Source organism: Streptomyces sp. NPDC005195 (assembly GCF_040608315.1).
GTDB classification, from domain to species: Bacteria; Actinomycetota; Actinomycetes; order Streptomycetales; family Streptomycetaceae; genus Streptomyces; species Streptomyces kaempferi.
The window spans coordinates 1-56,130 of the sequence record NZ_JBEXHZ010000031.1 but is presented as its reverse complement, the minus strand read 5'-3'; the positions used below and the strand labels follow the sequence as shown (position 1 = coordinate 56,130).

50 protein-coding genes, 5 pseudogenes and 1 riboswitch (1 of these 56 only partly in view) are annotated in these 56,130 nt (G+C 72.1%); of the genes and pseudogenes, 34 read left to right on the top strand and 21 right to left on the bottom strand.

What is annotated here, in order from left to right; all coding sequences use genetic code 11:
- The 3 genes from ABZV34_RS26385 to ABZV34_RS26375 all read left to right on the top strand — a co-directional run.
- Positions 1 to 265 carry the 3' portion of a hypothetical protein gene (locus ABZV34_RS26385; protein WP_356281441.1) on the top strand. The gene continues 182 nt to the left of window position 1, outside the view, so 265 of the gene's 447 nt are visible here — the last part of the coding sequence; the start codon falls outside the window, past its left edge; its stop codon occupies positions 263 to 265.
- Between the two features lie 108 nt (positions 266 to 373).
- A complete protein-coding gene (locus ABZV34_RS26380) occupies positions 374 to 1,213 on the top strand; it encodes an SDR family oxidoreductase (RefSeq protein ID WP_356281402.1) in 840 nt (279 codons plus the stop codon).
- Positions 1,214 to 1,335: 122 nt separating this feature from the next.
- Entirely contained in the window at positions 1,336 to 1,884 is a 549-nt protein-coding gene (locus ABZV34_RS26375) for a gluconokinase (protein WP_356281399.1), read from the top strand.
- A gap of 212 nt (positions 1,885 to 2,096) precedes the next feature.
- Here ABZV34_RS26375 and ABZV34_RS26370 read toward each other — a convergent pair whose 3' ends face one another.
- Positions 2,097 to 2,552: a DUF6325 family protein gene (locus ABZV34_RS26370; RefSeq protein ID WP_356281438.1), complete on the bottom strand. Its 456-nt coding sequence runs from the start codon at positions 2,550 to 2,552 to the stop codon at positions 2,097 to 2,099.
- A gap of 178 nt (positions 2,553 to 2,730) precedes the next feature.
- On the opposite strand from ABZV34_RS26370, the gene ABZV34_RS26365 reads away from it, so the two are divergent.
- The 11 genes from ABZV34_RS26365 to ABZV34_RS26315 all read left to right on the top strand — a co-directional run bounded on the left by ABZV34_RS26365 (position 2,731) and on the right by ABZV34_RS26315 (position 18,666).
- Positions 2,731 to 4,107: a hypothetical protein gene (locus ABZV34_RS26365; RefSeq protein WP_356281396.1), complete on the top strand. Its 1,377-nt coding sequence runs from the start codon at positions 2,731 to 2,733 to the stop codon at positions 4,105 to 4,107.
- A 65-nt stretch (positions 4,108 to 4,172) separates the two neighbouring features.
- Complete coding sequence (locus ABZV34_RS26360) at positions 4,173 to 5,105, top strand: cyclase family protein (protein ID WP_356281393.1); 933 nt, start codon at positions 4,173 to 4,175, stop codon at positions 5,103 to 5,105.
- 258 nt (positions 5,106 to 5,363) lie between these two features.
- A complete protein-coding gene (locus ABZV34_RS26355) occupies positions 5,364 to 6,155 on the top strand; it encodes a YhjD/YihY/BrkB family envelope integrity protein (protein WP_356281390.1) in 792 nt (263 codons plus the stop codon).
- A 109-nt stretch (positions 6,156 to 6,264) separates the two neighbouring features.
- A complete protein-coding gene (locus tag ABZV34_RS26350; protein WP_356281387.1) occupies positions 6,265 to 7,842 on the top strand; it encodes a GMC family oxidoreductase in 1,578 nt (525 codons plus the stop codon).
- Positions 7,839 to 9,257: a DUF2252 domain-containing protein gene (locus ABZV34_RS26345; RefSeq protein WP_356281384.1), complete on the top strand. Its 1,419-nt coding sequence runs from the start codon at positions 7,839 to 7,841 to the stop codon at positions 9,255 to 9,257. Before ABZV34_RS26350 ends, ABZV34_RS26345 begins: the two co-directional genes overlap by 4 nt.
- Positions 9,258 to 9,270: 13 nt before the next feature.
- Positions 9,271 to 11,094, top strand: coding sequence for a glycoside hydrolase family 15 protein (locus tag ABZV34_RS26340; protein ID WP_356281381.1), 1,824 nt, complete (start codon positions 9,271 to 9,273; stop codon positions 11,092 to 11,094).
- Between the two features lie 166 nt (positions 11,095 to 11,260).
- Positions 11,261 to 11,731 (top strand): hypothetical protein, encoded by a 471-nt coding sequence (locus ABZV34_RS26335; RefSeq protein WP_356281378.1) that lies wholly within the window; start codon positions 11,261 to 11,263, stop codon positions 11,729 to 11,731.
- Positions 11,701 to 13,119 carry a hypothetical protein gene (locus ABZV34_RS26330; protein WP_356281375.1) on the top strand — a complete coding sequence of 473 codons (1,419 nt, stop codon included), beginning with the start codon at positions 11,701 to 11,703 and terminating at the stop codon, positions 13,117 to 13,119. Before ABZV34_RS26335 ends, ABZV34_RS26330 begins: the two co-directional genes overlap by 31 nt.
- Before the next feature lie 8 nt (positions 13,120 to 13,127).
- The gene (locus ABZV34_RS26325) at positions 13,128 to 14,717 is read left to right on the top strand and encodes a VWA domain-containing protein (RefSeq protein ID WP_356281372.1); all 1,590 of its coding nucleotides are present in this window, start codon (positions 13,128 to 13,130) and stop codon (positions 14,715 to 14,717) included.
- Positions 14,718 to 14,752: 35 nt separating this feature from the next.
- Complete coding sequence (locus ABZV34_RS26320) at positions 14,753 to 15,865, top strand: AAA family ATPase (protein ID WP_356281369.1); 1,113 nt, start codon at positions 14,753 to 14,755, stop codon at positions 15,863 to 15,865.
- Positions 15,862 to 18,666, top strand: a complete 2,805-nt coding sequence (locus ABZV34_RS26315; RefSeq protein WP_356281366.1) for a hypothetical protein — start codon at positions 15,862 to 15,864, stop codon at positions 18,664 to 18,666. The genes ABZV34_RS26320 and ABZV34_RS26315 overlap by 4 nt, the downstream gene beginning before the upstream one ends.
- 167 nt (positions 18,667 to 18,833) lie before the next feature.
- On the opposite strand, the gene ABZV34_RS26310 is transcribed toward ABZV34_RS26315, so the two are convergent.
- The 3 genes from ABZV34_RS26310 to ABZV34_RS26300 form a co-directional block, all read right to left on the bottom strand.
- Positions 18,834 to 19,598 (bottom strand): DUF2071 domain-containing protein, encoded by a 765-nt coding sequence (locus ABZV34_RS26310; protein ID WP_356281363.1) that lies wholly within the window; start codon positions 19,596 to 19,598, stop codon positions 18,834 to 18,836.
- A gap of 56 nt (positions 19,599 to 19,654) precedes the next feature.
- Positions 19,655 to 21,394 carry an LCP family protein gene (locus tag ABZV34_RS26305; RefSeq protein ID WP_356281360.1) on the bottom strand — a complete coding sequence of 580 codons (1,740 nt, stop codon included), beginning with the start codon at positions 21,392 to 21,394 and terminating at the stop codon, positions 19,655 to 19,657.
- A gap of 292 nt (positions 21,395 to 21,686) precedes the next feature.
- Positions 21,687 to 21,860 (bottom strand): hypothetical protein, encoded by a 174-nt coding sequence (locus ABZV34_RS26300; protein WP_356281357.1) that lies wholly within the window; start codon positions 21,858 to 21,860, stop codon positions 21,687 to 21,689.
- Positions 21,861 to 22,184: 324 nt separating this feature from the next.
- On the opposite strand from ABZV34_RS26300, the pseudogene ABZV34_RS26295 reads away from it, so the two are divergent.
- Positions 22,185 to 22,396: pseudogene (locus tag ABZV34_RS26295) on the top strand (esterase); the annotation flags it as partial.
- Between the two features lie 23 nt (positions 22,397 to 22,419).
- Here the strand turns inward: ABZV34_RS26295 and ABZV34_RS26290 are convergent.
- Complete coding sequence (locus ABZV34_RS26290) at positions 22,420 to 22,899, bottom strand: MarR family transcriptional regulator (RefSeq protein ID WP_356281354.1); 480 nt, start codon at positions 22,897 to 22,899, stop codon at positions 22,420 to 22,422.
- A gap of 133 nt (positions 22,900 to 23,032) precedes the next feature.
- Between ABZV34_RS26290 and ABZV34_RS26285 the strand changes: the two genes are divergently transcribed.
- On the top strand, positions 23,033 to 24,619 hold the full coding sequence (locus tag ABZV34_RS26285) for an MFS transporter (RefSeq protein ID WP_356281351.1): 1,587 nt from the start codon (positions 23,033 to 23,035) through the stop codon (positions 24,617 to 24,619).
- A 222-nt stretch (positions 24,620 to 24,841) separates the two neighbouring features.
- A complete protein-coding gene (locus ABZV34_RS26280) occupies positions 24,842 to 25,543 on the top strand; it encodes an SDR family oxidoreductase (RefSeq protein WP_356281348.1) in 702 nt (233 codons plus the stop codon).
- A 27-nt stretch (positions 25,544 to 25,570) separates the two neighbouring features.
- On the opposite strand, the gene ABZV34_RS26275 is transcribed toward ABZV34_RS26280, so the two are convergent.
- The gene (locus ABZV34_RS26275; RefSeq protein WP_356281345.1) at positions 25,571 to 26,950 is read right to left on the bottom strand and encodes a VWA domain-containing protein; all 1,380 of its coding nucleotides are present in this window, start codon (positions 26,948 to 26,950) and stop codon (positions 25,571 to 25,573) included.
- On the bottom strand, positions 26,947 to 27,804 hold the full coding sequence (locus ABZV34_RS26270) for a MoxR family ATPase (protein ID WP_356281435.1): 858 nt from the start codon (positions 27,802 to 27,804) through the stop codon (positions 26,947 to 26,949). Before ABZV34_RS26270 ends, ABZV34_RS26275 begins: the two co-directional genes overlap by 4 nt.
- 173 nt (positions 27,805 to 27,977) lie before the next feature.
- Between ABZV34_RS26270 and ABZV34_RS26265 the strand changes: the two genes are divergently transcribed.
- Positions 27,978 to 28,550, top strand: a complete 573-nt coding sequence (locus tag ABZV34_RS26265) for a TetR/AcrR family transcriptional regulator (RefSeq protein ID WP_356281342.1) — start codon at positions 27,978 to 27,980, stop codon at positions 28,548 to 28,550.
- 69 nt (positions 28,551 to 28,619) lie between these two features.
- Here the strand turns inward: ABZV34_RS26265 and ABZV34_RS26260 are convergent, their stop codons facing one another.
- Positions 28,620 to 29,804 (bottom strand): CaiB/BaiF CoA-transferase family protein, encoded by a 1,185-nt coding sequence (locus tag ABZV34_RS26260; protein WP_356281339.1) that lies wholly within the window; start codon positions 29,802 to 29,804, stop codon positions 28,620 to 28,622.
- A 117-nt stretch (positions 29,805 to 29,921) separates the two neighbouring features.
- Between ABZV34_RS26260 and ABZV34_RS26255 the strand changes: the two are divergent.
- A pseudogene (locus ABZV34_RS26255) lies at positions 29,922 to 30,116 on the top strand (hypothetical protein); the annotation flags it as partial.
- Positions 30,117 to 30,219: 103 nt separating this feature from the next.
- Here the strand turns inward: ABZV34_RS26255 and ABZV34_RS26250 are convergent.
- Positions 30,220 to 31,509, bottom strand: a complete 1,290-nt coding sequence (locus ABZV34_RS26250) for a DUF3533 domain-containing protein (protein ID WP_356281336.1) — start codon at positions 31,507 to 31,509, stop codon at positions 30,220 to 30,222.
- A gap of 317 nt (positions 31,510 to 31,826) precedes the next feature.
- Between ABZV34_RS26250 and ABZV34_RS26245 the strand changes: the two genes are divergently transcribed.
- Positions 31,827 to 32,621, top strand: coding sequence for a maleylpyruvate isomerase N-terminal domain-containing protein (locus ABZV34_RS26245; protein WP_356281333.1), 795 nt, complete (start codon positions 31,827 to 31,829; stop codon positions 32,619 to 32,621).
- 79 nt (positions 32,622 to 32,700) lie between these two features.
- Here the strand turns inward: ABZV34_RS26245 and ABZV34_RS26240 are convergent, their stop codons facing one another.
- The gene (locus ABZV34_RS26240; protein WP_356281330.1) at positions 32,701 to 33,201 is read right to left on the bottom strand and encodes a MarR family transcriptional regulator; all 501 of its coding nucleotides are present in this window, start codon (positions 33,199 to 33,201) and stop codon (positions 32,701 to 32,703) included.
- 129 nt (positions 33,202 to 33,330) lie between these two features.
- On the opposite strand from ABZV34_RS26240, the gene ABZV34_RS26235 reads away from it, so the two are divergent.
- Complete coding sequence (locus ABZV34_RS26235; RefSeq protein ID WP_356281327.1) at positions 33,331 to 33,846, top strand: YceI family protein; 516 nt, start codon at positions 33,331 to 33,333, stop codon at positions 33,844 to 33,846.
- Between the two features lie 224 nt (positions 33,847 to 34,070).
- Here the strand turns inward: ABZV34_RS26235 and ABZV34_RS26230 are convergent, their stop codons facing one another.
- On the bottom strand, positions 34,071 to 34,850 hold the full coding sequence (locus tag ABZV34_RS26230; RefSeq protein WP_356281324.1) for a cell envelope biogenesis protein OmpA: 780 nt from the start codon (positions 34,848 to 34,850) through the stop codon (positions 34,071 to 34,073).
- A gap of 91 nt (positions 34,851 to 34,941) precedes the next feature.
- Positions 34,942 to 35,016 carry a putative leader peptide gene (locus tag ABZV34_RS26225; RefSeq protein WP_356281432.1) on the bottom strand — a complete coding sequence of 25 codons (75 nt, stop codon included), beginning with the start codon at positions 35,014 to 35,016 and terminating at the stop codon, positions 34,942 to 34,944.
- A gap of 36 nt (positions 35,017 to 35,052) precedes the next feature.
- Positions 35,053 to 35,198: riboswitch (SAM riboswitch) on the bottom strand.
- A gap of 245 nt (positions 35,199 to 35,443) precedes the next feature.
- On the opposite strand from ABZV34_RS26225, the gene ABZV34_RS26220 reads away from it, so the two are divergent.
- From ABZV34_RS26220 to ABZV34_RS26210, 3 genes are all read left to right on the top strand, one after another.
- Positions 35,444 to 35,569: a putative leader peptide gene (locus ABZV34_RS26220; RefSeq protein ID WP_356281321.1), complete on the top strand. Its 126-nt coding sequence runs from the start codon at positions 35,444 to 35,446 to the stop codon at positions 35,567 to 35,569.
- Between the two features lie 179 nt (positions 35,570 to 35,748).
- A complete protein-coding gene (locus ABZV34_RS26215) occupies positions 35,749 to 36,945 on the top strand; it encodes an LLM class flavin-dependent oxidoreductase (protein WP_356281429.1) in 1,197 nt (398 codons plus the stop codon).
- A gap of 17 nt (positions 36,946 to 36,962) precedes the next feature.
- Positions 36,963 to 38,351 carry an NtaA/DmoA family FMN-dependent monooxygenase gene (locus ABZV34_RS26210; protein WP_356281318.1) on the top strand — a complete coding sequence of 463 codons (1,389 nt, stop codon included), beginning with the start codon at positions 36,963 to 36,965 and terminating at the stop codon, positions 38,349 to 38,351.
- 99 nt (positions 38,352 to 38,450) lie between these two features.
- Here the strand turns inward: ABZV34_RS26210 and ABZV34_RS26205 are convergent, their stop codons facing one another.
- Together ABZV34_RS26205 and ABZV34_RS26200 are read right to left on the bottom strand one after the other, a co-directional pair.
- A complete protein-coding gene (locus ABZV34_RS26205; RefSeq protein ID WP_356281315.1) occupies positions 38,451 to 39,467 on the bottom strand; it encodes an RNA polymerase sigma factor in 1,017 nt (338 codons plus the stop codon).
- Between the two features lie 723 nt (positions 39,468 to 40,190).
- Positions 40,191 to 40,955: a CDP-alcohol phosphatidyltransferase family protein gene (locus tag ABZV34_RS26200; RefSeq protein WP_356281312.1), complete on the bottom strand. Its 765-nt coding sequence runs from the start codon at positions 40,953 to 40,955 to the stop codon at positions 40,191 to 40,193.
- A gap of 106 nt (positions 40,956 to 41,061) precedes the next feature.
- Here ABZV34_RS26200 and ABZV34_RS26195 point away from each other — a divergent pair, with 106 nt between their 5' ends.
- The 5 genes and pseudogenes from ABZV34_RS26195 to ABZV34_RS26175 form a co-directional block, all read left to right on the top strand.
- Complete coding sequence (locus ABZV34_RS26195) at positions 41,062 to 42,042, top strand: zinc-binding alcohol dehydrogenase (RefSeq protein ID WP_356281309.1); 981 nt, start codon at positions 41,062 to 41,064, stop codon at positions 42,040 to 42,042.
- Positions 42,043 to 42,179: 137 nt separating this feature from the next.
- Positions 42,180 to 42,578: a 6-carboxytetrahydropterin synthase gene (locus ABZV34_RS26190; RefSeq protein WP_356281307.1), complete on the top strand. Its 399-nt coding sequence runs from the start codon at positions 42,180 to 42,182 to the stop codon at positions 42,576 to 42,578.
- Positions 42,575 to 43,777 (top strand): glycosyltransferase family 4 protein, encoded by a 1,203-nt coding sequence (locus ABZV34_RS26185; protein ID WP_356281304.1) that lies wholly within the window; start codon positions 42,575 to 42,577, stop codon positions 43,775 to 43,777. The genes ABZV34_RS26190 and ABZV34_RS26185 overlap by 4 nt, the downstream gene beginning before the upstream one ends.
- A gap of 2 nt (positions 43,778 to 43,779) precedes the next feature.
- The gene (locus tag ABZV34_RS26180; protein WP_356281301.1) at positions 43,780 to 44,805 is read left to right on the top strand and encodes a class I SAM-dependent methyltransferase; all 1,026 of its coding nucleotides are present in this window, start codon (positions 43,780 to 43,782) and stop codon (positions 44,803 to 44,805) included.
- Positions 44,802 to 45,992: pseudogene (locus tag ABZV34_RS26175) on the top strand (lysylphosphatidylglycerol synthase transmembrane domain-containing protein); the annotation flags it as partial. The gene ABZV34_RS26180 and the pseudogene ABZV34_RS26175, both read left to right, overlap by 4 nt.
- Positions 45,993 to 46,129: 137 nt before the next feature.
- Here the strand turns inward: ABZV34_RS26175 and ABZV34_RS26170 are convergent.
- A complete protein-coding gene (locus tag ABZV34_RS26170; protein ID WP_356281298.1) occupies positions 46,130 to 46,933 on the bottom strand; it encodes a creatininase family protein in 804 nt (267 codons plus the stop codon).
- A gap of 49 nt (positions 46,934 to 46,982) precedes the next feature.
- Here ABZV34_RS26170 and ribA point away from each other — a divergent pair, with 49 nt between their 5' ends.
- From ribA to ABZV34_RS26155, 3 genes and pseudogenes are all read left to right on the top strand, one after another.
- On the top strand, positions 46,983 to 47,711 hold the full coding sequence (ribA, locus tag ABZV34_RS26165) for a GTP cyclohydrolase II (protein WP_356281295.1): 729 nt from the start codon (positions 46,983 to 46,985) through the stop codon (positions 47,709 to 47,711).
- On the top strand, positions 47,708 to 48,694 hold the full coding sequence (locus ABZV34_RS26160) for an ornithine cyclodeaminase family protein (protein WP_356281292.1): 987 nt from the start codon (positions 47,708 to 47,710) through the stop codon (positions 48,692 to 48,694). The genes ribA and ABZV34_RS26160 overlap by 4 nt, the downstream gene beginning before the upstream one ends.
- A gap of 70 nt (positions 48,695 to 48,764) precedes the next feature.
- Positions 48,765 to 48,938, top strand: a pseudogene (locus ABZV34_RS26155) (sarcosine oxidase subunit beta); the annotation flags it as partial.
- 56 nt (positions 48,939 to 48,994) lie between these two features.
- Here the strand turns inward: ABZV34_RS26155 and ABZV34_RS26150 are convergent.
- The 3 genes from ABZV34_RS26150 to ABZV34_RS26140 are packed head-to-tail and all read right to left on the bottom strand — an operon-like array spanning position 48,995 to position 52,252.
- The gene (locus ABZV34_RS26150) at positions 48,995 to 50,221 is read right to left on the bottom strand and encodes a serine hydrolase domain-containing protein (protein ID WP_356281289.1); all 1,227 of its coding nucleotides are present in this window, start codon (positions 50,219 to 50,221) and stop codon (positions 48,995 to 48,997) included.
- Positions 50,187 to 51,677, bottom strand: a complete 1,491-nt coding sequence (locus ABZV34_RS26145) for an MFS transporter (protein ID WP_356281287.1) — start codon at positions 51,675 to 51,677, stop codon at positions 50,187 to 50,189. The genes ABZV34_RS26150 and ABZV34_RS26145 overlap by 35 nt, the downstream gene beginning before the upstream one ends.
- On the bottom strand, positions 51,674 to 52,252 hold the full coding sequence (locus tag ABZV34_RS26140; RefSeq protein ID WP_356281284.1) for a TetR/AcrR family transcriptional regulator: 579 nt from the start codon (positions 52,250 to 52,252) through the stop codon (positions 51,674 to 51,676). The genes ABZV34_RS26145 and ABZV34_RS26140 overlap by 4 nt, the downstream gene beginning before the upstream one ends.
- Before the next feature lie 91 nt (positions 52,253 to 52,343).
- Here ABZV34_RS26140 and ABZV34_RS26135 point away from each other — a divergent pair, with 91 nt between their 5' ends.
- Complete coding sequence (locus ABZV34_RS26135) at positions 52,344 to 52,784, top strand: PPOX class F420-dependent oxidoreductase (protein WP_356281282.1); 441 nt, start codon at positions 52,344 to 52,346, stop codon at positions 52,782 to 52,784.
- A gap of 737 nt (positions 52,785 to 53,521) precedes the next feature.
- Positions 53,522 to 54,484, top strand: a complete 963-nt coding sequence (locus tag ABZV34_RS26130) for a hypothetical protein (RefSeq protein ID WP_356281279.1) — start codon at positions 53,522 to 53,524, stop codon at positions 54,482 to 54,484.
- A gap of 129 nt (positions 54,485 to 54,613) precedes the next feature.
- Here ABZV34_RS26130 and ABZV34_RS26125 read toward each other — a convergent pair whose 3' ends face one another.
- From ABZV34_RS26125 to ABZV34_RS26115, 3 genes and pseudogenes are all read right to left on the bottom strand, one after another.
- Positions 54,614 to 55,069, bottom strand: a complete 456-nt coding sequence (locus ABZV34_RS26125) for a TerB family tellurite resistance protein (RefSeq protein ID WP_356281276.1) — start codon at positions 55,067 to 55,069, stop codon at positions 54,614 to 54,616.
- Positions 55,070 to 55,150: 81 nt separating this feature from the next.
- Complete coding sequence (locus tag ABZV34_RS26120) at positions 55,151 to 55,762, bottom strand: histidine phosphatase family protein (protein ID WP_356281273.1); 612 nt, start codon at positions 55,760 to 55,762, stop codon at positions 55,151 to 55,153.
- A gap of 8 nt (positions 55,763 to 55,770) precedes the next feature.
- Positions 55,771 to 56,130: pseudogene (locus tag ABZV34_RS26115) on the bottom strand (6-phosphogluconate dehydrogenase); the annotation flags it as partial.

Genomic DNA, 56,130 nt, shown 5'->3' with positions numbered 1-56,130 from the left:
CTTCGACATGACGGGCTGGGGCTGGATCCACCTCGTCCTAGGTGTCCTGGTCGTCCTCGCCGGTGTCGCCCTGTTCCGCGGGGCGATGTGGGCGCGTATCACCGGAATCGTGCTGGCAGGCCTGTCGATGGTCGCCAACTTCCTGTGGCTGCCGTACTACCCGGTCTGGGCCATCGTGCTGATCGCCGTGGACGCCTTCGTCATCTGGGCACTGTGCATCGGAGCGCGGGACGCCCGGGACGTCCGGGACGTCCGTACCCCGTAACCGACCGCCCCCGTCCTGGACGGCCCGACGACCCGCGGGACGGGCGTCGGGCCGTCCGGCTCGGACCGGGCACTCCGGCCGACTGACGGCACCCACAAGGAGAGACGCGTGGAGAACAGTGGCAGTGACGGTCGCCCGCCCTTGGCCCACCAGCTCCTCAAGGGGCAGAAGGCGCTGGTGACGGGCGCCAATTCGGGTATCGGGAAGGCCACGGCGATCGGCCTGGGGCGGGTGGGCGCCGATGTGGTGGTGAACTATGTGGCAGGGCGGGACGCCGCGGAAGAGGTGGTGCGCGAGATCGAGTCCTTCGGCGTCCGCGCCTACGCGCACGAGGCGGACGTGTCGCAGGAGGACCAGGTCGTCGACATGGTGTCGCGCATGGTCGGGGAGTTCGGGACCGTCGACGTCATGGTCGCGAACGCGGGACTCCAGCGCGACGCCGCCCTCACCGACATGACCATGGAGCAGTGGCAGAAGGTGCTGGACGTCAATCTGACCGGACAGTTCCTCTGTGCCCGCGAGGCGGCCAAGGAGTTCAAGCGCCGGGGCGTCGTCCCGGAGGTGTCCCGCTCCGCCGGGAAGATCGTCTGTATGAGCTCGGTCCACCAGATCATCCCCTGGTCGGGCCACGTGAACTACGCGTCCTCCAAGGGCGGGGTGCAGATGCTCATGGCGACCCTCGCGCAGGAGCTCGCCCCGTACGGGATCCGGGTGAACGCCGTCGCCCCGGGAGCGATCCGCACCCCCATCAACCGCAGCGCCTGGGACACCCCCGGGGCCGAGGCGGATCTGCTCCGGCTCATCCCCTACGGCCGCGTCGGCGACCCGGAGGACATCGCGAACGTGGTGGCCGTGGTGGCCTCCGACCTCTTCGACTACGTCGTGGGTTCCACGATCTACGTGGACGGCGGAATGACCCTGTTCCCCGGGTTCGCCACGGGCGGCTGACCCGCGCCGCGCTGCGGCCGCCGACAGCGGTCACAGCGGTCGGCGGTCAGCGGTCAGCAGGAGCAGCAGTCACCAGTCATCGGGGGCCATGTGAACAGCCGGCTGAGGGAGCGACGGGGGCTGTGACCGGGCCCGGAGCCAGGAGGCGGCCGCCGATCGTCGTGGTGCTGGGGGTGTCGGGTTCCGGGAAGTCCACCGTCGGCAAGGCGATCGCGCAGGAGTTGCGCGTGCCGTTCGTCGAGGGCGACGACGCCCATTCCGCCGCGAACATCGCCAGGATGGCCGCCGGCCACCCGCTGGACGACGCCGACCGCGAGCCCTGGCTGCGGAGCCTCGCCGCGCGCGTCCGCCGGTCGGCCGAGGCCGGGGAGGGGCTGGTCCTCGCCTGTTCGGCGCTCAGGCGCGCGTACCGCGACGAACTCCGGGCGGCCGCCGGCCCCGGGCTCTGGTGTCTCTACCTCGCTCTGGACCGGGACATCGCACGGGACCGTGTGGCGCGGCGCACCGGTCACTTCATGCCCGCCCGGCTGGTCGACTCCCAGTTCGAGACGCTGGAGCCGCTGGAACCGGACGAGCCCGGCCTGACCGTCGACGCCACCGCGGCCCTTCCGGCGAACGTCGCCCTGGTGTCGGCCGCCGTCGGGCACTACGCGGACCGAACGGCCGACTGACGCGTCGGCACGGTCGGCGCGGCCGGAGGGGTCGGGCCGGGCGGCCGGCGGATCGGCACGGCCGGCCGAAGGGGCAGCCCGATCGGCCGCGGGGCAGTCCGGCCTGGTGAGGAGACGGCCCGTTTCAAGGCCAAGGCGATGTCACTTCGGCCCAGGCCGAACCCGGCACCGTGGAGGACGGGCCACGGACCGCGGGCCACGGACCGCGACCGCTAGGCCCTCGCCGGCCGTGCGCTGTCGGTCGCGTCCAGTGCGGCCAGGACGTCCGGCATCGGGATCCGTCCGGAGGCCACCAGTTGCGCGCCGCCGCGGCGCAGGGCGGTGGCGAAGGGCGCGGCCCACAGGTTCTCGTAGACCAGGATTCCGGCGGAGTTGCCCGGTTCCAGGGCGTGGCCCGCCTCCTCGATGTCGTCCTCGTCCAGCAGCCCGGAGGACACGCCTTCGAAGACGGCGAGGTCCAGAGCCCCGTCACCGGTGAGATCGGCGATCTCCAAGCCGGTCACCGATCCGTCGTCCTCCTTTCTGACGAACATCAGATCGAGGATCCGGATGAGGCCGCGGTCCACCAGATCGACGAGCAGCGGAAATCCCTCGCCGGTCATGCGGCTGCCGGGGAACTCGACGACCACGTAGTCGATCGGCCCCATTTCGATGAATTCATCGCGCATCGATTCGCTCACGGCTTCACTCCTGGATGGTCCCTGCACGGTCATGGAGTTCCCGGAATTCCCGCTGTTCCCGCCTGCCATTGCAACATCGGACGGAACCGGTCGCACCTCGGTGCGCCATTCACCCGCCGGACCCGTCCGGGTCGCCGGATCGGGGCCGCGGGGCTCTCGTGGACCCATGACCAGCAGCACACCTCCGCCCGATCCGGACCGGCGTCCCGCGGCCGCGGGAGGCGACGCACCACGGCTCTCGGCGGGGGAGCGCACCGAACTGGACCGGCTGCGGCACCGGGTCAGCGTCCTCGAGAGCGCCGGACCGGCGGGGGCCGCGCGGCACCACTGGGCGCGGTCGACGGGTTCGGTCCTGCTGATCCTCCTCGCCTCGCTGCTGTCGCTGCTGTCCGTCGTCGCGGTCTGGGCGGACAGCATCGTGCGGGACACCGACCGCTACGTCGCCACCGTCGGCCCGCTGGCACGCAATCCGGACGTGCGGAAGGCGGTCACCGACCGGGTCACGACGGCGGTCCTGGCCCAGATCGACGTGGAGAAGCTGGTCAAGGACCTGGAGCGGGCGGCTTCGGAGAAGGGTGCCCCCACCGGGGCGGCCAAGCTGCTCGGCGGCCTCACCGGGCCGATCACGAGCGGCTTGAAGAGCCTGGTCGGCGACAACGTGGAACGGGTGGTCGCCGGAAAGGCGTTCGAGACCGTGTGGGTGGACGCGAACCGCAGGGCCCACGCGGCCCTGGACAAGGCCCTGACAGGCGAGTCGGGCGGCGCGGTGTCCGTCGAGAACGACCAGGTCGCCATCGACGTGGCACCCCTCGTGCAGCAGGTGAAGGACCGGCTCGTCAGCGCCGGTCTGCAGCCGGCGGCCCTGATCCCGGCCGTGCACACGGACTTCGTCGTGTTCGCGTCGAAGGACATCGGCAGGATCAGGACCTATCTGAGAGTGCTGGAGATCATGGGCGACTGGCTGCCGGTTGTCGCCGTGCTGATCGCCGCACTGGGGGTGTACCTGGCCGCCGACCGCCGCCGGGCCCTGATCGGAGCAGGCGCCGGGGTGTTCGTCGCCATGGTGGTGCTCGGCGTGGCGCTCACCGGCATGAGGGCGGTCTACCTCGACCGTCTGCCCGTGGGCGCCTCGCGCGCCGCCGCCGCTGCGGTGTTCGACGCGCTGGTGAGGTTCCTGCGGTCCGGTGTACGGGCGGTCGGCGCGCTCGCTCTGGTGACGGCCGCCGGTGCCTTCCTCGTGGGGCCGTCCCGAACCGCCGTCCTCGTCCGTACGGGCTGCGGCAGAGGGATCGGGGCCGTGCGCGACGCGGCCGTGTCGGCGGGGCTCCCGCTGCGCGCGGTCGGCGCATTCGCGCACCGCTTCAAGCGGTGGATCGGCGTCGCGATCCTGCTCGTCGCCGCGATCGTCCTGTTCACCTGGAACTACCCGACCACGGCGGTCGTGGTGTGGACACTGGTGATCGTGCTGGCCGCCTTCGCGATCCGCGAGTTCCTCGACACCGGTCCCGTCTCCACCCCGTCCGCCGGCCCCCACCTCCCTTGACGCGGTGGCCACAGGGCCCGGCAACTCGGCGTGCCGGACTCCGGCAGCTGTCGGATGGTGGGGACATGCGGACGTCCGACGAGCTCAGCGAGGCCGAATTCCGGTCGCTCCACCGACACCTGCGCGCCGTGGCCCCCGGTGCCTCCACACCCCGGGGCGCCCTGGACACGATCACCGAGGAGCAGGTACTGGCGGCGGTCGCCGAGGTGCGGTCGGGGCGTGCCGTCTCGCTCGCCGCCCCCGTGGAGACCCGTACCGAACCCGACGACGCCGATCCGGCCGAACACCGGCTCACCGCTCCACCCGACGGCAAACCGGCGCCGAGCGGACTGGACTTCGCGCGCGACCGCTTCGCCATGAACGTCCACGGCGACGTGGACAGCCACCTCGACGCGCTGTGCCACGTCATCTACGACGGCACCCTGCACGGCGGCATACCCGCGACGGACGCGCTGTCGCCGGACGGATCGAGCGCCCTGTCCGTCGAGCTGGCCCGCGACGGCATCGTCGGACGCGGTGTCCTGCTGGACATCCCCCGGCTGTACGGCCTCTCCTGGCTCGAACCCGGAGCGAACGTGACCTGCGACGACCTCATCGCCGCCGAGGCACGGCAGGGGATACGGGTGCGCCGGGGCGACATCGTCCTCGTACGGGTCGGCCACCGCAGGCGCCGTGAGGAACTGGGCCCGTGGGACGTGGCCCGCGCCCGTGCCGGACTGCACCCGACCGCCCTGGAGTTCCTGGCCTCGCGGCAGGTGGCCGTCCTCGGCAGCGACGGCAACAACGACACCGCCCCCAGCGCGGTCCAGGGGGTCGCGTTCCCGGTACATGTGCTCGCCGTCCACGCGATGGGGCTGCATCTCCTCGACTATCTGCGGTTCGAGGACCTCGCGCCGATCTGCGCGCGCGAGGGCCGCTGGACGTTCCTCTGCGTGATCGCCCCCCTCCGGCTGCCCGAGGCGACCGGTTCCCCCGTCAATCCGCTCGCCATCCTGTGACGGGGTGACCGCGCGCGCCTCACCCGTACGGCGCAACGGTGCTCGTGCCGTGGGGCCGCCGGGCGCGGCGGACCGCACCCTGGTGGCGCGGTGGCGCCTCCGGGCGTGAGGAGCAGGCCCGACCCGGGGAGCAGGATGCGCGAAGGCAGAGGGTCCGGCCCGCCGACGGGCGACGGGGTGAGCGGCCGGCGTGGACGGGCGGAGGGTCCCGGGCCCCGGTTGCCTCGGCTGAGACGTGCCGCCGAGACGCGGTTCCCGGTGATCATCCGCGTCACCTCCCACCTGATCGCGGTCAACCTGCTCGACTCCGCGACGCGGTTGGCGGCCCAGGCCTTCCTGACCGCCGTCCCCCTGCTCTTCATGGTCGCCGCGTTCGCTCCGCAGTCGGTGCGCGAACAGATCCTCGTCTCCTTGGAGGACGTCCTCGGCATCAACGGCGTCGCCGACCAGCAGGTGAAAAAGGTCTTCGACGCCGACCCCGGAAGTCTGCGGCAGAGCACCGGCGTCGTGAGCGGGCTGATGGTGCTGATCTCCGCCACCGCGTGCAGCCGAGCCATGCAGCGGCTGTGCCAGCGGGCCTGGCGGATGCCGGGCGCGGGCACCAGGATCGCCGCCTGGAGATGGCCCGTGTGGATCGCCGCCTGGCTGGCCATGCTGATTCTGCAGGGCCCCCTGCGGGACGGATTCGGCGTGGGGACCTGGCTCGGACTGCCGCTGCTGCTGGTCACCGAGGTGGGCGTGTGGTGGTGGACCCAGCACCTGCTGCTGGCCGCACGTGTCCCCTGGGCCCCGTTGCTGCCCGGCGCGCTGCTCACGGGCGCCGCTGTCACCGCGCTGACGGTGACCGCCAAGCTGTACGTGCCCGTGGCGCTCAACCGCAGCCTGGACAAGTACGGGTCGCTGGGCGCCGTCTTCACCCTGCTGTCGTGGCTGATCTCGCTCTGCGTCGTGGTGGCCGTCGGTATCACCGCCGGGGCGGTGATCGCACGGGAACCCGCCGTGTCCCGCCGCCTCGGCTCACCCGACTGGCCCAACTCGCCGGGACCATGACCCAGGGATACCTTGGTCGTCGAGGAAGTCGTCGAGGAAGTCGTCGGGTAATCATCCCCTCTCGAGCCGCCCGGCAGGACCGGACCATGTTCCGAGGACGGTGGCCGGCATGACCGATACGCACTACGACGTCATTGTTGTCGGAACCGGCGCGGGCGGAGGCACCCTCGCCCATCGATTGGCGCCCACCGGGAAAAGAATCCTTCTTCTCGAAAGGGGCGGCTATCTTCCCCGGGAACGCGACAACTGGGATTCCACCGCGGTCTTCGTCAAAGGGAAATATCGGGCTCCGGAATTCTGGTTCGACAAACACGGGGACCCGTTCCCGCCCGAGGTCAACTACTACGTGGGCGGCAACACCAAGTTCTTCGGCGCCGCTCTCTTCCGGCTGCGCCCCGAGGACTTCGGTGAACTCCGCCACCACGACGGCATCTCGCCCGCCTGGCCACTGCGCTACGACGAGCTGGAGCCGTACTACACCCAGGCCGAACACCTCTACCGGGTGCACGGCCGGCACGGCGAGGACCCCACGGAGGGCGCGGCAGGCGCCCAGTACGCGTACCCGCCCGTCCAGCACGAGCCGCGGATCCAGCGGCTCAGCGACGACCTGGAGAAGCAGGGACTGCACCCCTTCCACCTCCCCATCGGGGTCGACCTCACCCAGGACGGACGGGGCGGCGCCGCGCACGGCAGCGCCTGTATCCGCTGCGACCGGGTCGACGGCTTTCCCTGCCTGCTCGGCGCGAAGTCCGACGCCCAGGTCATCTGCGTCGATCCCGCCCTCGCCCACGCCAACGTCGAGCTGGTCACCCACGCGGACGTGCGGCGCCTCGAGACCGACCCGGGCGGCCGGAGCGTCACCAAGGTCGTCGCGACGGTGGGTGACGGCTCCACCGCGGAGTTCCGCGCCGACATCGTGGTCGTCGCCTGCGGGGCGGTCAACTCGGCTGTTCTGCTGCTGCGTTCGGCCAATGACCGGCATCCGCGGGGCCTGGCCAACAGCTCCGACGTCGTCGGCCGGCACTATATGCGGCACAACAACCTGGCCCTGATGGCCATTTCCAGGGAACCGAACGACACCACGTTCCAGAAGACCCTGGCGCTGAACGACTGGTACCTGGGATCCGACGACTGGGACCACCCGCTCGGCGGCATCCAGATGCTCGGCAAGTCCGACTCCGCGCAGATCCACGGCGAGGCACCCCGCTGGGCCGGGGCCGTCACCCCCGACATGCCCTTCGAGGTGATCGCCCATCACGCCGTCGACTTCTGGCTGTGCGGAGAGGACCTGCCCGTCGCCGGCAACCGCGTCAACCTGGACCGGGACGGCGGCATCCACCTCGCCCTCGACGAGAAGAACAACATCGCCGGGCTCCAGCGGCTGCGGCACAAGCTCCAGGGCATGCTCGGTCACCTGGGCATGCACGAGCACCACCTGTTGTCCCACAGCATCTACCTGCACAAGGGCATGCCCATCGGCGCCACCGCGCACCAGGCGGGCACCGTCCGCTTCGGCACCGACCCCCGCGCCTCGGCCCTCGACGTGCACTGCAAGGCCCACGACCTCGACAACCTCTACGTCGTCGACACGAGCTTCTTCCCGAGCATCGGAGCGGTCAACCCCTCACTGACCGCCATCGCCAACGCCCTGCGCGTCGGCGACCACATCGCGGAGCGACTGCGGTGAACTCCTCCTTCACGGCCGACAGCGGCACCCGGCACCGCACACCGCGGGAACGAGCGGCACTCGGCAAGGAAGCCCGCTCCCGCGTGCCCCGCTCCAGCCACGCGGATTTCGCGCCCACGGCGAAGCGGCGCGACCCGGTGGACGTCATCGAGGCACAGTCGGCGACCAGGATCCCCGAGCTCGTACCGATCCGCTACGGCAGGATGACCGAGTCACCGTTCCGCTTCTACCGGGGAGCGGCCGCCGTCATGGCGGAGGACCTCGCCGACACCCCCCGGACCGGCATCAGGACACAACTCTGCGGCGACGCGCACCTGTTGAACTTCCGGCTGCTGGCCTCGCCCGAGCGCCGCCTGATGTTCGACATCAACGACTTCGACGAGACGCTGCCCGGCCCCTGGGAATGGGACGTCAAGAGGCTCACCGCCAGCTTCGTCATCGCCGGCCGGGCCAACAACTTCAGCGCCAAGGAACGGGCCGGCATCGTACGCTCGACGGTGCGGTCCTACCGCGAGTGGATGCGGCACTTCGCCGAGATGGGCAATCTCCCCGTGTGGTACGCCCAGTTCGACGAGAACTGGGTGTGGACGCACTTCATCCAGGACGTGAGCGCACGGGCCCGCGACCGCTGGACGCAGTCGGTGAACAAGGCGCGCACCCGCGACAGCCTCCAGGCCTTCGGCAAACTCACCCACCTCGTCGACGGGAAGACGCGCATCGCCGCCGGGCCGCCGCTGATCACCCCGTTCGAGGACCTGCTCGCGGACGTGGAACGCGGCGCGCTGGAGAAACAGATCCGCCGCATGATCGAACGGTACGGCCGGAGCCTCCAGCCGGACCGCCGGTTCCTGATGGAGCACTACCGCGTCGTCGACATGGCCCGCAAGGTGGTCGGGGTCGGCAGCGTGGGCACCCGCTGCTGGATCGTCCTCCTGCTCGGCCGCGACGACAGGGACCCGCTGCTCCTCCAGGCCAAGGAGGCGGGCAGATCCGTCCTCGCGCCCTTCGTCGGCGCGGACGGCCACCGGACCCAGGGCGAGCGCGTGATCTCCGGCCAGCGGCTGATGCAGGCCACCAGTGACATCTTCCTCGGCTGGGAACGGGCCGAGGCGATCGACGGCGGCCGACGGGACTTCTACATACGGCAGTTGCGCGACTGGAAGGGCATCGCCGAGCCCGGCTCGATGGTGCCGGCCGGGATGCGCGCCTTCGGTGAACTCTGCGGCGCCACGCTGGCCCGCGCGCACGCGAGGTCGGGCGACCGGATCGCCATCGCCGCGTATCTGGGCGCGGGCGACGTCTTCGACCGCGCGCTGGTGACGTTCGCCGAGCGGTACGCCGACCAGAACGAGCGGGACCACCAGGCACTCGTGGACGCCGTCCGTACAGGGCGGGTGACAGCCGAGGCGGCCTGACAAGGAGACCAGCATGGATCGTTACCCGCCCATCGCCGACCACGGCCTCATCGGGGACCTCCAGACCGCGGCGCTGGTGTCCTCCCACGGTGTCATCGACTGGTTCGCGGCGCCGCGCTTCGACTCTCCCAGCGTCTTCGCGGCCCTGCTGGACCACGACGACGGCGGTCACTTCCTGCTGGCCCCCGAGAGCCCCGAGGGGACCTGGAAACAGCTCTACTACCCGGACAGCGCCGTCGTGGTGACCCGCTTCATGTCACCCGACGGGGTCGGCGAGATCATCGACCACATGCCGGTCCGGCCCGGCCCGACGCCGGCCGACCGGCACAGTATCGTCCGCGTCGTCCGCGCGGTGCGCGGCACCGTGCGCTTCGTCCTCGCATGCCGGCCGCGGTTCGACTACGCGCGGCTCCGGCACGAACTCGACCTGACCGCCGAAGGGGCGACGTTCCGCGCCCCGGGCGTGACCGCCCATCTGCAGGCCACCATGCCGCTCGAACGGGACGGGCACGACGTCCGGGGAAGCGTCACCCTCAGCGACGGGGAGACGGCGGCCGTGGTGTTCACCACGTGCGACCCCGGCGGGGAGGCGCCACCGCCCCCCACCGACGAGGGGATCACCGAAGGGCTCTGGGAGAACGTCGACTTCTGGCAGAAGTGGGTGCGCACCTCGCGCTACCGCGGCCGCTGGACGGAGATGGTGCACCGCTCCGCGATCACCCTCAAGCTCCTCACGTACGCCCCCACGGGCGCGCCGGTCGCCGCCGCCACCATGGGACTGCCCGAACAGGTCGGCGGGGAGCGCAACTGGGACTACCGGTACACCTGGGTACGGGACGGCTCCCTGTCGGTGCGGGCCCTGCTCGACCTCGGCTTCGTGGAGGAGGCCACCCGCTTCACCCGCTGGCTCGGCGACCGGCTGGGCGCCTGGGAGGGACCGGACGGCGAACCCCTCCAGATCATGTACCGGGTCGACGGCGACCCCCGCCTGACGGAGGAGATCCTGGGGCACTTCGAGGGCTACCGCGGCTCCTACCCGGTGCGGGCCGGCAACGCGGCCTCCGGCCAACTGCAGCTCGACATCTACGGCGAGGCCCTCTACGCGCTGGCCGAGAGCCGCTCGGTCGGCGAACAGGCCGGCTACCACGGGTGGAAGGGCCTGGCCCGCACCCTGGACTGGCTGGCCGACTCCTGGGACCGGCCCGACGAGGGCATCTGGGAGACCCGCGGCGGACGCAAGGACTTCACCTACAGCCGGGTGATGTGCTGGGCCGCCTTCGACCGCGGCCTGAAGCTGGCGGCCGAGTTCAGCAGGCCCGCCGACACCGTCCGCTGGACCCGGGCCCGGGACGAGATCCTCGAACAGGTCATGGAGCGCGGCTGGAACGAGAGGGAACAGGCCCTGGTCCAGCACTACGGCGGCGACGTCCTGGACGCCTCACTGCTGCTCGCCCCCCGCGTCGGGTTCCTGGCCCCGCGCAGTCCCGCCTGGCTCAACACGCTCGACGCCATGGACCGCGTCCTCGTCTCCGACAGCCTCGTCTACCGCTACGACCCCGAGGCCTCCCCGGACGGACTGCGCGGCTGCGAGGGGACGTTCAGCCTGTGCACGTTCCTGTACGTCGACGCCCTCGCCCGCGCGGGACGCCTCTCCCAGGCCCGCTACGCCTTCGAGAAGATGCTGACGTACGCGAACCATGTCGGCCTGTTCGCCGAGGAGATCGGCCCCAGCGGGGAGCAGCTCGGCAACTTCCCCCAGGCCTTCACCCATCTCTCGCTCATCATGGCCGCTACCACGCTGGACGAGGCGCTCGACGCCCTCCGCCCCGGTCGCTGAAGGGTTCGGACACGCCGCGGGCCGCGGCCGTGCGACGCCGTCGTGACCGGCGTTGTCAGTGGTCGCCAGTAGGTTCGTCCATGTCCCCGCCGCTGTGGCGCGGACGTCCCCCTGGCACAGAGGAGATGGTGAGTTGTCGGACTGGGAGAGGTCGAGCACGGCCCGGGTGACAGCACCCGCGCGGCCGCGCAAGCTCGCCAAGGTTCCGTTCGTCGAGCTGGCCGACGGACGCCTGCAGGGTGTGGTGTCCAGCGGCTCCGACATCGAGCGGGTCTATGTCTCGTCGGTCGCGGCGGGCACGTACACGTTCGCCTGCAGCACCAACAACAACCGGCCCTGCGGCGGGGCGCGCGGCGGGTTCTGCAACCACATCAAGGCCCTGATCGACGAGGCGTCGCTGCAGTACGGGCCCGAGCGCGTCGCCCGTTACCTGAGGGCCGAGAGCGCGGACGGGGAACCGACCGCGCGGACCATCACCGACGGCATGAGCGCCACCCGCCCCGCGCAGGGGGACACCAAGGCCGCCGCGCCCGTCTTCAGCCGGTTCCTGCGCCACCTGGCATATCTCGAACTCGCCCCGACCACGGCTCCGTTGCCGGAGATGCAGTGGTTCCCGCCGACCAGGACGGTGGCGTGATGCGTGCCGACCTGCTCGCCGAGACCGTCGACGGGCTCGACGAGGTCCTGACGGCCGTCGACGCCTTCGACCGGGCGCTCGTCGGCGGCCTGCTGCGGCCCCGGCCCGCCCAGGCCGCGGGCCTGACGGAACTCGCGGACGCCGTCGCGGGAACGCCCCTGGCCGCCAGGGCGGCCGAGGCGGCCGGGAAGGCGGCGGCCGGGGTCGCGAGCGAGGACGACTTCGTCGCCCTGGCCGCCGCCCGCGCCGCCCTGCTCGGCTCCGTCCACGACGCCCTCGTGAACCGAGTCGACGAGGCGACGGGCCGCGACCGCGGCCGGGAGACAGCCCCGCCGGCCGCCGGCCGGCAGCCTGCGAACCTGCTCGCCGCCGCCCGCTCCTGGCTCTCGGACCTGGCGCGCTGCGGGTGGCAGGGCATCGACCACGAGGTGGTGTCCGGGGCGGCGCACGTCGTCTCCGCGATGCTTCCGGACCCGGCGCTGCGCCGGCAGGCGACGCTCCTCGACGGCTTCGCCGCCGAACTCGCCGCGTCCTGCCCGGGCGCGTCCCTGGACCGTGTCCCGGTACGCCGCTGGGGCGACCTGTGGTCACGCGCGATGCTGCTGGCGGTGCCCGGCGCCGCGGAGGCGCCGCCGGCCGGCACGGCCACCGGCCGCCTGCTGCCCCTCGGCGTCGACGTGCAGGAACACGCGACCGCCGTGCAGGCCCAGGTGCACGCCGTGTTCGAGCCCGCGGACGGCACCGCGCCCCGGCTGGTGCGGGCCGCCGTGTCGGTGCCGAAACCGGACACGGTCGTCGGAGCGGGCCTGTGGCAGTTGCTCCGCCCGCACATGTCGCTGCTGGCGGCCGTCGGCGAGGGCCGCGCGATGGACCTCACCGAGATGCCGGTGACCGCCGAGGGCGACCTGCTCTGGAGCGACGCGCGGGCACGTCCGGGCGAGCCCGCCGACGCGTTCGCCACCGCCCGGGTCGTCCTGCCGACCGCGGCCGACGCGGCGACCGCACCCCTGGACCGGCATCCGGCGCGTATCGCCGTGCCCGTGTTCCTGGAGGGCTATACGGTGCGGAAGGCCGGCGACGCGCTGACGTTCACCGTCGCCGGACACCCCCTCACCGTCGACACCGACCGCATCCCCGCCGCCGGGCCGCTCACCCCCGAGGCCGTCGAGTCGTCCGGGGCGTGCGTCGGACTGCTGCGCTGGGACGCCGGGACGTTCGGTGTCCAGCCGCTCGCGGTCGAGACGACCGTCCGCAAGAAGACCGTCGCGATCCACGCCGGGGGATGGGCCGGAGGCACCACCGACAAGGCCGGCGTCCGTGCCGAGAAGGCCGCCACCGACGCGGTGGCCGTCCTGCGGGAGCGCGCGGGAAGGCTGCTGCGGAAGTGACCGAGGACATGACCGAGGACACAGCTGACCGGACGACCGGGCACATGACGGGTCACACGGCCGGGCACAGGACGGATCAGTCGGCCGGACGGACGGCCGAACCGCGGATCACGGGCGGCACCCCGCCCGTGGTGGACCCCCATGACAACCGCCGTCAAGCTCTGTACTGGCGGCTCCTCGCCCGGCTCTTCGACCACGAGGAGCAGGCCGCGCTCGAATCGGCGAGCCTCGCCGTCGTCGAGGACATCGGACTCCCGTCCGCGCTGCTGGACCCGCAGGCCTCCGTCGACTCGATCGTGCAGCGCCACCCGGAGCTGGCCGCCGAGTTCGACGGTCTGATGACACCCGAGTCCGAGTCCGGATCCGGGCCCGAGTCCGGTCCGGAGGACGGCGACCCCCAAGGCGACCCCCAAGGCGAAGGGGAAGGCGAAGGCGCCCGCGACCGGGCCGCCGAAGTACGCCGCGCCGCACTGGTCTCGAAGGTGCTCCTGAACGTCTTCGCCGCCGGTTCCGGCACGGTCACGGCGGGGCAGTTGGCGCGCTGGCAGTCCGACGCGGGCTGGCTGGAGCGAGCGCTCGGCTGCAGGCCGGGCGACCTGCGCGGAGGACGCGCGGCCGGCGGTGCCGGGACGGGTGCCGCGGGACCCGGGGTCAGCCCGACCGGCACCGGCGGCCGCGGTACGACGCCCGACCTCGGCAGGCTGATCCCGGCGATCGGCCCCGAACTGGGCGCCATCGAGGCCGACCTCGTCAAGCGGATGCGTCTGCGGGAGGTACTGGCCGACCCCCGGCTCGCCGCGCAACTGACCCCGAGCATGTCGCTGATCGAGCAGCTGCTGCGGGACAAGAACAACCTCTCGGGCGTGGCCCTGGCCAACGCCAAGGCCCTGATCCGCCGCTTCGTCGACGACGTCGCCCAAGTACTGCGCACCCAGGTCGAGAAGACCTCGGTCGGCGCCCTGGACCGCTCCGTCCCACCCAAGCGGGTGTTCCGCAACCTCGACCTCGACCGCACGATCTGGAAGAACCTCACCAACTGGAGCCCGGAGGAGGAGCGGTTGTACGTCGACCGCCTCTACTACCGGCACACCGCCCGCAGGACGACACCCCAGCGGCTGATCGTCGTCGTGGACCAGTCGGGTTCGATGGTCGACTCGATGGTGAACTGCACCATCCTGGCGTCGATCTTCGCGGGGCTGCCGAAGGTCGACGTCCACCTGATCGCGTACGACACCCAGGCGCTCGACCTCACGCCGTGGGTGCACGACCCCTTCGAGACCCTGCTGCGCACCAACCTCGGGGGCGGCACCGACGGCACGGCCGCCATGACACTGGCCCTGCCGAAGATCGCCGAGCCGCGCAACACCGTCGTGGTGTGGATCTCCGACTTCTACGAATGGCGGACCGAGGAGCTGTTCCAGAGCATGGTCGCCCTGCACCGCTCGGGCGCCAGGTTCATCCCGGTCGGGTCCGTGACCAGCTCCGGGCGCGGCAGCGTCAACCCGTGGTTCCGGGAACGCTTCAAGGACCTCGGCACGCCGGTGCTCTCCGGACACATCCGCAAGCTGGTCCACGAACTCAAGACGTTCCTCGCCTAGTCACCTGCTCAGCAGACCTTGAGAAAGGCCCTCACATGTCCGACCTGTTGCGCGCCCCCGCCGAGATCAAGTACGCCGAGGAACTCGACTGGCTGGAGTCCGTCGACGACAGCCCCAAGCCCTTCTCCTGGCGGCTGTCCCCGAAGATGGTCCGCCTGTTCGTCCTGGGCTCCGAGCGCTCCGACGGCCTGGACCGGGAGATCTCCCCGAAGTGGTTCGGCGACCGCAGCTTCGTCGAGCGCTCGATCGTCACGCTGGCCTCCGACCGCGGACTGCTGCTCATCGGCGACCCCGGCACCGGGAAGAGCTGGCTGGCGGAGCTGCTGTCCGCCGCGATCTGCCGCAGTTCCACACTGGTCGTACAGGGAACGGCAGGCACCACCGAGGACCACATCAAGTACTCCTGGAACGTGTCCATGGTCATCGCCAAGGGTCAGTCACGGGAGTCGATGATCCCCTCACCGATCATGACCGCGATGGAGACCGGCGCGATCGGCCGTTTCGAGGAACTCACCCGCTCCACCAGCGACGTCCAGGACGCGTTGATCTCCATCCTGTCCGAGAAGTACATCTCGGTTCCCGAACTCGACAGCGACGGCATCGTGTTCGCCAAGCCGGGCTTCTCCGTCATCGCCACCGCCAACAGCCGCGACCGGGGCGTCAACGACCTGTCCTCGGCCCTCAAGCGCCGCTTCAACTTCGTCCGCATCCCGGTGGTCACGAACAAGAAGAGCGAGGCGGAGATCGTGCGCTTCCGCACCGAGGAACTGCTGCGCCGCCACCGGATCGAACTGGACGTGCCGCCCACGCTGCTCGACGTGCTGCTGCAGAGCTTCGCCGACCTGCGCGCCTCGGCGGCCGCGGCCGGCAGCGACGACGAGAAACTGGAGTCCGCGCTGTCCACCGCCGAACAGATCGGCGTGCTCGAGGACGCGATCCTGCACGGCAACTTCTTCGGCGAACGCTCCCTGACCGCCCACACGCTGGCCTCCTCGCTCGTCGGGTCACTGGCCCGGCGCGAGCCCGAGGACCTGGCCATCCTCAACAAGTACCTGCACGGCGTCGTCGAACCGCGCAGCCGCGAAGAGGGCGGATCCTGGCCGGAGTTCCTGGAGGGCGGCCGCGAAGCGATCGCCACCCTGTCGTGACCGGCACGACCGAGGGAACCTTCGCGGCGCTGCGCACACAACTACGGGAGGCCGCCGCGACGTTCGCCGACGGCCCCGACGCCCTGGAGGGCATCCTCCTCGGCCTCGTCGACGACGTCGACCGCGCGGTGCGCGAACCCCTGGAGATCTTCCCCGTCTGCCACCACTCGCCGGCCTCGGCGATCGCGATGGCACGCCGCCTGCGGGAGAAACAGCCGAAGGTCGTGTACCTGGAGCTGTGCGAGGACATGGCGCCCCTGCTGACCGAACTGCGCAACTGCCGGCTCCCCGTGGCGGTCCAGGCGTTCGCGACCGAGGTCGACGGCTTCCCGGCCGAATGGTCCCCGCTGTCGGTGGTCGCGCCGATCACCGAGGCCTCCGCCGAGTACCAGGCGATCGCCTACGCCCTGGACACCCCGGGCGTCGAACTGGTCCTCGTCGACCGCTCCTCGGACCACGTCTTCCAGTGGGACGAGCGCGGGACGCACGACACGGAGCCGGCCGACCCGGACGCACCGGCGGCCGAGGAGGAGGCCGCGCTGCACGGCGACGCGGTCGGCGTGGAGCTGGGGGACCTGCGCCCGCGCTTCGCCGAACTGGAGGAACACCTGCTGCGCCACGGCAGGGTGCGGCACTGGTCCGAGTGGTGGCACCAGTACGTCGAACTGCCGCTCGGCGAGGGCGACCACGACACCTACCGTCAGGTCATGCTCCTGATCGGCAGCCTCTTCCGGCGGCTCGCCCCGGGTGACTCCCACCGGGTCCGCGTGGACGAGGACCGCGAGCGCCACATGTGGACGAGGATGCGCGAACACCTCGCCGCGACGGGCACCGACCCCGCGGACTGCCTCTACGTCTGCGGCGCCTTCCACGCGGCCAGCCGGGTCGAGGAGTTCGGCCTCCACGGCACCGACACCTTCGAGATCGGCCCGCGCACCGCCACCACATGGCAGCACGGCCTGATCCCGTCCAGTCACGCGGCGATCGAGGCCCAGTTCGGCCTCGCCGCGGGCTCGGTGTCCATCGCCGCGACGCTCTGGGCGAAGAACGTCGGACGCACCCGCGTACAGCCGTACCGGCTGGCCGGGCAGTCCGGCGCCGGCACACCACGGCCCAGGAAGACCGTGGCGGCACCGGCGCCGGTACCGGCGCTCCCGCCCGCGGACAGACTGACCGGCTTCCTGCGCCGACCAGCCGTCCTGGACCGGCTGGACGAGGCCGAGCTGCTCGGCTGGTCGGTGGAGGTCGTGCGCGCCGCGCGCCGCAACGGCTACCTCGCCTCCACCGCCGACGCCATCGCCGTCTTCGAGACGTCGATCCTGCTGGCCGGGATGCGTGACCGGGCCAAGCCGACGCCGTACGACTTCCAGGACGCGGCCGTCACCTGCATCGAGAAGGACACCGTGCCCGGCCGCCGGGACGTACGCCACATCGTGGCGATCATGATGGGCGGCGACCGGGTCGGCCAGGTCGGCTACGACGCGCTGCCGCCCCTGGCCCGCGACGTGCACGACCGGCTCGCGCCCCTGAACCTGAGGCTCCAGCAGCGCGGTGTGCAGCGGGCGTTGCTGGACCTGACCGGCCGGCCCGAACTGGAGCGGTGCTCCGACGTGCTGTGGATGCTGCGCCGTCTGCTGCCGCAGGGCGCCGCTCGGCCGATCATGGGCGAGCGGAGACTGGGGGAGCGGTCGGTCCAGGAGTCGTGGGACCTGGCGCTGGGCACCCATCAGCGGGCGCTCATCGAGCTCGGCTACGAGGGCGTCAGCATCGAGCAGGTCCTCGAACAGCGTCTGCGCCGCACGGCCTACGCTCCGCAGGCCACCACGGCGACCGTCCTGGAGGCCGTCGAGGACGCGACGCTGTATCTGCGCGGCCGCCGCCTCCCCGACGAGCTGGGCACCCGCGCCCTGGAGGTGCTCTCGGCCGAACGCACCGTGGACGGCGCTCCGGAGGTGCTGCGCCGGGTGCGGAGGCTGCTGGCGTACTACCGCACCGGCGAGCCCGTGCTGCCGCCGTGGATCGAGTCGTTCGTCAAAGCCGGGTACGCGCACTACTGCACGCTGCTGCCGACGGCGTTCACCGACGAGGACGCCACCGTGCGGCAGGTGGCGGCGATGCTGGGCTTCCTGTTCAGCATGGAGGGCCTGGCGCTTTCGCTGGGCTGCGACCGGACCCAGCTGGAACTGGCGGTCGCCCAGTCGCACCCCCGGGATCCGTCCCGGACGGCGCTGCTGTGGGCGGCCCGGACGCAGCTCGGACACCTCTCGCGGGCGGACCTGCGCGCGAAGTGCGACGAACTGCTGGGCAACCCCTTGGTGGTGCCCGCCTATCCGCGGTATCTCAGCGGCTTCGTGCATGCCCTGGAGCCCGTCCCGGGCCTCACCGACTTCGTTGTGGAGGCGGTGTCGAACGCGTTCGGGCGGCTGCCCGACGCGGTGCTCCTGCCGTGGCTGCCGACCCTGATCACCACCCTGCGCGCGGGCGGCGCGGAACTGGCCCCGCTGCTGATCCGCGAGGCCGGGCGGATCTTCCCCGGGCGGCTCGCCGCCCTGGACGAGTGGGTACCGCCGTGGCAGGTCCAGCCGGAGCCCGCGGCGGCCCGTACGGAGCGGCGAGCCGGGGCCGGCGGCCGTGGCCGGACCCTGCTCGCCACGCACCCCGCGACGTGCGACGCGGTGGCGACGCTGCTGGGCTGCGAGGGGACGTGGCAGACGGCGGACCCCGGCCCCTCGGGCGCCGCGCTGGCGGCGCGTCATCCGGACACGGCGGTGGCGCTGGAGGTGCTGCTGACGGGCGGCTGACGCGGAGAGAAGGCGGAGAGAAGGGTGAGAGAAGAGGGGGCGGAGGGGCGGTTCCGCGACCGGGACGCCGCTCCGCCGCTCGCGCCCGGTCCACAGTTGTCGAGGGTCCGACGGTGCGGGCAGGACGGTGGGAGGCACCGTGCGGGCATGATGGCGCCGCCCCGCGTTCAGGGTGCGGGGCTGTCCGCCGGTCGGGCCGGGCGGCCGAGCCGGACCGGGACACCGGGGGAGTACAGCACGCTCACCGGTTCCCCCCGCGGCGCGGGTACGCCCGCGGCTTCCAGAAGGGTTTCCTCGCAGGTGAGCAGCCGGGCGCGGTGCAGAGGCCAGCGCGGGTGGTCGTTGGGCAGGTATCCGACCTTGCCGAAGAAGGCGTTGTGCATGCCCCAGCGGGCGGTGAGGAAGTGCTCCAGCCCGGTGGGTTCCCGGATCGGTTCGCCCCTGCGCAGGACGATCCGGCTGTGCGCGCCGCGCGGTCCCGGCCAGCGCCGTGCGCTGGTGTAGGTGATGACGTCGTCCTCGGCACGGACGCTCATACGGGACCACAGGTACGGGAGCCGGAAGGCGGCCCGTCCCATCAGTACGGGGATCAGCCGGGCGGCGTCCATCGACCGGAAGACCACGCCGCGCCGCCCGTGCGCGTCCACCGAGTACAGACGCACGTTCGTCTCCGGGAACGTCCCCAGGTACGGAACCCCGGGGGTGCGGAGCCAGCCGACGCGACGCATCCGGAACGCGACCAGGCCGACGTAGGTGACGTCGTCGAACACGTCGGGGACGGTTCCCTCGGGCAGCAGACCGGCGACGGTGCCGGGGTCGACCGCCCAGTGGACGAAGGCGAGGTCGAGCCACTGCTGGGTGAGCAGCGGTCTCGGCAGGGACCTGGGCGCGTACGGGGTGACGGGCTCCGGCAACCGCGGCGTGGTCGGCACGGGGCCAGCATCCCAGACGGGCGCGGGCGGCCCCGGCACGCGGGCGGCGCCGGGTGTCAGGGCGCCGAGTTCTTCCTGCCGACGGCCGCCGCGTAGGCCTGGGACGGGGTCATGGCGACGCCGTTGAGGCTGACCGTCCGGTACGTGCTCACCTTGGCGCACGACTTCGACTCGGCGGCGGTCTGGGAGTGGGCGTTGGCGGTGGCGGCCTTGGTGTCGGCCGGAGCCCCGGCGGCGCCTCCGGGGAAGGCGGTGCCGCTGGTCCAGTCCGTACCGATCACCAGGGTCAGTCCACTGCCGGTGCCCTGTTCGAGGTGGGACGAGGAGAGCCCCAGCGCGCGGGCGACGGTCTGGGCCTCCGCCTTCCCTCCGGTGCCGTACGTGAGCGTGGTCGTGGCCGCACCGCCGGGGGCGTTGCCGGTGGTCGTGCCGGAGCTGAAGCCCCGGTCGATCAGGGCGCCGGCGACGGCCGAGGCGCGGCCGCTGATGCCCGTGCCGTTCTCCACCGTCACCGCGATCCGTGCGGCGGGTACGGCGGAGGCCGTGGCGGTCGCGGTGGCCGCGGCGGACGTCCTGCCGGAGGCGCCCGTCAGGGACTGGTCGTCCGCGATGGTGGCGAACAGGCTCCGGGCGGCCGGGGCGGCCACGACCCGGTCGCTGTTGTTCGGGTCGGGCGCCGTCTGCATGGTGGCGAACGTGATGTGCTGGGCGGGGACCTTGTCCAGGTCGGTGGCGAGCCCGACGAGTCTCTTGACGCTGCCCAGGCCGGTGTCCACGGTGAGGGCCTTGGTGGCGGCGTCGGCCAGCTTGTAGACGGCGGCGGGGTTGGTGAGGGTGCCGGCGCTCTTGAACTTGCGGATCATGGAGCTGAGGAAGATGTGCTGGGCGTAGGTGCGCCCCAGGTCGCTGCCGTCGCCGAAGCCGTGTCGTGAGCGGACGAACTCCAGCGCGGCGACACCCTTGAGGGTGTGGGTGCCCTTGGAGAGTTTCAGGTGCGAGTACGTGTCGTAGACGTTGGCGTCGACACACGCGGACACCCCGCCCACCGCGTCCGACATCTTCACCACGCCGGAGAAGTCGAGCCGGACGAAGTGGTCGATGGGGATGCCGGTGAGCTGGTGCACGGTGGCCACCTGGCACGCCGGGCCGTACTGCAGAGCGCTGTTGACCATGCCGGAGTAACCGGCGGTGGACGTACCCGTAGCACTGTTCTTGCAGGCGGGGACGCTGGTCACGGTGTCGCGGGGGATGCTCATCACGGTGGCGTTGGACCGGTCGGCGGAGATGTGCAGCACCATCTCCACGTCCGCGTTGCCGCTTCCCGACTGCACGCCCGTCTGTGAGCAGCCGCCGCCGAGTTTGCAGTCGCTCGCGCTGGTGCGGCCGTCGCTGCCCATCACCAGGATGTTGATCGGTGTCCGGCCGAAGGAGTCGGCCTTCTCCTTGCCCGCGCTGTCGCTCGTCGTGCCGTCGGTGAGCGGGACGCTGTGGAGGTTGCCGTTGAGGTGCTCGTAGAACCACCATCCGGCGCCCGCGGTGACCATGAGGAGGAGCGACAGGGATATCGCGGCCGTCCGCAGGATCCGTCTGCCGCGCCGGGCGGGCCGGGCGCGGCGCCGTGACGTGCCGCGGCGCGTCCGGCCGTGTGCCGCGGACCCGGCACGTGTCGCGGAGCGGGAGGCGGCCCGGCCGTCCGTCCGGGGAGCGGCGGAGTCCTCTCCCGCGCGCTGCCTGGGTACCGCCGGCGCGCGCCGGCGCGTGGCCCGTCCGACGGGGCCGTCTCCTGGGTCAGTCATCTCGCACTCCCACGAAACGGTCGGGCCGCTCAGGCCGTCGGTGCTGTGGCGAAGGGGGATTCCGGGGGATTCCCACTTGCTTGCGTGGTTGCGCAATATAGCAATCGCATATGACAAGTCTCGGCGCGCCCGGCTTCTCCACAGTGAACGGCCGTGCTCCACCCCCCTCAGCGGCCGATCCAAGCACCGATTCCTGTGGGCACGCCGGGAGGGGTGGAGCGGGTGGGCCGTTCGTGGAGGGGGTGAGGAGCCGGGGTGGGGGCCGGTGAGAGGCGGCCGGAGGCCGCCGGATCTAGAACGGTTCCGGGAGGGGTTCGGGGAGGGGCTCGGGAACGGACAGGGACACCCGGCCCGACCCGCCGCGGACCCGCTCGACGAGTGCGGCGTACGCGGCGATCATGCGGGTGCGGCTGAACCGTTCGCGGCTGAGGGCGAGGGCCGGGGCGAACTCGGCGCCGCGTTCCACCGCCTCGCACCAGGCCCGCGCGACCAGACGTCGTCCTCCATCCGCTGCCGGGTCGCCTCCCGATACATCTCGCCATTCAGGCTCAGCACCGAGTGGCGCTGACCGCCCTCATGGAGCCCCATCACCACATCGCTGTGCAACGAGTGGGAAAAGGCCGGGAGGTGCGAAGGGGTGCGACAGACGCACACGCGCCCGGTGGTAAAGATCAGGCCAGAATTTTTCGGGACCCAGGAGGCCGCTCAGCGCTCCGTGACGCTGGCGGTGAGCAGGCGCGGGAGGTGCTTGGCCGTGGCGTCCCGCTCGGGGGTCAGGCCCATGGCGTCGCGCAAGGCCGTCGACGAGGTGCAGTCAGGCGAGATCGGGGCGCCCGAGGTCGACGAGGAGTGGATCACCGTGTCGGGCGGCCCGACCGGTGAGGTCCGGGTGGGTGTGGTCCGCCCCGCGGGGCCTCCGGCGCACTGCCGGTGATCGTTTACATCCATGGCGCGGGCTCGGTGTTCGGCAACGCCCACACCCCCCTCGACAAGGGTGTCCGGGGACGGCGGCGTCCCCGGTTCGCTCAGGAGTGATCCCCGTCGGCCCGGAACAGTCGCGAGAGCAGGCTGTCGAGGGTGGCCCGCTCGTCGTCGCTCAGTGCGCCCAGCGCCTGGTGGGTGGCGTGCATCCCGTCGCGGACGCGCGCCACGACGGCCGCGCCCTCGTCGGAGAGGACGACGTTCTTCACGCGGCGGTCGGTGGGGCTGGCCTCGCGGTGGACGAGACCGCGTGCTTCCAGGCGGTCGACGATCCCGGTGATGTTCGACGCGTCGCAGCGGAGCGTGTCCGCGAGGGACCGCATGGGGGCGGGACCCTGGCGCAGCACGTTGAGTGCCTTGGCCTGGCTGTAGGTGAGACCGTGCGCGGCGGCGGCGGTGGTGAGATCCGCATAGAGGCTGACCATGGACGCCCAGAGGGTGTCGAGCAGCACGGCATGGGAGACGCCGGGGTGCCCGCCGTCCGGTGCCTCGGCGGAGCGGCTCGTTCCAGATGTCGCGGGCATGGGGCCAGCCTACCTGAAACTTGACTACCTCAACCTTCGATGCTTACCTCTGTCCAGTTACTTGATGACCTCAACCTTCAAGAACTTGCAGCTTTATATGGCTCCCACATATGTGCCCCTAAGGAAGAACGCCGTGACACCCTCCGATCGCGTGGCGCCCAGACGCCCCGCAGGCGACCTCTCGCTCGTCCTGGTCCTAGGCCTCGCGGCCATGATCGTCTCGATGATGCAGACCCTCGTCGTACCGATCCTGAGCATCATCCAGGGCGATCTCGGCACCAGTACCGCGAACGTCAGCTGGGTCACCACCGCGACCCTGCTGTCCGCCGCGGTCTTCACCCCGCTGCTCGGCCGCTTCGGCGACATGCACGGCAAGAAGCCCACGCTGATCGGGGTTCTGCTGGTGATGATCGCCGGTTCGGTGCTGGCCGCGACCACCACGTCGCTGCTGTGGCTGATCGTCGGCCGGGTTCTCCAGGGCGCGGCCACCGCGATCTTCCCGCTCGCCCTCTCGGTGCTGCGGGAGGAGATGCCTCCGGCGAAGCTGCACGGCGCGATGGCGATGGTCAGCGGAACGCTCGCCGTCGGCAGCGGACTCGCCCTGGTGGCGGCCGGGCTGCTCACCCGGGGCGCGGATCCCGACTACCACCGGGTGTTCTGGCTCGCCGTGGCCCTCGCCGCCGTGGCCCTCGTCGGCGTCATCCTGCGCGTTCCCGCCTCGCGCTCGACGACCGGTGGCCGTACCGACTGGCTCGGCGCGGTGACGCTCGCCGCGCTGCTCGTCCTGCTCCTGCTGCCGATCTCGCAGGGACACGAGTGGGGCTGGTCCTCCGCGCGCACCATCGGTCTGTTCGTCGCGGCCGTCATCATGGCGGCCGTCTGGGTGTTCGTGGAACGGACGGTCCGCGGGCCGATGGTGGACATGCGGATGTTCGCCCACCGTCCGGTGCTCTTCACGAACCTCGCCGGTCTGTTCCTCGGGTTCGCGATGTTCTCCCAGTTCATCGGCGTGGCCTATCTGGCGCAGATGCCGAAGGAACTCACCGGGTACGGATTCGGCGCCTCGGTCCTGCGCGCCTCCGTCGAGTACCTGCTGCCCACCACGGTCGTCTCGCTGCTCGCCGCGCAGTTCGGCGGAATCCTGGTCGGGCGGATCGGGGCGCGGTTCACCCTGGCCGTCGGCGCCGTGTTCGGTGTCGCCGGATTCGCGTGGCTGACCGCCGCACACGACACCTCCGCCTCGGTCATCCTCGCGGGCCTGCTGATCGGCGTGGCCATCAGCTTCGGATACGCGGCCATGCCGGCCCTCATCGTGGCGAGTGTTCCGCACCACCAGACCGGTATCGCCAACGGTCTCAACTCGATCTCCCGTTCCGTCGGCAGCGCGATCGCCAGCGCGGTGATCACCTCGCTGCTGGCCTCCAGGACGATCGCGCACCTGCCGGCCGGAGTGCCCGCGCTGCCTGCCGAGAGCCAGTTCACCCTGAGCTTCGCGATCGCCGGTGTCGCGTTCGTGCTGATCGTGGTGGTCGCGCTGGCCGGCCTGACCCGGGGAGCGGCGCCGGTGCGCGTGGTCGACCGGAAGGCCTCCCCGGCGGAGCCGGTGACCGCGACGGCCGCCGAAGCGGTGGCCGGTCCCGCCGTCGCGGAGGTCGCCGAAGAGGTCACCGCACTCGCGGGGGAGCGGGCCGAGGAGAAGGCGGACGTCGCGACGGTCTGACCGGGGGACGCCTCCCTCGCCTCTCCGGTCGCCCCCGGTGGGACCGGTAACGGCCGGGAACGACTCGCCCCGCGCGTCGGCGGGCGCGAGCCGTTCCCGGCCGTCGCCGTATCCGTGGGGGAGCGGACCCCCGCGGCCGCGTTCGGCTTGCCCTTGGAAACCGATCGGTTTACGCTGACCCGGATAGGTAAACCGATCGGTTTCTCATTTTCGGGAGTTCTCATGACATCCATCGAAGGTTCGGTCGCCCTGGTGACCGGCGGCAGCCGGGGCATCGGCCGGGCACTCGTCCAGGGCCTCTACGAGCGCGGCGCCAAGAAGGTGTACGCCACCGCACGCGACCCGCGGACCGTCACGCACCCCGACGCGGTGCCGCTGGCCCTGGAGGTGACCGATCCCGCGTCCGTCGCCGCGGCCGTCGAGCAGGCGCAGGACGTCACCCTCCTGATCAACAACGCCGGCGCCTCCGTGAACGCGAACTTCCTCGACTCCCCTGTCGAGGACATCCGCCGCGAGTTCGAGACGAACTTCTACGGCCCGCTCCTCGTCACCCGCGCCTTCGTCCCGGTCATCGAGCGCAACGGCGGCGGACACATCCTCAACGTCCACTCGGTGCTCTCGTGGATCGGCCTGCTGGGCTCCTACAGCGCGTCCAAGGCCGCCTTCTGGTCGCAGACCAACTCCCTGCGCCTGGACCTGAAGCCCCGCGGCATCGAGGTCACCGGACTCCATGTCGGCTACGTCGACACGGACATGGCCGCGCACGTCGACGCGCCGAAGTCGTCCCCCGACGCCGTCGCGGCGCAGGCACTCGACGGCATCGAGTCCGGCGCCTTCGAAGTCCTCGCCGACGACCTCACCCGGCAGGTCAAGGCCCAGCTCTCCGACGACATCGCCGTCATGTACCCGCAGTTGCTGGCCTGACCGGGCGGACGCGGCCCGGACCGCCGCTCAGACCGGCAGCAGGCGGCCGATCAGGTCGCCGAGCTGCCGGGCGTTGCGGCACTCGTGCATCTCGACGAGCCCGGCGTACTCGGGCGCGGCGGAGTCGCCCGTGCCCCACTGGGACCGGGGTTCGGGGTTCAGCCAGTAGACGCGCCGGGCCCGCTCGCACAGGTGCCGTACGGCCGGCAGGTTCGGATCGCCCATGTTCGTACGGGCGTCACCGAGGACGAACACGGTCGAGCGCGCGCCCACCGCGTCGGCGTACCGCTCGGTGAAGTCGCCGAACGCGACGCCGTAGTCACTGCTGCCGTGCCAGCCCGTCAGCGTGGCCTCCGCCCGGATCCGGGCACCCAGCCCCTCCGGGTCGGCCGCCCCGTGCACCAGCAGCCCGGTCACCTCGTCGGTCCGGTTGACGAAGGCGAACACCCGCACCTTGCTGAACTGGTCGTGCAGCGCCTGCACCAGCAGCATCGTGAAGTCCGAGAAGCCCGACACCGACCCCGACACGTCGCACAACAGCACCAGTTCGGGGCGGACGGGCCGCCGCCTGCGGAGCACGGGCCGCATCGGCACCCCACCCGTCGACAACGACGCGCGCAGTGTCCGCCGCAGGTCGATGGTGCCCCGGGCGGCACGGCGACGGCGGGCGGCGAGCCGGGTGGCCAGCTTGCGCGCGAGCGGCTGAACCACCGCGCGCAGCTCGGCGAGCCGCTCCCGGCCCGCGAAGAGGAAGTCCACCCGGTCGACCGTCGGGGCCACCGCACGCCGGGCGATCTCGTCACGGCCGCGCAGCTCGGCGACCCGGCGCCGCGCCTCCGCGGCGACCAGAGCGCGGAAGACCTCGATACGCCGCCGGATCTCGTCCTCCAGCAGCCGGTCGGTGAACCCCGCGGCACCGGTCCGTGCCCGGACGTCGTCACGGGTGCGCGCCAGCAGGGTCCCCGGCCGCAGCCGGTCGAGCGTCTGGTACGAGGACCAGCCGTCCGACCCCGGGGAGGAGCCGTATCCGCCGAAGCCGTCCACCGCCTCCACCGCGAGCCGGGCCAGCAGCGCCGCGTCGTTGTCGGCGAGCGCGGCCGCGAGGCGGTCCCGCAGCTCCGCCCGGTCGGCGGCGGGCGTGTCGGCGCCCGCCGCGTCGGCTTCCGGCACCCCTGTGAGCCGCGGGAAGTACAGGTCGAAGGCCGGATCGAAGACCCGGCGCTGTGCCGTGCTGTGCAGCAACGCGGCGGCGAGACCCTCGCGCAGCCGTTCCCGGTCCGTCAGGCCGAGCGCCTCCATCGCGTGGGCGGCGTCCACCGTCTCGCCGGTGCCGATCCGCACGCCGTGCGAGCGCAGCGCGCCGACGAGTTCCGTCAGCCGTCGCGTCACTCCGGCCGGCGCGCTCACATGGCGTCCAGGTCGAGTTTCGCGGCCGCCTTGACGATGTCGTCCTGGTGCTTGAGGAGTACGCCGAGGCTGTCGCGTACGACGGACTCGTCGAGGGTGCCCGCGCCGAGCGCGAGCAGGGTGCGCGCCCAGTCGATGGTCTCGGAGACCGACGGGACCTTCCGCAGGTCCATCTCGCGCAGCGCGCCGACCACCCGGACCACCGACCGCGTCAGCGCCTCGTCCAGGCCCGGCACCTTAAGACCTACGATGCGACGCTCCAACTCCTCCTCGGGGAAGCCGATGTGGAGGAAGAGGCAGCGGCGGCGCAGCGCCTCGGACAGTTCACGGCTCGCGTTCGAGGTGAGCACCACGAAGGGCCGGCTGGTCGCGGTGATCGTGCCCAGCTCGGGGACGGTGACCTGGAAGTCGCTGAGCACCTCGAGCAGCAGGCCCTCCACCTCGACGTCGGCCTTGTCGGTCTCGTCGATCAGCAGCACCTTGGGGTCGTCGCCGCGGATGGCGGTCAACAGCGGCCGGGGCAGCAGGAACTCCTCGCTGAAGATGTCCGTGCGGGCCTCGTCCCACGTCTCGTCGCGGCCCGCGCTGATGCGCAGCAGTTGCTTGGCGTGGTTCCACTCGTACAGCGCCCGGGACTCGTCGACCCCTTCGTAGCACTGCAACCGGATCAGCCGGGCCCCGGCGACCTGGGCGACGGCCTTGGCGAGCTCCGTCTTGCCGACCCCGGCGGGTCCCTCGACCAGCAGGGGCTTGCCGAGGCGGTCGGCCAGGAAGACGGTGGTGGCGACGGCGGGCGACGCCAGATAGCCGGTCTCGGCGAGACGCGCGGAGACATCGTCGACGGACGTGAACAGCAACGGGGCCTCCAGTGGGGTGCGGGCGAGGGCGGGCGCACTCTGCGAACGTCACTATCCAAGCGCTTGCTCAGCCATCTGTCACGGGTGCCCCGTCGCATGTGACGACGCCCACTCGGCCGCGGTAGACCGATCGGTTTCCCCGTGGTGTTCCCGCGCGGTAACCTTCCCGTATGGCCACTACAGACAAGGCGTCCACGAGGGACCGGCTGCTGGACGCGGCGGCCGACCTTTTCTACACCGAGGGCGTCTCCGTGGGCATCGAGGCGCTCTGCAGGACGGCCGGTGTCTCGAAGCGGTCGATGTACCAGCTCTTCGCCGGCAAGGACGAGGTCCTGGCCGCGAGCCTCGAACGCCGGATCCCCCTCCACGAGGAGCAGCTCTCGCCCGCCTCCGCGGCCGACGGGACGCCCCGCGAGCGCATCCTGGGCGTCTTCGAGCGGACGGAGCACCTGTCCGCGCTCCCCGAGTACCGCGGCTGCCCCTTCCTGGCCGCGCTGGTCGAGCTGAAGGACCCCGAGCACCCGGCGAGCATGGTCGCCGGAAACGCCAAGGGGCGCCTCCAGGAGATGTTCCGCGCCGAGGCCGAGCTGGGGGGCGCGCGCGATGCGGCGTTCCTCGCCCGGCAGTTGATGCTGGTCTTCGACGGCGCGAGCGCCCGCGCCGGGTCCCGCATAGAGACCCTGGACGACGGCCTGGCCACGACGACCGTGACACTGCTGCTGGACGCGGCGGGCGTCGGCTGACCCCGACGACGGGCCGCCCGCGTCGACCGAACAGCCGGCCGGGCGGACGTCTCCCGGTGTTCCGGCGGTTCAGACGACCCCGTCGGCCCGCAGGGCGGCGATGTCGGCCGCGCTGTGCCCCAGCGCGGTAAGGATCCCTTCGGTGTGCTCGCCGAGGGCGGGTACGGCGTCCATGCGGGGATCGACTCCGGCCAGGTCCACGGGCGGCAGGAGCGCGGGCACCACGGCTCCGGGCACCCGTACGTCGCGCCAGCGGCCGCGTTCCCGGAGAACCGGGTGGGCGAGGAACTCCTCGACGGTGTTGACGCCGGCGTTGGCGATGCCCGCCGCGTCCAGCAGCTCGCGCACCTCCCGGCTGTCCAGCGCGCGGAACCGCTCGGCCACGATCGCGTCGAGCGCGTCGCGGTGGGCCACCCGGTCCGGGCCGGTGGCGAAACGCGGGTCGTCGACGAGGTCCGGGCGCTCCAGGAACCGCTCGCACAGCGCGGCCCACTCCCGCTCGTTCTGGATGGAGAGGAGCACGTCCTTGCCGTCGGCCGCCGGGAACGTGCCGTAGGGGGCGATCGTGGCGTGCCGGGTGCCGATCCGCGGCGGCTGGGTGCCGCCGTGGGCCGTGTAGAGGGCGGGCTGGCTCATCCACTCGGCCAGCGCCTCGAAGAGGGAGACCTCCACGGCGCGGGCGACGCCCCGGGTGGCGCGGGTGAACAGGGCCGTGAGGACGCCCGAGTAGGCGTACATGCCCGCGGCGATGTCGGCGACCGACACCCCGGCCCGGGCGGCACCGTGTTCGTTCCCCGTCAGGGAGACCAGGCCCGTCTGGCACTGCACGAGCAGGTCGTACGCCTTGCGGTCCGCCCACGGCCCCTCGGAGCCGTAACCGGTGATCGTGCACGGGATCAGTGAGGGATACCGCTCCCGCAGCGACGCGGCGTCGAGGCCGAGCCGGGCAGCCGCTCCGGGCGCCAGGTTCTGTACGAACACGTCGGCGCCGACGAGCAGTTGCTCCAGCACGTCGCGTCCCCGGGCCGACTTCAGGTCCAGGGTCAGTGACTCCTTGGAACGGTTGAGCCAGACGAAGTAGCTGGACTCACCGTGCACGGTGGTGTCGTAACGGCGGGCGAAGTCACCCTCTCCCGGGCGTTCCACCTTGATCACCCGAGCGCCGAGGTCGGCCAGTTGACGGGTCGCGAAGGGCGCCGCCACCGCCTGCTCGACACTGACGACGGTGATGCCGGCGAGCGGAAGCTCGGTCATCGGACGGACCTCCAGAGGGCGGGCGGGGAGAACGCGGCGACGCGGCTCATGCTGCCATCCTGGGCACGTACACGGTGAGGGCGGAAACACCGGGACGCGACGACCGCACCCCGCCACCGGCCCGACGGCTCCTCCTCGACCGTCCTCACCGCCGCGGACGGACTGCAGAACCCGACCTCGGTCGCGCTGCGCCACGGCACCCTCTACGTCCTCAGCGCCGCGTACACGACGGCCACCGACCCCGACCTCCTGCTCGCCCCCGAACCCGGCCGGGTGGCGGCCCCGGGGGACACGCCCGGCGGCGACCGGTAGCGAGGGCGGGGCGCCGGGGCCGGTCGTTCCGGCCCCGGCGCCCGGTGCCCCCGCGGTGAAATCCACCCATGTACGCAGCGCTCATGATCTTCCCCGAGCCCGCTCAGGCCGGCTGCGGGGTCAGGCGGTGCAGGCCCCTGCGGTCGTAGTAGCGGGTCATCGCCAGCCCGAAGAGCAGGGCGACGGTCATGCCGATCGCGATCATGAGCCAGGCGCGGGCGAGACCGGCGTCGGCGCGCGCGTCGAAGAAGAGGATGGCGCGGACGCCACCGCCGAGCTGGCGCATCGGTTCGAAGACGCTCAGGAAGCGGTAGAAGCCCGGGACGGCCTCCAGGGGGACGGTCGAACCGGAGGAGGGCAGGCCGAGCACGATGAACACGAACATGGACACGAGCTGGCCGATCCCGCCGAAGGCCGCGTTGATGGCCTGGACGCCCAGGCCGACCGCGACGCTCGCGCAGTAGGAGTAGATCCACAGCAGCGGCAGGTGGGAGGCGTCCATGCGGAGGATCGCGAGGGTGGCGACCATCACCAGCGTGGTGGTCAGGACGGAGATTCCGGCGGTCATGCCCATCTTCAGCAGCAGCGTCTGGGTACGGCTGACGGGCACGGTGGGGCGGCGGGTGTGCCAGGGACCGATCTCGTTGTCGGCGTAACCGAGCCCGGTGTCCACGCCGTTGTTGATGACGTTCGCCCCGAGGAACCCGGCCAGGACCAGCAGCAGTGTGTAGTAGAACGCGGTCAGGCCGAGGCCGCTGCGCTCACCGATGGGGTGGCCGACCCGGGTGGTGACCGTCACCGGGTCGGCCAGCAGCAGACGGGCCGTGGAGTCGGCCCCCGCGGCGGCGGGGGAGGCCGTGAGCCGTTTGCCGATGGTCAGCGAGGCCTGTTGGGCGGTCTGCTGGGCGATCCGGCTCGCCAGTGAGGAACCGAGGCTGCCCAGACCCGGGTTGGTGAGCACCGTCAGTGTCGGCCGGGCCGTCGCGTTCGAGGTGGTGAGCGCGGAGACGGAGGCCGTGAAGTCGGCGGGGACGACCAGGGCGCCGAAGATCTTGCCGGAGGTGAGCCTGTCCTGGAGCTGGGCGCGGGTGAGCCGTTGCCAGCCGGCCTTGCCGGAGGTGTCGGCGACGACCGCGCGGGTGAGCTGTGCTCCCAGGTTCGCCGTCTCCCCGGGCAGTGGTCTGCCCTGGTCGGTGTCGACGATGCCGATGGGCAGGTCGCGCAGGGCCTCGTCCGGATCGACGATGCCGCCCATGTAGAGGAGGGCCAGCAGCAGCGCGAGCAGCCCGCTCAGCACGGTCGGCAGCAGCCACAGCCTGGGCCGCCGCAGGAGTGTGCGGGCGCGGGCCGGGACGGGGGCGTGGTCGGGAGAGGGTGCGCTGTCGGCGGCCATGGTCCTCCGTAGGTCAGGGTGGCGCGGGAGGGACGGGGCCGGGTGGGAGGCGCCCGTCAGGCCAGGATGCGGGGTGCGGCGGCACCGTGTTCAGCGACTCGCCGGGTGCGGGACGGGGGCGGGCCGAGGCGGTGAGCGGAGGGCGCGCGCCCCGCCCGCCGGCGCCGGTCGCGTGAGCGTGCGGCCGCCGCTCGGCCGGCCGGCGCGGGGACGACCCCCTCGGGATCGATCGGCACTCCCGTCACCCCCACCGTCTTCGACGGCGGCCGTCCTGGGTACGGTTCCCGCACCATCCCACCCTTCCCCGGAGCCGAGACATGACCGACCGTGCCGACCAGACCATCGCCGCGCTGCGCGGCGGACACGACTACCTGACCTCCGTGGTGCACGGGCTCGCCACCGCCGACCTCACCCGGCGCTCGGGCGCGTCGGAGTGGGACGTCTCCCAGGTCCTCAGCCACCTGGGCAGCGGGGCGGAGATCGGCCGCGCCTCACTGGAGGGCGCGCTGAACGGCACCGGACCGCGGGACGGCGACTTCAACAAGTCGGTGTGGGCCCGGTGGGACGCGATGTCCCCGGCGGAGCGCGCCGAGGGCTTCGTGAACGCCAACGAGCGACTCGTGCGCGGTTACGAGGCGCTGGACACCCGGGCCCGGCAGGAACTCCGCGTGGAGCTCGGCTTCCTGCCGGCCCCCGTGGACGTCGCGACGCTGGCGGGCCTTCGGCTCAGCGAGTTCACCCACCACACCTGGGACGTCGAGGTGGCCTTCGACCCGACGGCGGTGCTGTTGCCGGTGGCGACCGAGCCCCTCCTGGCCCAGGCCGGTCTGCTCATAGGGTTCCTCGGCAAGGCCGACGCCCTGGGCGGTCGCCACGCCCGTATCGCGGTGCGGACGGTGTCTCCCGCGCGGGCGTTCGGGCTCGACCTGGGTGACTCGGTCGCGCTCGTCGACGAGCCCGCCGAGCCCGACGCCGTGCTGAACGCCCCGGCCGAGTGGTGGCTGCGGCTCGTCGCCGGCCGCCACGCCCCCGACCACACTCCGGCCGAGGTGAACCTGAAGGGGGACTCCCTCACGCTGGACGACCTGCGACGCGTCTTCCCCGGCTTCTGACCCGCGAGGTCGTCGCGGGGCGGTCCTTCAGCCGGCCTTCGAGGCCGTCCCGCTCACGGTCCACCCGGGCCGCCCCGCTTCACGACCCGTCGCCGGGGGCCTCGGCGGGCGGCAACAGGTCGTGCAGCTGCTCGTACCGCTGTGCGCAGGCCGTTCGGGCGATGGCCTGCGAGACGGCGTCGGCCAGCGGGCGCGAGGACTCGCGCAACAGCGTGCGGGCCTTGTCCGTGAGCGCCACCTCGATCCCCCGCTTGTCCCCGCACGCCGAGCGCCGCGTGATCAGGCCCGCGTGCTGCAGACAGGCCACCTGATAGGTCAGCCGCGTCTTGGGGCGGCCCAGCAGCTCGGCGATCTGTGTCATGCGCAAGCTGGATCCGGGCTGGTCGGCCAGCAGGCACAGCACCAGGAACTCGTCGTGCGAGACACCGAGGGCGTCCTTGACGCGAGCGCGCAACTGCTGCTCGATCGCTCCGGCCGCCGCCAGCAGCCGCATCCAGGACCGCAGTTCGGCCGGCAGCAGGCCGTCGTCGCAGCCCGACTCGTGTTCGGGCAGGTCAGCGGGGGCGAGGAAGTCGGCCATGGTGTCACAGTCTACCGGTTGTCCAAATTTGAAGAACGGGCTAGCCTGTGATCGTCCAAATTTGGATGACTACACGTTGTCCCACGGCCCGTGCCTCACCTGTAACCGTTAAGCGTCTGGAGAACACTCATGACCGTCGCCGTCGAAACCGGCCTGTGGCAGCTCGACCCGGCCCGCACCAGCGTCGTCGTCCGGCACAAGACGATGTGGGGTCTGGTCACGGTGAAGGGTGTCTTCGCCACTGTCACCGGGGAGGGCGAGGTGCAGGCGGACGGGACCGCCCGCGGCACCGTCACCCTGGACGTGGCGTCTCTCGACACCAAGAACGGCAAGCGTGACAAGCACCTCCGTTCGGCCGACCTCTTCGACGCGGAACGGCACCCCACGATCACCTTCGCGGTGGACGACGCCGTGATCGCCCCGGACGACACCGTCGAGGTCACCGGGCAGTTGACCGTGCGCGGCATCACCAGGCCGCAGCCCGTCGTCGCCCGCGTCACCGCGGCGAGCGCCGAAGACGTCACCCTCGCCGCGGAGTTCACCGTGGACCGCGACCAGTTCGACATGGGCTGGAACCAGATGGGCATGCTCCGCGGCCTGACCACCGTCGTCGGCACACTCGTCTTCACCCGCGTCAAGGGCTGAGCCGACGGAGCGCCGCCCGCCGTCGGCGCGGCGGCAAGCGGTGACCGCCCGCCGGCTCCATGGTCCGCCGGACATGGCGGCCGATGTCACAGGCTTCGCGGCGGCGCGTCCTGGTGCGGTCCGAGGACGGGACGGTGAACAACTCCCAGATGACCGGGGGCTGTTCGCCGTGGCCTCGAGATGGGCGCGGGCCGGTCGTCCGGAGAGACGTCCCGACGGCGGCGTCAGGCCCGGCGCACCGCTTCGCGGAAGGCCGGATGGGCGCCCAGCCGGCCGACGTAGTCCCGCAGACGGCCGTACGGGGAGAGGACGCCCTCCGTGCCGAGGCCGGTGAGGGCCACCCACAGGTCGACGTCGGCGGCCGTCAGCTCGTCGCCCCACACATGCTCGTACGACCCGAGTCGGTGATCCAGCGAGTCGAGCGCGGCGGACCGCGCCGTCGGCCCGGCGACCGTGGTGAGGTTCCGGTCCAGGAAGACGCGGAAGGCGTCGATGTCCGCGGCGAGGGACGGCGGGTGCAGCCGGGGGAGTCCGTCGTCGTCGCGGCAGCCCGGAAGTTCGCCGAGATCGCGCAGGATGTCGGGGGTGTGATTGCTGACGACGCGTCCGCTCCAGCGGTCGCACAGCGCCGGCGCGGTGAGCGGACCGTCGTAGTGGTGCCAGGTGGCCTCGTACGCGGCCCGCAGCGCGGCGCGGGCGGCTGGTGTCCCGGAGGGACCCGCCAGCAGCGTGGTGGTGACCGAGTCGCGCAGCCCCAGCAGGCCGAGGGTGATCGAGATGCGCAGCGAGCGCGGACAGCGCTCGGAGAGGTACAGCTGATAGCGGTGCGGCGCGGGATAGAAGCCGCCGGCCGGACCGGCACCGATGCGACTGCGGATGCGGTGTTCACGCGAGGGGGCCGCTCCCCGAGGGGGTGCGGCGACGAAGGCCCCCGTGGCAGGCGAGGCCGGGGCGCGGTGGTGGGAGGCGACGGCGGTCGGACTGAGCGAGGCTGTCTCGGGCATGACTCTCCAGGGGGGACGGCGAAGCCCCGCCGCCCGGGGGCAGCGGCGGCGGAACGGAGTGACTGCTCTGAGGTACCGTCCGGACCCTGGACTAGTAGGCGCTGGAGACCCGCTGCAGATCGATGTGCAGACGCCTGGTCAGACCGCTCGTGCCCTTTCCGGCCATTCCCGTCGCTCCCGTGTCCGGGGCTCGCGAGAGGCGAGACCACGCTTGCCCCGCCGCTCCGGCGGGACCCGGTCGTCACCCGGGGCACCCCGTCGCGGTGGAAGGGTTGCCTGTCAGCGGGCCGGGGCCGATCAACCGCCTCGCACGGAGGGACCCGGCGAAGGGCGCTGACCATCGTGACCGTCCCCGTCAGTCTCGGTCCGCTCCGTGGGCTCGTCAAGAAGGCGCCCGCCCGGTCTCACCACGTGGTCGTCCGGGCTGCCGAGCGTTGACCTCCGCACGCCGTGCCTCGCCACCGCACGGACTCGGTCCTGGTCCGAACTCCGGGGCTCCGAGCCGGAACAGACGGCGCGGGCGGGCCGTTGTGCTGGAGAGGACACCACGACGACGGCGCGCCCAGGGCGCCCGCCGCGACGGAAGGGCGGAGGTGACGGACGTGCCGGTCCTGTCCGCGCTCCGCGTCATGGCGCTCACCCCCCGCCGCCGTGTCCATCTGTACTCCCGGCCGCACATCGATCTGCGGCGCGTGGCCGGCGCGCTCTGTCGTCCCTGACCTGTCACCCCGCTGCCGCCGCCCTCCGCACGGAGGGCAGGAGCCCTCGTACGGTCGATCAGGAAGGCACCCCTTTCGTGGCCTCGTCATCCCCCTCCCCGCTGCCCGCCGCCTCCCCTTCACCCCTCTCATCCGCCACTTCCTCCTCTTCCTTCTCTTCCCCTTCTTCCTCCGACGCCCTGCACCTCGCCGTCGCGCTCGACGGCGCCGGGTGGCATCCGGCCGCCTGGCGCGAGCCGGTGGCCCGCCCCCGTGATCTGCTCACCGCCGCGTACTGGACGGACCTGATCACCGAGGCCGAGCGCGGCCTGCTCGACCTTGTGACCATCGAGGACGCGCTCGGACTCCAGTCCTCGCGGGTCACCGGTCCCGACGGCCGCACGGACCAGGTACGTGGACGGCTGGACGCCGTCCTGATCGCCGCCCGCGTCGCTCCACTCACCAGCCATATAGGACTGGTGCCGACCGTGGTGGCCACCCACACGGAGCCGTTCCATATCTCCAAGGCGATAGCCACCCTCGACTATGTGAGCAGCGGGCGGGCCGGCGTACGGGTGCAGGTGTCGCCGCGTCAGAGCGAGGCCGCGCACTTCGGCCGCCGTGAGTTCCCCCCGTTCCGGCTCGAGGACCTGGACAGCCCCGCCCTGCGGGAGTTGGCCGTCGACCTCTTCGACGAGGCCGCCGACCACGTCGAAGCGGTACGCAGGCTCTGGGACAGCTGGGAGGACGACGCGGAGATCCGGGACGTCGCCACCGGCCGCTTCGTCGACCGCGACAAGCTGCACTACGTCGACTTCGAGGGGCGGCACTTCAGCGTCAAGGGACCCTCGATCACCCCGCGCCCGCCACAGGGCCAGCCCCCGGTCAGCGCCCTCGCCCACGAATCGGTGACCGGAGCGCCCTTCCGTCTGCTCGGCCGCTCCGCCGACATCGGATACGTCACCCCCCACGACACCGGGCAGGCGCGCACGATCGTCGCCGCGGTCCGCGCCGAACAGGAGGCGGCCGGGCGCTCCGGCGAACCCCTGCACCTCTTCGGTGACCTGGTGGTGTTCCTGGACGACGATCCCGCCGCCGCGGTGGCCCGCCGCGACCGCCTCGACACCCTCGCCGGCCACCCGTACACCAGTGACGCCCGGATCTTCACCGGCACCCCCGCACAACTCGCCGACCTGCTCCAGGAGTTGCACTCGGCCGGACTGTCCGGCTTCCGGCTGCGCCCGGCCGTCGCCGGCCACGACCTGCCGGCGATCACCAGGGGCCTGGTCCCGGAACTCCAGCGCCGCGGCGCCTTCCGGCAGTCGTACGAGGCCGACACCCTGCGCGGGCTGCTCGGACTCTCCCGCCCCGCCAACCGCTACGCCGCCACCGCCTGAGCCGGAGGGACCCACTCATGAACACGACACAGGACAAGCCCCTCAAGCGGATCCACCTCGCGGCGCACTTCCCCGGCGTCAACAACACCACCGTCTGGAGCGCCCCGGAGGCCGGCAGCCACATCGAGTTCAGCTCGTTCGCGCACTTCGCGCGGACCGCCGAACGCGCCAGGTTCGACTTCCTCTTCCTCGCCGAGGGCCTGCGTCTGCGTGAACAGGGCGGACATATATATGACTTGGACGTGGTCGGACGCCCCGACACCTTCACGGTCCTGGCCGCGCTCGCCGCCGTCACCGAACACCTGGGCCTGACGGGCACCATCAACTCCACCTTCAACGAGCCCTACGAGGTCGCCCGCCAGTTCGCCAGCCTCGACCACCTCTCCGGCGGACGTGCCGCCTGGAACGTCGTCACCTCCTGGGACGCCTTCACCGGCGAGAACTTCCGCCGCGGCGGGTTCCTCCCGCAGGACGAGCGCTACTCCCGGGCCAGGGAGTTCCTGGCCACCGCGAACGAACTCTTCGACTCCTGGCACGGGGACGAGATCGTCGCCGACCAGGAGACCGGAACCTTCCTGCGCGACGCCGGGGCCGGAGCCTTCGTGCACCAGGGCCGGCACTTCGACATCCAGGGGCGGTTCAACGTCCCGCGCAGCCCACAGGGGCGCCCCGTCGTCTTCCAGGCCGGGGACTCCGAGGAGGGCCGCGAGTTCGCCGCCGCGGACGCCGACGCGATCTTCAGCAGGTACGCCACCCTCGAGGAGGGCCGGGCCTTCTACACGGACGTCAAGCGCCGGCTGGCCCGCCACGGCCGTACGCGCGACCAGTTGCTGATCCTGCCCGCCGCGACCTTCGTCCTCGGGGACACGGACGCCGAGGCGGAGGAACTCTCCCGCGAGGTGCGCCGTCGGCAGGTCAGCGGCGCCACGGCGATCAAACACCTCGAGTTCGTCTGGAACCGCGACCTGTCCGCGTACGACCCGGACGGTCCGCTTCCCGACATCGACCCCGACCCCGGCGAGCACACCGTCGCCCGCGGGCGCGCGCAGGTCCGGATGTACCGGGATCCGCCGGCCACCGCCCGGGAGTGGAGGGAGCGGGCCGCCGCCAACAAGTGGTCGATCCGGGACCTCGTCATCGAGACCGGCAACCGGCAGGCGTTCGTCGGTTCCCCGGCCACCGTCGCCGCGACGATCAACGACTTCGTCCAGGCCGACGCCGCCGACGGCTTCATCCTCGTCCCCCACATCACCCCCGGCGGCCTCGACACCTTCGCCGACACCGTGGTCCCGCTGCTCCAGGAGCGCGGCGTGTTCCGTACGGAGTACGAGGGCACCACTCTCCGCGACCACCTGGGCCTCACCCGTCCCGACGCCGAGGCGACGGCCGACCGGGTGGCGTCATGAGGTGCCCGGGCATCGCGCGGATCGTGCCCGACCCGGACCCCGTGGCCGGGGTACGGAAGCCGGCGAACGGCCATGTCGGCCAGGAGGTCTGCGCGGGGGTCAGCTGACGTCGAGGTAGTCCCGGAGAGCCTCGGAGCGTGAGGGGTGGCGCAGTTTGGACATCGTCTTGGACTCGATCTGGCGGATGCGCTCGCGTGTCACCCCGTACACCTGCCCTATCTCCTCCAGCGTCCGGGCCTGCCCGTCCATGAGGCCGTAGCGCAGCGTGATGATCCCGGCCTCGCGCGCGGTCATGTTCGCCAGGACGGCCTGGATGGCGTCCTTGAGGAGCAGGAAGGTGACCATGTCCGCCGGGGAGATGGTCTCGCTGTCCTCCAGTACGTCACCCAGTTCGGTGCCGCCTTCCTCACCGAGGGGGGTGTGGAGGGAGACCGGCTCCTTGGTGTAGTTCTCGATCTCGGTGATCTTCTCCACCGGCACGTCCAGCTTCCTCGCCAGTTCCTCCTGGGTCGGATCGGCTCCCGTGTCCTGGATGATCTCCCGGCGGACCTTGGCCATTCTGTTGATGACCTCGACCATGTGGACGGGAATGCGGATGGTCCGGCTCTGGTCCGCCAGCGCCCGTGAGATCGCCTGCCGGATCCACCAGGTCGCATAGGTCGAGAACTTGAACCCTCTGGCGTAGTCGAACTTCTCCACCGCGCGGATGAGACCCGTGTTGCCCTCCTGCACGAGGTCCAGGAACAGCATCCCGCGCCTGCTGTAGCGCTTGGCGATGGAGACGACGAGGCGCAGGTTCGCCTCGACGAGATGGGACTTCGCCCGGTGTCCGTCCGCGGCCAGGATCTCCAGCTCCCGCCGGAACTCCGGGTCGATACCCGGCTCCTCCTGGAGCCTGCGATCGGCGAACAGTCCCGCCTCGATCCGCTTCGCCAGATCCACCTCCTGCGCGGCGCCCAGCAGGGGGACCCGGGCGATCTGCTTGAGGTAGTCGCGTACCTGATCGACCGAGGCACCGGAGGAGGTGAGCCGGGGGCCGGGGGCGTCGTCGTCCTCCTCCACGTGCGCGACGGGCCGGGGCGGCTCCGGGTCCCACACCTGGGAGTCCGTCTCCATGGCCCTCAACTCCTGTCCGGAAGCGGTCGGAGGAACTGCCCGGCGCGGGACTGCGGCTGGGTGGCGTACGTCGTCGTGGTGCAGACCGTGGCCGGCTCGTCGAGGACAGGGAGCGTCGTGGCGGGCCGACCGGGTTTCCCGTACCCCGGTCCGACGTGATGGAGCGTCCTGAGGTGCTGGAGGACGATCGCGCGCTCCGCGAAGAGTCCGTGCGAAGAGTCCGGGCATACCCCGAGGGTCGTGGACAGGACGTCGGCGAGGGACTTGCCCTTGAAGTGTACGTCCAGGGCCTCGCGGTTGTACCGCGCTCCGTGACAGACCCGGCACGGAGCGGGGCGCCGGGCGGATCGCGCCCGGTGGCGTCCCGCACGGCAAGCGCGTCCGTCCGGGGTGACACGCCCTGGGGGCGCGCTTCGTGGACGTGTCTCGTCGACGCGTCCCGTGTGCGACAGGGTGCCGGCGGCCGGGTCCAGCGATACGCCGGTCCGGTCCGGTGCGGTTCAGTCCGGTGCGGTTCAGTCCGGTTCAGTCCGGGACGCGACGGGGGAGAGGACGAGTCCGGATGCGGCCGGTTCGCAGCCGCGGGCCCACAAGTGGGGGGCGGCCTCCGGCGCGTTCGCCCGCGCGGGCTTGATCGTCCGCCTTGCGCCGGCTCACGTACGACGGCTCACCGCCGTACCGGTTGCGCGGGGACGGCCCCTCGGCCGTCCCGGTCCTCTTGCGTCAGCCCACCTCGGCGAGCTCGCGGACACTCCGCGGCAGCTCCTGCGCGTGGTGGTGGCGGTGGCGGCACAGCCACACGATGTCGCGGCCGAACGACCAGACCAGCAGGACGAGCGCCAGCAGTACGGCGGCCGCGTCCCCCTCGCGGGGCAGGATCCCGGCGCCGGCGACGAGCAGCACGATTCCCTGAAGGGCCGCCACGGTCTTGCGGGCCATGCTGTGCGGCAGCGCCGCGTTCAGCCAGGGAAGGACCCGGGCGGCCGCCACGAACACGTACCTCATGGTGCCTATCAGCAGCACCCAGGGGCCGAGCGACATCGAGACGTACACGCTGAGCACGAGGATCAGGAAGGCGTCGACCTCCATGTCGAAACGGGCGCCCAGGGCGGTCGAGGTGCCGGTGCGGCGGGCGACCTTGCCGTCGACCCCGTCGAGGATCAGGGCGACCGCCGTGAGACCGACGAGCAGGGAGACCGGGGGCGAGCTCTGGAAGGAGTCCGCGACCAGCGCGGTGACGCCGCCGACCAGGATCGCGCGGCCGAGAGTCACCCGATTGGCCGGTCCGAAGGAGCGGGGCCGTGAACGGCGCAGGGCTCGGGTCAGGACCGCCCAGGTGGCGATCGCGAAGGCCAGGCCGGTCAGCCAGCCCGCGGGCCCCATCCCGATCGCCGTCCCCAGCAGAGCCAGCACCAGGAGCTGCACACCCGCTCCCACCGTGGTCTCCTGGGCCAGGAGCCTAGCGTCGTACGTGTTGTTCAGGGCCACCGCACATCCTCCGGCCATATGACAGAGTCGATCAACGCCGCGTACTGTGCGCGGCTTGTCACCGCTCCGTACGTGAAGATCTGCTCGATCGTTCAGGGGGACGCTCATGGAACTCACAGCTCGCGCCTTCTGGCTGGGCTCGCCCGGCCACGGCGAGATACGCGAGGTGGCCCTGTCGGCGCCCGCGGAGGGTGAGGTGCTGGTGCGCACGCTCTACTCCGGAGTCAGCCGGGGCACCGAGTCCCTCGTCTTCCGTGGCGGCGTGCCGGAAAGTCAGCATGCTTCGATGCGTGCACCGTTCCAGGACGGGGATTTCCCCGCACCGGTGAAATACGGCTATCTGAGCGTCGGCCAAGTGGAGGAAGGCCCGGCGGGCCTGCTGGGCAGGACCGTGTTCTGCCTGTATCCGCACCAGACCCGCTACGTCGTCCCGGCCGGCGCCGTGACGGTCGTACCGGATGCGGTGCCCGCGGCCCGTGCCGTCCTCGCCGGGACGGTGGAGACCGCGGTGAACGCCCTGTGGGACGCCGCTCCGCTGGTCGGGGACCGGATCGCGGTCGTGGGCGGAGGCATGGTCGGCTGCTCCGTCGCCGCCCTCCTGGCCCGCTTCCCGGGCGTACGGGTGCAGCTCGTCGACGCCGATCCCGCGCGCGCCGGCATCGCCCGGGCCCTGGGCGTCGACTTCGCACTGCCCGCGGAAGCCGCCGGTGAGTGCGACCTCGTCGTGCACGCCAGCGCCACCGAGGCCGGACTCACCCGGGCGCTGGAACTCCTCGCCCGCGAGGGGACCGTCCTCGAGATGAGCTGGTACGGCGACCGGCGGGTCAGCCTGCCGCTGGGGGAGGCCTTCCACTCGCGGCGCCTGGTCGTGCGCAGCAGCCAGGTGGGTTCCGTTTCACCGGCGGCCCGGCCCGGCCGGACGTACGCCGACCGCCTCGCGCTCGCCCTCGAACTGCTCGCCGAGCCCGCCTTCGACGCTCTCGTCACCGGGGAGTGCGACTTCGCGGAACTGCCCGGCGTGATGGCGAAACTCGCCTCCGGATCGATACCGGGGTTGTGCCATCGCGTCGTCTACGACGGAGTCTGAGCACCGGGCGACCGGTCTGACCTCCGAAGACTGCGAAGAAAGGGGAACAGGCGACTGAACAAGGAGAACGGGGCAGCCGTACTACACGACATGGTCCCGGCAGGGGATCAGACGTGCCGCACCTGGAGGGTCGTCCGTTGTTCAGCATCACCGTCCGCGATCACCTGATGATCGCCCACAGCTTCCGTGGCGAGGTCTTCGGCCCCGCGCAACGCCTGCACGGAGCGACGTTCCTGGTGGACGCCACGTTTCGCCGAGCCGAACTCGACGAGGACAACATCGTCGTCGACATCGGTCTGGCCACCCAGGAACTCGGCGCCGTCGTGAGCGCGTTGAACTACCGCAACCTCGACAACGAGCCGGACTTCAAGAACACGAACACCTCGACGGAGTTCCTCGCCAAGGTCGTCGCCGACCGTCTCGCCGAGCGTGTGCACGCCGGGGCGCTGGGCGAAGGCGCGCACGGCCTCTCCGGCATCACGGTCACCCTGCACGAATCACACATCGCGTGGGCGAGTTACGAGCGTGCCCTGTGACCGACACGACCATCGGCCGGCCGGCCGCGGACAGCGACCAGTCGCGCCTGAACTACGTGCCCGTCCAGCACACCGCTCTCAAGAATGCGGCGATCATCCCCATGTCCCTGCGCTCTGTGCACTTCGTGATGCCGGGCAGCGTCGACGACGCGTCCGCGCCCAGCGGCGGCAACGCCTACGACCGGCGGCTGTGCCTGGACCTTCCCGGCTTCGGCTGGCAGGTCCACCGGCACGCCGTCCCGGGCGACTGGCCGCGGCCCGCGACCGCGGCCCGTACGGAACTCGCCCGCACCCTGGCCGAGCTGGCGGACGACACGATCGTCCTCCTCGACGGCATCGTCGCCTGCGGAGTCCCCGAGATCATCGTCCCCGAGGCCGAACGGCTGCGCATGGTCGTCCTGGTGCATCTGCCCCTCGGTGACGAGACCGGCCTCGCACCGGCCGTGGCCGCGGACCTGGACGCGCGGGAACGCACGACCCTGCGGGCCGTGGACGCCGTCGTCGCCACCAGCGACTGGGCGGTCCGCCGGCTCGTCGCCCACCACGGACTCGCCCCCGACCGCGTGCATGTCGCCGCCCCCGGTGCCGACATCGCCCCGCTCGCCTCCGGCACCGACGGCGTCTCGCGGCTGCTGTGCGTGGCGGCGGTCACTCCGCGCAAGGGCCAGCACCGGCTGATCGAGGCCCTCGCCACCGTCACCGACCTGCCCTGGAGCTGCGTCTGCGTCGGCGGACTCACCCAGGACCCGGCGTACGTCGCCCAACTGCGCGGCCTGATCGAGAAGTACGGCCTCGGCGACCGGCTGCACCTCGCCGGACCGCAGGCGGGCGCGGAACTCGACGCCAGCTACGCCGCGGCCGACCTCATGGTCCTCACCTCGTACGCCGAGACGTACGGCATGGCCGTCACCGAGGCGCTCGCCCGGGGCATTCCCGTGCTGGCGACGGATGTCGGCGGCCTGCCCGAAGCGGTCGGGCGCGCGCCCGACGGCGGGGTGCCCGGCATCCTCGTCCCCCCGGAGAACCCGGCCGCCCTGGCCGTCGAGCTGCGCGGCTGGTTCGGCGAGGCCGATGTGCGCCGCCGGCTGAAGGCCGCCGCCCGCGGCCGGCGCGCCGCGCTGGACGGCTGGGCCGCCACGGCCCGCAGCCTGGCGGGCGTGCTGGCACGGCTTCCGCAGGAACCCCGGAGGGTGGCATGAGGATGACGGCGACCGGGTCGGACGCTCCCGGGCAGGGGGCGCCGCGTACGGCCGGGACCGGAACGGCGGGCCAGGATGTGACGCAGTCCGGGACCGGAGCCGGGGACCAGGACGCGAAGCGGGTCGTTCCCGGGGCCGGTCCCACCACGAGCGGTTCGGGCGCTCCGGGGCGGCGCGCGGACACGCCCGACGACGACATGCCCCGTTACGCCCCCCAGTGGCTCCAGTTGCGGGAGGGCGCCGACGCCGCGGCACGGGCGGCCGACCTGCTCGACCCGCTGCGCATCCGGCTGGCCAACATGCCCCGGCGCGGCGGCGACCTGGTGATTCACGACCTCGGCTGCGGCACCGGTTCCATGGGCCGCTGGCTCGCCCCGCGTCTCGACGGCGCCCAGCACTGGGTCCTGCACGACCGGGACCCGTATCTGCTGCACTTCGCGACGGTGGGCTCGCCCAGCGCGGCCGCCGACGGCAGCGGGGTCACGGTCACCACCCAGCGCGGCGACATCAGCCGGCTGACCGCCGACGCCCTGACCGGGGCCTCGCTGGTGACGGCGTCCGCCCTGCTGGACGTGCTGACCCGCGAGGAGACCGACCGGCTCGCGGCGGCCTGCGCGGAGGCCGGGGTCCCGGCCCTGCTGACCCTCTCCGTCGCGGGCCGCGTCGAGTTCGCGCCCGGCGACCCGCTGGACGCCGAGTTCGCCGAGGCGTTCAACGCCCACCAGCGGCGCGGGGACCTGCTCGGCCCGGACGCGATCACGGCGGCCTGCGAGGCCTTCGACCGGCACGGCGCGACCGTCCGGGTGCATCCGAGTCCCTGGCGGCTCGGGCCCGACGAGGCCGCGCTCACCGAGGAGTGGCTGCGCGGCTGGGTCGGTGCGGCCGTCGAGCAGCGGCCCGAGCTGGCGGAGCGTGCGGAATCGTACCTGCGGTCCCGTGTGGCGGCCTGCGCGGCGGGCGAGTTGCGTGTGGTCGTGCACCACAGCGACGTCCTGGCGCTGCCGCGGCCGACGGGCGGTGCGAAGTGAGCGCGGGCGTGGAAGCGGTCGGCGTGGACGCCGGCCCGGTCGCCGCCCCCGGCAGGCGCCTCGCCCTGCGGATCCGGGGCGGAGCCGCCCCGGCCCAGCGGCGCCCCGCCACGGATGTGCCCGGGGCCCAGGGGACGACGGACAGGACGACGGACACGGCCCGTACCGACACCGAGACGGGCGGGACGCGCTCCACCGCCGTCGCCACGACACGTCCGCCGGCCGACCACGCCACCGCGCTGCCGTCCACGGCGGACGCGGCAGGCGACCTGACGCCGGCCGGTCCCGGTGCCGACCGTGCGCCCGGGCAGGGCGACCCGGCTCCGACGGCCGACGGCCGGCGCCCGGCGGGCGCCCTGCGCGCACTGCTCGGCTCCCGCGGCCTGCGCACCCACTTCGGCACCGTCGCCGGCACCGCCATCCTCGGCGTGCTGCTCTGGCGGCTCGGCACCGGCGTCTTCCTGGACGGGCTGCGGCGGATCGACGCCACGACCCTGCTGGCCGGGGTCGGCCTGGGCCTGCTCACCACGGTGTTCAGCGCCTGGCGCTGGTGCCTGGTGGCCCGGGTGCTGCGGATCCGGCTGCCGCTGGCCGGCGCCGTCGCCGACTACTACCGCGCGCTGTTCCTGAACGCGGCGCTGCCCGGTGGTGTGCTCGGCGACGTGCACCGCGCCGTACGGCACGGTCAGAGCACGGGGGACATCGGACGCGGTGTGCGCGCGGTGGTCCTCGAACGGACCGCCGGACAGGCGGTCCTGGTCGCCGTGGGAGCCGCGGTCCTGCTCACCCAGCCGTCACCGGTCCTCGCGGACGCCCGCCGGCTGGCTCTCGTCCTGGCGATCGTCTCGGTGTGCTCGGCGGTGGCGGTGCTCGCGGTCCGCAGAGCCGGGCCGGCCACCCCTTCCCGCCGGTACAAAGCCGTCCGCGCCGCGCTCACCGAGGCGCGCGGCGCGCTGCTGGCCCGCGGCAACTGGCCGGGTGTGCTCATCTCGTCGGTCGTGGTGCTGGCCGGACACCTGGCCATGTTCCTGATCGCCGCCCGCGTCGCCGGATCCACCGCGTCCGTGGCCGAGTTGCTGCCGCTGGCCCTGCTCGCCCTGCTCGCCATGGGCCTGCCGCTCAACGTCGGCGGCTGGGGTCCCAGGGAAGGCGTCATGGCGTGGGCCTTCGGTGCCGCCGGACTGGGCGCCGGCATGGGTCTGAGCGTCGCCGTGATCTACGGGGTGCTCAGCTTCGCCGCCGCCCTGCCCGGTGTCGTGGTCCTGTTCGTCCGCTGGTTCGCGGCGCTGCGACGCCCGCGGGAGGAGAACACGGGAGGGCAGGATCAATGCCGGGATTCAGCGACCGCCGGGGAACCCGTCCCCGCCGAGGGCGGTGCCTTCTCCGTCAGCAACGAGAAGTACGCCCCGAAGGCCTCGGTCAGCCCCGCCAGGAGCGCCTCGCCCTTCTCGGCGGAGGCCCTCGAAGGGCGGCCGATGACGCCGGACTCGGTATAGCCGGACATTCCGAGGGTGAGCAGATGACGCCGGTCGTCCGCGACGAAGTCGGAGGTCTCGTAACCGGGCCGGATCAATTCCGGGTGACTGTGCAGAAGAAGGGAGGTCTCGATTTCCCCCGCGTGCATATCGGTGAGCAACGAGGTCTCCACACCGGCCCGTTCGAGCGCGGCCTCCCAGTCCTCGGCGGCCGGGAAAAGCGCCATACGCGTACCACTGCCCGCGGATTCCTGGACGGCATTGCCCAGCACGTAATTCCCGCCGTGTCCGTTGACCAGTACCAGGGTGTCCACACCCGAGCGGCGGAGCGATTCGGCTATGTCCCGCACCACCGCGTAGAGCGTGACGGCGGAAATGCTGACGGTCCCGGGCCACGCGGCGTGCTCGTGCGAGCAGGAGATCGTCAACGGAGGAAGGAGATGGACCGGATGGGCGGCGGCGATCTCACGGGCGATGGCGCAGGCGACCAGCGTGTCCGTCGCCAGCGGAAGGAACGCCCCGTGCTGTTCGAAGCTCCCCACGGGAAGCACCGCGACCTCACGGGCGACACCGGCCCCCCGCTCGCGCACATCCTCCGTGGTGTCCGCCGGCAACAGACCCGACACCGCCGAACGCGTTCCCGAACCACTCATGTTGCACGGCCTTTCGACTCTTCTTTCGACTCTGCTTAGGAACCAGATCATGACAGATGACTTCGCAGTACTTGCCGAGACCGCGCGCCGCTCTGGTGTCGAACGAGTCGTGATTGCCCCTCTGCCCACCGTGTACGGCAATTTCCAGGCCGTCGGCTACCTGGACCACGACCGCGGAGAGGAGCAAGTGGTCCTGGTCCACGGGGAAGTCGGCGATCTCGACGGCGGTGGCAGTGACGCGGCTAAGGAGGGTGTCCTCACCCGGCTCCATTCCGAGTGCCTCACCGGGGACGCCTTCGGCTCCACGCACTGCGAGTGCGGCGACCAGCTCGCCGCGGCGCTGCGCGCCATCGCCGCGGAGGGACGCGGCGTCCTCGTCTACCTCCGGGGCCACGAGGGGCGCGGTATCGGCCTGCTCGCCAAACTGCAGGCGATGAAGCTCCAGTCGGAGGGCCTCGACACCGTGGAGGCGAACGTCGCGCTCGGCCTTCCGGTCGACGCCCGTGACTACCGGGTGGCCGCGAACATGCTGCACGACCTCGGCGTACGGTCGGTGCGTCTGCTCTCGAACAACCCGCGCAAGCGTGAGTCGCTGCAGCGCAACGGCATCAGGGTCGCCGAGCAGGTCCCGCTGCTGATACCGCCGTGCGAGGAGAACCTCGGCTACCTGCTCACCAAGCGGGAGCGCCTCGATCACTTCCTCCCTCACCTGGACGGCGGAGACTGGACGAAGGAGATCTTTTGCGGAACGGCGAAAGCGGCTATCACTGAGGAATGACGGAAGACGACGCCGGACCGCTGTATCTGTCCCGTGAGCAGGTCGTGGAGCTGCTGGACACCGACACGGCGATCGCCTCGCAGCGCGCGGCGTTCACCGCGCTCGGTGACGGCACCGCCGAGCTCCCCGGCAAGATCATGCACCCCAGTCGCTTCGACGACAGCGTCGTCTTCGCCTACCTGGCGCGGCTGTCCGCGGACACCGGGGCCGTCGCCAAGTTCGGCAGCGTCAACCCGGGCAACGCCGGGGCCGGGCTGCCGACCGTCCACGCCGTGATCAACGCGCTCGATCCGGTGACCGGCCGGCTCGCGGCGGTCATGGACGGCACGGCGGTCACCACCCTGCGCACCGCCGCCGCCAGCGCTGTCGCCCTTGACGCGCTCGCCACCGCGGACAGCGCGGAGCTCGGCCTGCTGGGCTCCGGCACCCAGGCGCTCGCCCACGCGCGGGCCGTCGCCCGGGTACGGGAACTGCGGTCCGTACGGGTGTGGAGCCCGCATCCCGGCCGACGGGCGGACGCGGCCCGGCGGCTCGCCGCGGAACTCGGCGTCGCCGTCGAGGCGGTCGCTTCCGCGGAGGAGGCGGTCGCCGGAGCGTCGATGGTCGCGGCCTGCACGCTCAGCAGCACGCCCGTCGTACGGGGTGAGTGGCTGGCACCGGGGTGCACGGTCGTCAGCGTGGGGTCGTTCGAGCCCACCCGCAGCGAGGTCGACGCCGAGGTGGTCCGGCGGGCCGCGGCCGTGGTCGTCGACGACCCGGTGACGGCGGCGGAACACGCCGGACCGGTGGTCGAGGCGCTGGCCAGGGGAATCCTCGCGCCGGACGACCTGATCCCGCTCGGCGGCGTCCTGACCGGCGTCCGGACGGCCCGCACCGGCCCGGACGACGTCGTCCTCTACAACAGCGTCGGGCTCGGCATCCAGGACGCCGCGGCAGCCTGGGCCGTGATCGACGCGGCCCGTGCCCGCCGGGCACGGCGGTGAAGGCTGCCGCTCAGGTCGTGGTCATCGGCGGTGGCGTGATCGGCACGGGCATCGCCTGCCACCTGGCCCGCGCCGCACGGGTGGCCGGGCGGGCCCCCACGAGAGCACGCCGGACCACAACGCGCTGATCGGCGAGGCGCGTTCGTGCACACGCCGCCCGTACGCGACGTGGTTCCCGGGCCACGGCTCCCCGCACGGACCGGCGGTCGGCGAAGCGGTCCGGGATCTGTACCCGGGCCGCGTCACCCTCCTCGGGCACCAGCCCCCTGCGCGTCGCGTCCGCGGACCGGGTGGGCCGGATCAGTCCTGCACGGCCTCGTGCACGAGCCGCTTCAGCTCGGGGAAGTGCGCGTGGGACCCCGCCGGGCGGACCTGGGTGAAGAACTGCACGGTCATGTCCCGGTGCGGGTCGACCCAGAAGGTCGTTCCGGCCACCCCGCTCCAGCCGAACGCGCCCTCGCTGGAGGGGGACCGGGTGATCCCTGGGTCCACCACGACGGAGACACCGAGGCCGAAGCCCAGTCCCGCGTTGCCGGGTTCGCGGTGCAGCGGGCTGCCGAAGGTGCGGCGGTCGACTCCTCCCGGAAGGTGGTTGGACGCCATCGTGTCCACCGTCTCCGGCTTCAGCAGCCGGACGCCGTCGAGTTCGCCGCGGCGGCGGAGCATCTCCATGAAGCGGTGGTAGTCGTGGGCGGTGGCCACCAGGCCGCCGCTCCCGGACAGGAAGCGCGGACGGCCGTGCAGCGGCAGCCCGGCGATCGGGGTGACCCGCCCCTCGGAGTCCTCCCCGTAGAGCTCGGCGAGCCGGCCGGACTGCTCGTCGGTGACACAGAATCCGGCGTCCGTCATCCCGAGCGGGCGGAAGATCCGCTCGGCGAGGAAGACGTCGAGGTCCTGGCCGGACACCACCTCGACGAGGCGGCCCAGGACGTTGGTGGAGACCGAGTAGTTCCACTCGGTGCCCGGCTCGAACTGGAGCGGCAGACCGGCGTACACCTCGCAGGTTCCGGCCAGATCCGCGCCCGGCGCCACCGACGACTCCAGACCGGCGTCGCGGTAGAGCGCGTCGACCGGGTGGGAGTGGTAGAAACCGAAGGTCAGGCCGGAGGTGTGGGTCAACAGGTGCCGGATCGTGAGGGGTTGACCGGTCGGACGGGTCCGTGTGCCGGCCCCCGACCCGTCGACGTACACCCGCGGTTCGGCGAAGGCCGGCAGGAAACGGGCGATGGGATCGTCCAGTTGGAAGTGTCCCTCTTCCAGGAGCATCAGCGCGGCCACCGAGGTGACCGGCTTCGTCATCGAGTAGATCCGCCACATCGTGTCGGTCTCGACCGGGAGCCCGGCCGCGCGGTCGCGCCATCCGTGTGCGGCGAGGTGCGCGACCGTGCCGTGCCGGGACACGGCCACCAGACAGCCGGGCAGCCGGTGGCCGTCGACGAGGTGGGCGAGGTACTGGTCCAACCGGGCCAGCGCCTTCGGATCGAGACCGACCTCATGCGGCTCGACCTCTTGTCGCAGGTGTCCCATCGTTCTCCTCCGCACTGCGGCTCGTGGACTGCCTCGTGTTCATCTTCATCGTCCCGTACGGAGTTCCCGCGTTCGCTTCGGGGCAGTCCGGCCGGCGGGTCGGCACCTCGTCGCGTCCCGGCAGCAGCAGGCCGAGCGGCAGCCCGGCCACGGCCACGGCGGCGAGAACCGTCAGAGCGGGCCCCGTCCGGACACCGTCCGCGACGGGCATCAGCACGGTCGCGACGGCAACTCCCAGCGTGGGCCCGACGTTCATGGCCGTCTGCTGGAGACCGCCCGCCACCCCGGCCGACTCCGCGCGGACATGACGCACGACGACCGTGGTCGCGGTGACCATCACGGCCGCGAAGCCGGCTCCCAGCAGGAGGAATCCGGCACCGATGGGCACCGCCGTGGACTCCCGGTCGAGCCGCGACAGCAGCAGGACCCCCGCCACGAGGACGCACAGCGCGGCCGGAGCCGTCCGGCGCGCCCCGAACCGGCGCATGAGGACGGCCGACACGGGCGCGCCCAGCACCATCATGACGGCCGCGGGCAGGGCCCGCAGGCCGGTCTGCAACGGGTCGAGACCCCGTACCTCCTGCAGGAAGCAACTGCCCGCGAACAGCGTGCCGAACATCGCCGCGGAGGCCACCACCAGGATGCCCAGCGCCGCGCCGACGGTCGCGGATCCCCGTACCCCGGGCGGCAGCAGCGGGTTCGCGGCACGGCGTTCGTGGCGTACGAAGACGGCCGCGACGAGCACGGCCACCACCAGCCCCGCTGTGCTCCCGGCCGTCCAGCCGGTCCCCGGGAGCCCGACCAGTGTGCGGACCAGACAGGCCAGGGCCACCGCGAGCAGGCAGGCCCCGGACAGGTCGAGCCGGACCGTCGGCCCGGGGGAGCGCACCGGTTCCCGGACGGCGAGCGCCGACCCGCCCAGGGCCGGCGCGGGCACCACGTTGAGGAAGAAGACGGCCCGCCAGCCGAACTGGCCGACCAGCGCGCCGCCGAGGACCGGACCGGCGGCGGCCGCGATACCGATGGCACCGGCCCGCAGTGCGATGGGCCGGCCGATCCGTTCGGGCGGGTGGACGGCACGCAGCATTCCGAGCGTGGCGGGCTGCAGCAGCGCGCCGAAGACCCCCTGGGCGACCCGTAGTCCGATCACCCAGCCGATGCCGGGAGCGAGGCCGATCCCCGCCGACGTCACGCCGAAGCCGAGGGAGCCCACGGCGAAGACCCGCCGGTGGCCGTAGCGGTCCCCGAGCCGCCCCGCGAACACCAACAGGCAGGCCACCGCGATGAGATAGCCGGTACTGGTCCACTGGACCTGTACGAGAGAGGCGCCGAGATCCCGGCGCATGGACGGCTGAGCCACCGTCAGCACGGTGCCGTCCAGGGCGACGATCCCCGCTCCGACGACGCTGCTCGCGATCATGAGGCGGCGGCTGACCGTCGGACCCGGCCGCGTCATGCCTCCTCCGGTCCGAGATGCGCGTCCAGGGCTGCCCGTAGCAGGGGTGCGAAGTCGGTCGCGCCGGTGCCGAGTTGGAGGCTGCCCCAGCTCCACAGCTGGGCGATGCCGTGCAGGTTCGCCCACAGGGCTCCCGCGGTGACCCGTGCGTCGGTCCCGGGCCGCACCCGGCCGACCAGGTCGATCAGCACCCCGAACAGCGGCAGGCTCGTCTCCCGGAGCCCCAGCCGGTCGCTCGCCAGCAGGTCGTGACGGAACATCAGCTCGTACATGCCGCGTCGGGACAGCGCGAAGTCCAGGTAGGCCCGCCCGAGGGCCGTGAGCTGTGCGCGGGGGCTCGCCCCGCCGTCGCCGACCGCCACGGTCACCTGGGCTCCGAGGTCCGCGAAGCCCCGCCGTGCGATGGCCGACAGCAGTTCCAGATGGGTCGGGAAGTAGCGGCGCGGCGCCCCGTGCGAGACCCCCGCCCTGCGGGCGATCTCCCGCAGTGTCAGCGCCTGTGCCCCCTCCTCGGCCACCAGACCGACGCCGACATCGACCAGCCGGGCTTTCAGCCCTGTCTCCCGTTCCTTCATGGACACTGTCTACCAGCCGACGTAGACAGTGTCTACTCCGTGCGTGTGCGGGTCGGGGAATGACGATCCGACCCGGAGGGTTGAGGTGTGTATGACCCAGGACGCGACGCAGGACGCACTGCTCGAGCTGCTCTCCGAGTACAAGGGCGGGGTGCTCACCACCCTCAAGAGGGACGGCCGTCCCCAGCTGTCGAACGTTGTCCATGCCTACAGTCCCGACGAGAACGTCATCCGGGTGTCCCTCACGGACGACCGGGCCAAGACGCGCAACCTGCGCCGGGATCCGCGGGCCTCGTACCACGTGACCAGCGACGACCGCTGGGCGTACACGGTCGCCGAAGGCACCGCCGAGCTGACGCCCGTGGCCGCGGACCCGCACGACGAGACCGTCGAGGAGCTCGTCCGGCTCTACCGCGACCTGATGGGCGAGCACCCCGACTGGGACGACTACCGGGCCGCCATGGTCCGCGACCGGCGGCTCGTGCTGCGGCTGCACGTGGAGCGCGCGTACGGCGCACCCCGCGCGCGCTGACGCCGGCCGGGACCCGCGTGGGGCGCCCCGGGCGTCCCGGGCCGTTCGTGTGACGAGGGCCGGCGGGAGCTCCGCGCATCCCGGCCGCCCCTGAATCCGGCCGGGGTGCGCGGAGCGGCTGCGTGCGGCCGCGCCGTCGCGTCGCGCGGTGTCGCGGCCGGTGGTCCCGCCGTCTCGTGCGCTCGGCCCCGGCCCGATGTTCTTGCCGTCCGGCGTCGGCTGTCAACCGTATCCCGGGGTGACGTTCACCCGGGAACGCCCAAATCCCCTGCGGGGAGGGGCTGCCGGGGACCTGGACGGCGGGTGGAGGATCATGCCGGCACGGCACGGCCCGCCGCCGCGTCGTCGTCCAGCGTGACGGCGGCCACCGCGGTCACGGTGCGCGGAACGCTTCCGGTGGGTCCGGCCGGGCGGCACACGGCGCGCGGCCGGGGGCGCCGTCGCGGCCTACGCGGCAGGTCACCGCCCCTCCGCGCCATATCCGACGGATATTACCGACGAGTTGACATTGAAACACCAAAGACCACCGCTATCATCACACCACCTGCGGAACACCTCCTGCGGAACTACCGTCGGCCGACAACAGTGGCCGTCGTGCAACCGAAGCAGCGCATCCATGAACGACGACAGGGGCAGAGGGCTCTGCGGAGTCCTCGGTTCGTCCGACACGGTGGTGACGGCGGTCGAGCGGTCCTTTCTCCACGAAGGTCTCCCCACCGACTTCTGAGAGAGACCGCATGGCGAGAGACCGCTTCACCCCCGATTTCGACCCCGACGGCGGGGACGCACTCCTCAGCACCGCACGCCAGGACATCGCCGTCGGCCGCTGGCAGAGCCTGCGGGACCTGCTGAGGGCCACCGGCCCCGCGTGGCCCGTGCGCGGCCACCGGATGCGGCTGCTGGCGGCCGCCTGCGTGGACAACTCCTCGGTCGAGTCCTGGCTGGCCGCCGAACCGCGCGGCGGCGACGCCCTGGTGCTGCGGGCCGCGACCGAGGTCGCCAGGGCCTTCCACCTGGCCGGCGCGGCGGGCGGGGGTGCCCCGGTCGAGCGGCGTCGCGTCGATCAGGCCGTGATGGCCTGCCTCCAGGGCGCCGAGGCCTACCCGGACGACCCCACACCCTGGATCTGTCTCATCTCCGTGGCCCGGCTCTATCCCGCCGGGGTGCGCCGTCAGGAACTCGGGCGCTGGTGGGACGAGTTGCACGCGCGCGATCCGTACAGCGTGGAGGGACACCTCCAGGTGCTGCGCTACTACTCGGCGCGCTGGCACGGGTCGCACGACCTCATGTACGACTTCGCTCGGGACGCGGCGGCCGTCGCCCCGCCGGGCTCCGCGCTGCCGGTCCTGCTGCAGGTCGCGCGGGTGGAGGAGTACCGCGCCGTCCTGGAGGAGGCGAACGGCCGGCGGGACACGCCCGCCGGGTTCGACCGGCACTGGAACCACGACGAGGCCGTCACCGACGTACGGCGCAGCTGGCAGCGCTGGCTCACCGCCCGCTCCGAGGGGCCGCCCGCACCCGAGGAGGTGCGGCACTTCAACTACCTCGCGCACGCCGCGTGTTACGCCGGACTCACGGACCTGGCGGGTCCGATCTTCCGGATGGTCGGGCCGCGCGCCAGCCGCTCGCCCTGGTCCTGCACCGGTGATCCGGAGAAGGAGTTCGTGAAGTGGCGCAAGCGGTCGTCACGCGGCGCCTGAGCCACTTCACGCGCCCTTGAGGTGTGTCGTTCGGATCGTGTGGCGGGACGCAGGGCGGGCCGGCGCCACCCGACCCGAACGACAGGCCCTGGCCCACAGCGGGCGACGCGGGCGGGGTCCGGCGCGGAACTACAGGTCGAACTCGTGCGGCGGCAGGTCGAGCGCGAAGCACGCCTCCCGCACCACGGCCTGCTCGGTCTTGTCGAAGTCGCCGTCGGCGCCGCCGATCACGATGCCGATCTGGATGACGGCACGTGCCTCGGCGGGCTTCTTCTTGGCCTTGGCGATCTCCTGGAGGATGCTGACCTTGCCGAAGGCGAAGTCGGCGGTCAGCTTGTTCAGGTTGTCGTCGAAGCGACGGCGCAGGTCGTCGGCGTCGAAGTTCTGCAACACCTCGTTCGTGGCGATGAGCTGGGCGACGCGCTGCCGCTCGGACGGATCGACCGAGCCGTCCGCCGCGGCGACGAGCGCGCACATCGCCATGCTCGCGTCGCGGAAGGCACCGCTCTTGAGATCGTTCTTCTTCGCCACGAGCTGGGTCTGCATCGTCGACGCGGACTCCTTGACGCGGTCCCACAGGGCCATGAGAACTCCATACGTTGGGAGAGGTCCGGTCCGCCCGCGGGCGGACCGGAGACCTCCTAGGTTTCTACAGCACCGTAGAAACTAGCGGACCGGTGCGGAAGTTCCGGTGGCGTTCCACTCGGCGATCACCGGATGTCCGTGTTCGGTGGACAGCCGGCTGACGGTTCCCGTCGAGAGCTGGAACAGGCGTCCTGCGTCCGCCGGGAGCCCGAGCCGACGGGCCGTCAGTACCCGCAGGAAGTGCGCGTGGGCCACCAGGACCACGTCGCCGGGGTGGTTGCAGAGTGCCGCGTCCACGCGGGACAGGACCCGGTCGGCGCGTTCCCCCACCTCCCGCGGCGACTCGCCGGGGTGACCGTCGGGGCCGGGCGGCACCCCGTCCTCCCACAGGACCCAGTCGGGCCGGGTGCGGTGGATCGCACGCGTGGTGATCCCCTCGTAGCTCCCGTAGTCCCACTCGTGCAGATCGGGGTCGGTCACCAGCCCCGTCAGGCCCGCGAGTTCGGCGGTCCGCACCGCCCGGTCGAGCGGGCTGGTGAACACCTGCGCGAAGGACTGCCCGGCGAAGAACGCGGCCAGGGACTTGGCCTGTTCCTCGCCGTGCCGGGTGAGCGGCAGGTCGGTCCAGCTGGTGTGCTGTCCCGTCAGGGTCCACTCGGTCTCGCCGTGGCGGACCAGTATGAGGTCGCCCATGGCCCGGCCTACTCCGCGGACTCGACGGCGTGGCCGCCGAACTGGTTGCGCAGTGCCGCGACCATCTTCATCTGCGGCGAGTCGTCCTGGCGGGAGGCGAAGCGGGCGAACAGCGACGCGGTGATGGCGGGCAGCGGTACCGCGTTGTCGATGGCGGCCTCGACGGTCCAGCGGCCCTCGCCGGAGTCGTCGGCGTAGCCGCGCAGTTTGTCGAGGTGCTCGTCGTCGTCCAGGGCGTTGACGGCGAGGTCGAGCAGCCAGGAACGGATGACCGTGCCTTCCTGCCAGGAGCGGAAGACCTCGCGTACGTCGGTGACGGAGTGGACCTTCTCCAGGAGCTCCCAGCCCTCGGCGTAGGCCTGCATCAT

Coding starts and splice junctions, on each gene's coding strand:
- ABZV34_RS26360 (WP_356281393.1), top strand. CDS start 4,173: ATGCGGACGTCCGACGAGCTCAGCGAGGCCGAATTCCGGTCGCTCCAC.
- ABZV34_RS26135 (WP_356281282.1), top strand. CDS start 52,344: ATGACCCAGGACGCGACGCAGGACGCACTGCTCGAGCTGCTCTCCGAG.
- ABZV34_RS26210 (WP_356281318.1), top strand. CDS start 36,963: ATGAACACGACACAGGACAAGCCCCTCAAGCGGATCCACCTCGCGGCG.
- ABZV34_RS26365 (WP_356281396.1), top strand. CDS start 2,731: ATGACCAGCAGCACACCTCCGCCCGATCCGGACCGGCGTCCCGCGGCC.
- ABZV34_RS26250 (WP_356281336.1), bottom strand. CDS start 31,509: ATGGCCGCCGACAGCGCACCCTCTCCCGACCACGCCCCCGTCCCGGCC.
- ABZV34_RS26130 (WP_356281279.1), top strand. CDS start 53,522: ATGGCGAGAGACCGCTTCACCCCCGATTTCGACCCCGACGGCGGGGAC.
- ABZV34_RS26125 (WP_356281276.1), bottom strand. CDS start 55,069: ATGGCCCTGTGGGACCGCGTCAAGGAGTCCGCGTCGACGATGCAGACC.
- ABZV34_RS26230 (WP_356281324.1), bottom strand. CDS start 34,850: ATGCCCGAGACAGCCTCGCTCAGTCCGACCGCCGTCGCCTCCCACCAC.
- ABZV34_RS26305 (WP_356281360.1), bottom strand. CDS start 21,394: ATGACTGACCCAGGAGACGGCCCCGTCGGACGGGCCACGCGCCGGCGC.
- ABZV34_RS26370 (WP_356281438.1), bottom strand. CDS start 2,552: ATGCGCGATGAATTCATCGAAATGGGGCCGATCGACTACGTGGTCGTC.
- ABZV34_RS26240 (WP_356281330.1), bottom strand. CDS start 33,201: ATGGCCGACTTCCTCGCCCCCGCTGACCTGCCCGAACACGAGTCGGGC.
- ABZV34_RS26150 (WP_356281289.1), bottom strand. CDS start 50,221: ATGGGACACCTGCGACAAGAGGTCGAGCCGCATGAGGTCGGTCTCGAT.
- ABZV34_RS26350 (WP_356281387.1), top strand. CDS start 6,265: ATGACCGATACGCACTACGACGTCATTGTTGTCGGAACCGGCGCGGGC.
- ABZV34_RS26205 (WP_356281315.1), bottom strand. CDS start 39,467: ATGGAGACGGACTCCCAGGTGTGGGACCCGGAGCCGCCCCGGCCCGTC.
- ABZV34_RS26260 (WP_356281339.1), bottom strand. CDS start 29,804: ATGACCGAGCTTCCGCTCGCCGGCATCACCGTCGTCAGTGTCGAGCAG.
- ABZV34_RS26320 (WP_356281369.1), top strand. CDS start 14,753: ATGTCCGACCTGTTGCGCGCCCCCGCCGAGATCAAGTACGCCGAGGAA.
- ABZV34_RS26140 (WP_356281284.1), bottom strand. CDS start 52,252: ATGAAGGAACGGGAGACAGGGCTGAAAGCCCGGCTGGTCGATGTCGGC.
- ABZV34_RS26325 (WP_356281372.1), top strand. CDS start 13,128: ATGACCGAGGACACAGCTGACCGGACGACCGGGCACATGACGGGTCAC.
- ribA (WP_356281295.1), top strand. CDS start 46,983: ATGACAGATGACTTCGCAGTACTTGCCGAGACCGCGCGCCGCTCTGGT.
- ABZV34_RS26245 (WP_356281333.1), top strand. CDS start 31,827: ATGACCGACCGTGCCGACCAGACCATCGCCGCGCTGCGCGGCGGACAC.
- ABZV34_RS26195 (WP_356281309.1), top strand. CDS start 41,062: ATGGAACTCACAGCTCGCGCCTTCTGGCTGGGCTCGCCCGGCCACGGC.
- ABZV34_RS26145 (WP_356281287.1), bottom strand. CDS start 51,677: ATGACGCGGCCGGGTCCGACGGTCAGCCGCCGCCTCATGATCGCGAGC.
- ABZV34_RS26290 (WP_356281354.1), bottom strand. CDS start 22,899: ATGCCCGCGACATCTGGAACGAGCCGCTCCGCCGAGGCACCGGACGGC.
- ABZV34_RS26180 (WP_356281301.1), top strand. CDS start 43,780: ATGACGGCGACCGGGTCGGACGCTCCCGGGCAGGGGGCGCCGCGTACG.
- ABZV34_RS26160 (WP_356281292.1), top strand. CDS start 47,708: ATGACGGAAGACGACGCCGGACCGCTGTATCTGTCCCGTGAGCAGGTC.
- ABZV34_RS26235 (WP_356281327.1), top strand. CDS start 33,331: ATGACCGTCGCCGTCGAAACCGGCCTGTGGCAGCTCGACCCGGCCCGC.
- ABZV34_RS26340 (WP_356281381.1), top strand. CDS start 9,271: ATGGATCGTTACCCGCCCATCGCCGACCACGGCCTCATCGGGGACCTC.
- ABZV34_RS26120 (WP_356281273.1), bottom strand. CDS start 55,762: ATGGGCGACCTCATACTGGTCCGCCACGGCGAGACCGAGTGGACCCTG.
- ABZV34_RS26265 (WP_356281342.1), top strand. CDS start 27,978: ATGGCCACTACAGACAAGGCGTCCACGAGGGACCGGCTGCTGGACGCG.
- ABZV34_RS26170 (WP_356281298.1), bottom strand. CDS start 46,933: ATGAGTGGTTCGGGAACGCGTTCGGCGGTGTCGGGTCTGTTGCCGGCG.
- ABZV34_RS26280 (WP_356281348.1), top strand. CDS start 24,842: ATGACATCCATCGAAGGTTCGGTCGCCCTGGTGACCGGCGGCAGCCGG.